The sequence below is a fragment of the Maribellus maritimus genome (assembly GCF_022267315.1).
GTDB classification, from domain to species: Bacteria; Bacteroidota; Bacteroidia; order Bacteroidales; family Prolixibacteraceae; genus Draconibacterium; species Draconibacterium maritimum.
Genome location: NZ_JAIKLE010000042.1, coordinates 1 through 57,671 on the forward strand (window position 1 = coordinate 1; position 57,671 = coordinate 57,671).

General features: G+C 38.1%; 37 protein-coding genes (1 of these 37 running past the window's edge). 33 read left to right on the forward strand and 4 right to left on the reverse strand.

Annotated elements, in window-relative coordinates; genetic code table 11:
• The 9 genes from K5G00_RS24680 to K5G00_RS24720 form a co-directional block, all read left to right on the forward strand.
• On the forward strand, positions 1-303 hold a 303-nt coding region (locus K5G00_RS24680; RefSeq protein ID WP_238769183.1), incomplete at its 5' end, for a hypothetical protein.
• 91 nt (positions 304-394) lie between these two features.
• Positions 395-1,765, forward strand: a complete 1,371-nt coding sequence (locus K5G00_RS24685) for an alpha-L-fucosidase (protein WP_238769184.1) — start codon at positions 395-397, stop codon at positions 1,763-1,765.
• A gap of 24 nt (positions 1,766-1,789) precedes the next feature.
• The gene (locus K5G00_RS24690; protein ID WP_238769185.1) at positions 1,790-2,755 is read left to right on the forward strand and encodes a sugar phosphate isomerase/epimerase family protein; all 966 of its coding nucleotides are present in this window, start codon (positions 1,790-1,792) and stop codon (positions 2,753-2,755) included.
• A 34-nt stretch (positions 2,756-2,789) separates the two neighbouring features.
• A complete protein-coding gene (locus K5G00_RS24695; RefSeq protein ID WP_238769186.1) occupies positions 2,790-3,794 on the forward strand; it encodes an alpha-L-fucosidase in 1,005 nt (334 codons plus the stop codon).
• An 842-nt stretch (positions 3,795-4,636) separates the two neighbouring features.
• Positions 4,637-5,212 (forward strand): RNA polymerase sigma-70 factor, encoded by a 576-nt coding sequence (locus K5G00_RS24700; RefSeq protein ID WP_238769187.1) that lies wholly within the window; start codon positions 4,637-4,639, stop codon positions 5,210-5,212.
• 63 nt (positions 5,213-5,275) lie between these two features.
• Complete coding sequence (locus K5G00_RS24705; protein ID WP_238769188.1) at positions 5,276-6,259, forward strand: FecR family protein; 984 nt, start codon at positions 5,276-5,278, stop codon at positions 6,257-6,259.
• Positions 6,260-6,424: 165 nt separating this feature from the next.
• Positions 6,425-9,793: a SusC/RagA family TonB-linked outer membrane protein gene (locus K5G00_RS24710; protein ID WP_238769189.1), complete on the forward strand. Its 3,369-nt coding sequence runs from the start codon at positions 6,425-6,427 to the stop codon at positions 9,791-9,793.
• Positions 9,794-9,811: 18 nt separating this feature from the next.
• Entirely contained in the window at positions 9,812-11,335 is a 1,524-nt protein-coding gene (locus K5G00_RS24715) for a RagB/SusD family nutrient uptake outer membrane protein (protein ID WP_238769190.1), read from the forward strand.
• 114 nt (positions 11,336-11,449) lie between these two features.
• Positions 11,450-12,916, forward strand: coding sequence for a sulfatase family protein (locus K5G00_RS24720; protein ID WP_238769191.1), 1,467 nt, complete (start codon positions 11,450-11,452; stop codon positions 12,914-12,916).
• 360 nt (positions 12,917-13,276) lie between these two features.
• Here K5G00_RS24720 and K5G00_RS24725 read toward each other — a convergent pair whose 3' ends face one another.
• From K5G00_RS24725 to K5G00_RS24735, 3 genes are all read right to left on the reverse strand, one after another.
• Positions 13,277-13,447, reverse strand: coding sequence for a hypothetical protein (locus K5G00_RS24725; RefSeq protein ID WP_238769192.1), 171 nt, complete (start codon positions 13,445-13,447; stop codon positions 13,277-13,279).
• A gap of 21 nt (positions 13,448-13,468) precedes the next feature.
• The gene (locus K5G00_RS24730) at positions 13,469-13,741 is read right to left on the reverse strand and encodes a hypothetical protein (protein ID WP_238769193.1); all 273 of its coding nucleotides are present in this window, start codon (positions 13,739-13,741) and stop codon (positions 13,469-13,471) included.
• Positions 13,742-14,008: 267 nt separating this feature from the next.
• Positions 14,009-15,775 carry a phosphatidylinositol-specific phospholipase C/glycerophosphodiester phosphodiesterase family protein gene (locus tag K5G00_RS24735; RefSeq protein ID WP_238769194.1) on the reverse strand — a complete coding sequence of 589 codons (1,767 nt, stop codon included), beginning with the start codon at positions 15,773-15,775 and terminating at the stop codon, positions 14,009-14,011.
• Positions 15,776-16,224: 449 nt separating this feature from the next.
• On the opposite strand from K5G00_RS24735, the gene K5G00_RS24740 reads away from it, so the two are divergent.
• The 24 genes from K5G00_RS24740 to K5G00_RS24855 all read left to right on the forward strand — a co-directional run bounded on the left by K5G00_RS24740 (position 16,225) and on the right by K5G00_RS24855 (position 56,428).
• Positions 16,225-19,479, forward strand: coding sequence for a SusC/RagA family TonB-linked outer membrane protein (locus K5G00_RS24740; protein ID WP_238769195.1), 3,255 nt, complete (start codon positions 16,225-16,227; stop codon positions 19,477-19,479).
• Positions 19,480-19,496: 17 nt separating this feature from the next.
• Positions 19,497-21,113, forward strand: coding sequence for a RagB/SusD family nutrient uptake outer membrane protein (locus K5G00_RS24745; protein WP_238769196.1), 1,617 nt, complete (start codon positions 19,497-19,499; stop codon positions 21,111-21,113).
• 37 nt (positions 21,114-21,150) lie between these two features.
• The gene (locus K5G00_RS24750) at positions 21,151-21,603 is read left to right on the forward strand and encodes a hypothetical protein (protein WP_238769197.1); all 453 of its coding nucleotides are present in this window, start codon (positions 21,151-21,153) and stop codon (positions 21,601-21,603) included.
• Between the two features lie 412 nt (positions 21,604-22,015).
• Positions 22,016-22,600 (forward strand): RNA polymerase sigma-70 factor, encoded by a 585-nt coding sequence (locus tag K5G00_RS24755; protein WP_238769198.1) that lies wholly within the window; start codon positions 22,016-22,018, stop codon positions 22,598-22,600.
• Positions 22,601-22,688: 88 nt separating this feature from the next.
• A complete protein-coding gene (locus K5G00_RS24760) occupies positions 22,689-23,687 on the forward strand; it encodes a FecR family protein (RefSeq protein WP_238769199.1) in 999 nt (332 codons plus the stop codon).
• Between the two features lie 185 nt (positions 23,688-23,872).
• On the forward strand, positions 23,873-27,247 hold the full coding sequence (locus K5G00_RS24765; protein WP_238769200.1) for a TonB-dependent receptor: 3,375 nt from the start codon (positions 23,873-23,875) through the stop codon (positions 27,245-27,247).
• A gap of 19 nt (positions 27,248-27,266) precedes the next feature.
• On the forward strand, positions 27,267-29,084 hold the full coding sequence (locus K5G00_RS24770; RefSeq protein WP_238769201.1) for a RagB/SusD family nutrient uptake outer membrane protein: 1,818 nt from the start codon (positions 27,267-27,269) through the stop codon (positions 29,082-29,084).
• A 248-nt stretch (positions 29,085-29,332) separates the two neighbouring features.
• A complete protein-coding gene (locus tag K5G00_RS24775; RefSeq protein WP_238769202.1) occupies positions 29,333-30,511 on the forward strand; it encodes an alpha/beta hydrolase family protein in 1,179 nt (392 codons plus the stop codon).
• A gap of 205 nt (positions 30,512-30,716) precedes the next feature.
• Positions 30,717-31,844 carry a diaminopropionate ammonia-lyase gene (locus tag K5G00_RS24780; protein WP_238769203.1) on the forward strand — a complete coding sequence of 376 codons (1,128 nt, stop codon included), beginning with the start codon at positions 30,717-30,719 and terminating at the stop codon, positions 31,842-31,844.
• 311 nt (positions 31,845-32,155) lie between these two features.
• Positions 32,156-32,740, forward strand: coding sequence for an RNA polymerase sigma-70 factor (locus K5G00_RS24785; protein ID WP_238769204.1), 585 nt, complete (start codon positions 32,156-32,158; stop codon positions 32,738-32,740).
• Positions 32,741-32,802: 62 nt separating this feature from the next.
• Positions 32,803-33,852 carry a FecR family protein gene (locus K5G00_RS24790; protein ID WP_238769205.1) on the forward strand — a complete coding sequence of 350 codons (1,050 nt, stop codon included), beginning with the start codon at positions 32,803-32,805 and terminating at the stop codon, positions 33,850-33,852.
• Positions 33,853-33,999: 147 nt separating this feature from the next.
• Positions 34,000-37,425 carry a TonB-dependent receptor gene (locus tag K5G00_RS24795; RefSeq protein WP_238769206.1) on the forward strand — a complete coding sequence of 1,142 codons (3,426 nt, stop codon included), beginning with the start codon at positions 34,000-34,002 and terminating at the stop codon, positions 37,423-37,425.
• Between the two features lie 15 nt (positions 37,426-37,440).
• The gene (locus K5G00_RS24800; protein ID WP_238769207.1) at positions 37,441-38,892 is read left to right on the forward strand and encodes a RagB/SusD family nutrient uptake outer membrane protein; all 1,452 of its coding nucleotides are present in this window, start codon (positions 37,441-37,443) and stop codon (positions 38,890-38,892) included.
• Positions 38,893-38,995: 103 nt separating this feature from the next.
• Positions 38,996-40,447, forward strand: coding sequence for a sulfatase-like hydrolase/transferase (locus K5G00_RS24805; RefSeq protein WP_238769208.1), 1,452 nt, complete (start codon positions 38,996-38,998; stop codon positions 40,445-40,447).
• 49 nt (positions 40,448-40,496) lie between these two features.
• On the forward strand, positions 40,497-41,609 hold the full coding sequence (locus K5G00_RS24810; protein ID WP_238769209.1) for an alpha-L-fucosidase: 1,113 nt from the start codon (positions 40,497-40,499) through the stop codon (positions 41,607-41,609).
• A 3-nt stretch (positions 41,610-41,612) separates the two neighbouring features.
• Entirely contained in the window at positions 41,613-43,103 is a 1,491-nt protein-coding gene (locus tag K5G00_RS24815; RefSeq protein ID WP_238769210.1) for a sulfatase-like hydrolase/transferase, read from the forward strand.
• A gap of 76 nt (positions 43,104-43,179) precedes the next feature.
• The gene (locus K5G00_RS24820; RefSeq protein WP_238769211.1) at positions 43,180-44,655 is read left to right on the forward strand and encodes a sulfatase family protein; all 1,476 of its coding nucleotides are present in this window, start codon (positions 43,180-43,182) and stop codon (positions 44,653-44,655) included.
• Positions 44,656-44,662: 7 nt separating this feature from the next.
• On the forward strand, positions 44,663-46,033 hold the full coding sequence (locus K5G00_RS24825; protein WP_238769212.1) for an alpha-L-fucosidase: 1,371 nt from the start codon (positions 44,663-44,665) through the stop codon (positions 46,031-46,033).
• Between the two features lie 226 nt (positions 46,034-46,259).
• Positions 46,260-46,832, forward strand: coding sequence for an RNA polymerase sigma-70 factor (locus K5G00_RS24830; protein WP_238769213.1), 573 nt, complete (start codon positions 46,260-46,262; stop codon positions 46,830-46,832).
• Between the two features lie 62 nt (positions 46,833-46,894).
• Entirely contained in the window at positions 46,895-47,911 is a 1,017-nt protein-coding gene (locus K5G00_RS24835; protein ID WP_238769214.1) for a FecR family protein, read from the forward strand.
• Positions 47,912-48,075: 164 nt separating this feature from the next.
• Positions 48,076-51,462 carry a TonB-dependent receptor gene (locus tag K5G00_RS24840; protein ID WP_238769215.1) on the forward strand — a complete coding sequence of 1,129 codons (3,387 nt, stop codon included), beginning with the start codon at positions 48,076-48,078 and terminating at the stop codon, positions 51,460-51,462.
• A 12-nt stretch (positions 51,463-51,474) separates the two neighbouring features.
• Positions 51,475-52,989, forward strand: coding sequence for a RagB/SusD family nutrient uptake outer membrane protein (locus tag K5G00_RS24845; protein ID WP_238769216.1), 1,515 nt, complete (start codon positions 51,475-51,477; stop codon positions 52,987-52,989).
• Between the two features lie 93 nt (positions 52,990-53,082).
• Positions 53,083-54,636, forward strand: coding sequence for a sulfatase family protein (locus K5G00_RS24850; protein ID WP_238769217.1), 1,554 nt, complete (start codon positions 53,083-53,085; stop codon positions 54,634-54,636).
• A complete protein-coding gene (locus tag K5G00_RS24855) occupies positions 54,614-56,428 on the forward strand; it encodes an arylsulfatase (RefSeq protein WP_238769218.1) in 1,815 nt (604 codons plus the stop codon). Before K5G00_RS24850 ends, K5G00_RS24855 begins: the two co-directional genes overlap by 23 nt.
• Before the next feature lie 701 nt (positions 56,429-57,129).
• Here the strand turns inward: K5G00_RS24855 and K5G00_RS24860 are convergent.
• Positions 57,130-57,671: the 3' portion of a hypothetical protein gene (locus K5G00_RS24860; RefSeq protein WP_238769219.1), read on the reverse strand. Its footprint extends 145 nt past the window's final position; 542 of the gene's 687 nt are visible here — the last part of the coding sequence; the start codon falls outside the window, past its right edge — the gene reads right to left on this strand; its stop codon occupies positions 57,130-57,132.

Below are 57,671 nucleotides of genomic sequence, written 5' to 3' on the forward strand. Positions count from 1 at the left end.
ATGAACGAAGCCGGAGACATAAAAAGAACTGCGGCAATGCGTGATTTAACCGGAACCAAAACACAGTTGATTACCTGTCTGGCCAATTGGAATAAACAAAACCCCGCGGAAATCGTACCTATCGCACTCAAAGAGAATGTTGGGTTATATGGTTTTACCAAACCAGTTGTTGGCCCAATGATGAAACCAGTTGATTATTATCTCTCAAATCCTGTTGATAGTTTAAAGGAAGATGAACGGAACATTGCGGTACTCGCCCGTGCCTTTAATGACTTACCTCTTAACTATGTGAAAGAAAAATAGTGATTTTGGTAATCACAATAACTGGCGCATAATCAAATGAATGGAAAATAAATCATATAATCTTATCTTAGAAACTTAATAAATAAAACTGATGAAAAAATTGACAATACTATTTTTGCTCGGAATTTTAATCGTAAATTCTGGCTTTTCGCAAAAAAAGATTTGGAACGAAACACCCGAACAAAAGAAAGAACGCTTGGCCTGGTGGACGGATGCCCGTTTTGGAATGTTTATCCACTGGGGTTTGTATGCTCAGGCTGCCCGTCACGAGTGGGTGAAAAATCGTGAACGTATAACAACTGAAGATTACCAGAAGTATTTTGAAATTTTTAATCCGGATTTATTCAATCCTTCTGAATGGGCAAAAAAAGCAAAAGCTGCGGGTATGAAGTATGCCGTAATTACTTCGAAGCACCATGAAGGTTTCACTATGTTTGATTCAAAATATACTGATTACAAGGTAACAAATACACCCTATGATAAAGATATTATTAAACAGTGGGTAGAAGCATTTAGGGCAGAAGGACTTCGAATCGGGTTTTATTATTCTCTCATAGACTGGCATCATCCTGATTATACTATTGACCGTGTACACCCGCAACGGGCCAGGACCAAAGAAGAATACGATGCATTAAATAAAGGGAGAGACATGGCTGTTTATCGTGAATATTTGAAAAATCAGGTTCGTGAAATTCTAACGAATTATGGTAAAATAGATATTCTTTGGCTTGATTTTTCTTTTCCTGGCGAATTTGGGAAAGGCCGAGATGACTGGGGTTCCGTTGAATTAATAAAAATGGTCAGGGAGCTTCAACCTGGAATAATTATAGATGACAGGGCCGATTTGCAGGATGTTGAAGGAGGTTGGGATTTTATGACACCAGAGCAATACAAAGTGGATAAATGGCCTGAAATAGACGGGAAGAGAATTCCATGGGAAACCTGTCAGACGTTCTCTGGATCATGGGGGTATTACCGGGATGAATATACATGGAAAGATAACAAACAACTTTTGGGACTGTTAATCGAATCAGTAAGCAAAGGAGGGAATCTTTTATTAAATGTTGGTCCCACCGCCCGTGGAGTTTTTGACGAAAGAGCAGATATGGCATTGGAAGGAATGGGAGAATGGATGAAATATAATAGTCGTTCTATTTATGGCTGTACAGAGGCTCCGAAAGAATATGAAGCACCTGCCAACTCGTTGCTCACCTATAATCCAAAAACCAATCGGCTCTATATTCACTTGCTGGATTATCCGCTTCAGAAACTTCGGTTACCCGGATATAAAGGGAAGGTGAAATATGTTCAGTTTTTACATGATGCATCGGAGATTCATTTTTCAGAACCGCGTGGACACAACCGTGGTGGAGATGTACATGAAGCTGGAGATCTGGACTTAAGTCTTCCTGTTGCAAAACCGAACGTTGAAATTCCGGTTATCGAGCTAATTTTAAACTAATTAAATTCTTAAATATAAAACAAAATGGAATATTCAAATAATCGTAGGAATTTTATCCGAAATTCTACTTTAACTGCATTAGGTTTGGGCCTGACAACTTCACATGTTTCATCCAGTGAAAATAATATTAATAAGAACGTAAGGCCACGTAGAAACAGAATTGGTGTTTCTACCTATTCGTTTTGGCAATTCAATGGTCCCAAAAGTAATGCGCCAATTGAAGACTGTATCGAAAAAGCTGCCCGCATGGGATTTGATGGAATTGAATTTTTACTGAGGCAAATGCAGTCAGAAGAAAACAGTTATTTGCAAAAGTTGAAACGACAGGCATTTCATGCAGGTCTGGATATAATGGGTTTTTCTACGCACCAGGGCTTCATTTTTCCTGAAAAAGAGAAACGTAATGCTGAGATTCAAAAAACAATTCATCAAATTGAACTCGCCTATCAGCTAGGTATTCCAACAATGCGCTTGAATACAGGGCGTTGGGGAACCAGTGGCTCTTTTGATGATTTGATGGCTAACAAAGGAATTGAGCCTACATTAGAAGGATATACCGAGGACGACGGTTTTAAATGGGTAATCGATGCTATTGAGCGATGTATCCCAACAGCAGAAAAATGTGGTGTGGTTTTAGGACTTGAAAATCATTGGGGCCTGGGGCGCACTGCGGAAGGAGTTCTTAAAATAGTAAATGCAGTGAATTCTCCTTGGCTACAGGTAACAAGCGACACCGGTAATTTTCTCGAAAATCAATATGAACAATTGGAATTGATGGCTCCCAAAACGTTTTTGGTACAGGCAAAAACCTATTTGGGAGGAGGGAAATGGTACACCCTGGATATTGATTATCCACGAGTGGCAGAAATTTTCAGAAAAGTAAATTACAAGGGCTATGTTTCCATTGAATTCGAAGGAAATGCAGATCCTATGGAAGCCATTCCCAAAAGTCTTGAGACTGTAAGAGATGCGTTTACATGGTATGAATAAGAATTACAGAGAAAATTATTTGAGATTTAAAATAATGAAAGTAAGATGGCTTTTTTTGATAATACTTATTTTTTCTTCACTTGTCAGCAGGTCTACAATTATAAGCAAAGACAAAGTTCAGGATGAGATAAGAGCTTCTGAAATTAAAAATTTGAAATTTGGAATGTTTATCTGCTGGTCATTCAGTACATTTTCAGGGAATGAATGGACTCCTACATTGGATAAAGAGCCCTCATTTTTCAAAGCAACTGGTGCTGATACAGATCAATGGTGTAAAGTAGCAAAGAATGCCGGAATGAGCTACATTCTGTTTTTAACCAAACACCACGATGGATTCTGTCTATGGGATACCAAAACCACCGAAAAGAAAGTAACAAACAGCCCCCTGGGAGTAGATGTTCTGGCAAAACTTCGTAAATCATGCGACAGATACGGACTGAAGCTTGCTTTATATTTTTCTGAAGGCGATTGGAATTGGCCTGGAGCCGTTGATGGGAAAGGACATAACTCGGGGGAAGGTACAAACCCGGAAATAAAAAAGGCTCAACTAAAAGAGCTATGTACAATGTATGGCGCCATTGAATTTTTCTGGATGGATCATGCCGTTGGCGATGGAGGACTGAGTCATCAGGCAACGGTAGATTGGGTGCATCAGTTTCAGCCGGACTGTTTTGTCGGTTTTAATTCAGGAGAGACGGCAGGTAGGCTAAACATTCGGGAACGGGGAAAACCAGGCGTTATTGGTGATGAAACTACCGTAGGTTATAAAAGTCACGTACATACGAATTATGATAACTTTTTTGTGGCTGAATTTACCTATCCAATCCTTCCGGAACATGAGGGTGGAGCTGATTGGTTTTATTCTCTTCCTGCGCATGATAATCTGGTCCATTCTGCTGAGAAAATTTATAAAGATTATCTTGGTGCGGTTAAATACGGAAATATTTTCTCGCTTAATGTTGGTCCTGATCATATGGGAAAAATTAGAAAAATTGATGTGAAGACGTTACGTAAAGTTGGAAAACTAATCAAAATGTAAAAAAATCAGTATTGAGGATTCAAATAATGAGCCGAACAGACAATAAAAATGGTGTATGCAAGACGTATAATAAACAATCGACAACTATTATTGTAAACTATTTATTTTGAAATAGCTAAAAATTGCAAAAATACCATCGTAAGTTTTCATCATCCGGCAATAAATATTCATCCTTATTAACGTCACAAAAAACTATCAGAATAGAAAATAAATCTGTCAAGCTATTTTAAGAATGACAGGTGCAAAGTTAAATAAAAACATAGATGGAATATCTGTTATTGATACGTTGATAGGAAGAAAGTATAAAAGGTAACTTAGTTGTCTTTACTAGGACTTTGGCCATTATCGGGTAAGCTATAAACAGGCAGTTTATCTTACCAACTGAAAAAAAATCGTCTTGGTAAGGGTGGCGAGCTATTGCGCTACAATCTTGAGAATGATATTGGAGAGAAGAGTAATGTAGCAGAGAATCATCCGGAGATTGTTAGGGAGATTGAAAAAATAATGGAAACAGCATATATTCCAAATGAACGTTATAATGCAAGCAAATTATATAAAAGAAAACACCATTCCGGCATAAATAATTGTTTCCAGCTCTCCTGTATTTTGGTCATACAGCGATAAAACCATTCGGTAGGAAATTTATTTAACTCCCGGATTGATTTGCAAATCATCCTGTTTTATATCCGGATATTCTCCCTGACATAAACCAGTGATGTTCTAAAAATATCATTTTTTAGTCAAATTATTCATTTCATGCAAATAATGCGGGTTAAGTAATGTAAGATTTTCAAAATTTATTGATTTTTCTATTAAGTTTGAACAGAAAATTTGATAAAACCTTGTTAAACTTAACTGAAAAAGAATTAATCCAAAACCTGGCTACTGGCGATTCGCTTGCTTTTGCGCATGTTGTTGAGGTATATCAGGAACGTTTGTTGCATTTTTCTTTTCACTATTTGAACAATCGGGAGATAGCGAGGGATGTTGTTCAAGATGTATTTACTGTTATTTGGGAAGAACATAAAAAATTTCATCAAGTAAAGAACCTCTCTTCCTGGTTATTCACACTCACTAAAAATCAATGTTTAAAAAAGATTGAACACCTTAAGGTAGCTCAAAAACATCTCGGCAGGTTGCAGCATAAACAACTAAATTTAAGTCAGGATTCATTGTCCCATTTAGATACCTCCCCCCTTATTTTCAATGAGATTGATTCAATATTTAGGCAAACCCTGGGAAAACTCTCTCCACAATCGAGACGGATTTTTGAAATGAGCCGGTTTGAAAATAAAAAAAATCGTGAAATAGCAGATGAGCTTAACATTTCAATTAAAACGGTGGAAGCTTGTATTACAAAAGCGTTGAAAGTTCTCCGACCGGCGCTAAAACAGTATTTGCCTGTGGTATTTTTTTGAAAAAAATAAAAAAGGTCATAGGGTATTTTCCTTTTCTCAGTACATACATATAAAAGCATTTGAATGAATAAGGAAAAACTGCATAAATTCACTTTAAATAAACTAAGCAAAGAATCCGAAATTGAGGAGGTTTTAAATTGGATTGAGAGCTCGGAAGAAAACAAACAAGAATTTGAAACCTTAAAAAATCTTTGGGCAATGGCGGGATTTGCCAACTACGAAGATTATGCAGGAAAAAAATCTTGTAAAACTCAAAAATTGGGTAAAAAAAGAGTAATTCCAATGTATCTGTTAAAATATGCTGCCATTTTTGTGTTGGCATTTTTTATTGGTAGTACATCTGTATATTTTCTGTGGAATAAAGAATCGAATGAATTAGTCTGGAACGAAATAATTATTCCGGACGGAGAAAGCGCCGAAATTTATCTGTCGGATAATACGCATATTTGGTTAAACTCAAATTCTAAACTAACATACCCTCAAAAATTTGAAGGTAAAACCCGGGATGTAAAGTTAAGCGGCGAAGCCTACTTTGATGTAAGTCACAACCCGGAAAATCCCTTTTTCGTTCAAACCCCGGAATTAACAGTAGCCGTTAAAGGAACCAGTTTTAATGTTCAGGCCTATAACAGCGATGATGAAGTAAATGTGACACTGATAAAAGGGAAAGTATCCCTGCAAAGCCCGAAAGGAAAATTTGTTTCTGAGCTTTCTCCGGGGGAAAATGCAAAGTTTGATTTAACAAAAAAAACAATCTCTCTAAGTAAAGCTGATACGGAATTTTATACTTCATGGAAAGATGGGTATCTGGTATTTAAAAATGAAACACTGGAAGACATTGTCCGAAAATTTGAACGCTGGTATAACATAACAGTGATTTTTGATGATGAAGAAATTAAGCAGATCGAGTTTACAGGCACCATTATGAAAAACAAACCCATTGACCAGATTTTCAACATATTAAAATACACAGCTGGAATAGATTATTCATTTGAAATTATTAACCATAAACCAAGTATAATTCATTTAAAAAAGAAATCAATGTAGGATTAAAAAAGATGGCCGGAAAATATTACGAGTATTTCCCGACCGGAATTTATTTACAATTACGTCTTCTGCCAGAAGATAAGTACTAATCGTAAACACTTCAAATTTATGAAAAAGATTTATTATTGTTGCAATCTCTGCGGGTTGCAAAAAGGATTTAGGATTATGAGAATTACAATCTTTCTATGCCTAATAAGTATTATTCAGGTTTTTGCCCTTCCCTCTCTGGGGCAGGTTAAGTTAGATCTGAAAATGACAAACACTACCATCGAAGAATTGCTGCAAAAAATGGAAGAAAATACAAATTTCCGTTTTTTTTACCAAAGTGAAGTTTTAAAGAATAAACAACGCATCAACATTGAATTTGAACAAAAAAGTGTGCGTAGTATTCTGGATGAAGTACTTCCTCCGCTTCAGTTGAAGTATGAAGTTTTCGACAATTACATTGCTATTAAATCTGATGACGGGGGATTTAGTAATCAAGAATCAGATCAGGAGCAGAAGTCGGTTTCAGGGAAAGTTACAGATTCTTCCGGATCTCCTTTGCCCGGCGTAACCGTGGTGGTAAAAGGCACAACACAGGGAACAGTAACTGATGCCGGTGGTGAATACTCACTCTCAACTATACCTGAAGATGCAACACTGCAATTTTCTTTTGTTGGAATGCGGACACTGGAAGTAGTTGTTGAAGGACAAACAGTGATTGATATAACATTGGAAGAGAATGCTATTGGTATTGAAGAAGTTGTTGCAGTGGGGTATGGTTATCAAAGTAAGAAAAAAGTCACCTCTTCTATTTCGGAAGTAAATATGGAAGGCATTAAAGAAGTACCGTTGACAAACTCAGGACAGGTTTTGCAGGGAAGAGTTTCCGGCATTACCGTTAATGACAACAACGGTTCACCAGGTGCCAGCCCAAGCCTTAAAGTTCGCGGTATTAGTTCAATAAATGCCGGAATCGAACCACTTATTATTATTGATGGTGTTCCGGTAGGGAATGGAATGCCAACTAGTTTAAATCCTGCAGACATACAAAAGATTACTGTTTTAAAAGATGCTGCTTCGACTTCAATTTACGGGGCAAGGGGATCAAATGGTGTTGTTTTGATTGAAACAATGAAAGCAACCGAGTCCACCAGCCAGATTGAATTTAATTCCAGTGTTGGGATACAGGCTTTGCCTCAGGCATGGAGAACGCCCGTTCTGGATGCACAGGAATATGCACAATACAACAAAGAATATATTGAAGATTTAAATGCCAAGAATGGCACATCTACTGCAATTCCACAAATTTACCTCGATGTCTTGGCCAATCCTGATTTTGTAAGTACAGATTGGCAGGATGAAGTTTTTAAAGAAGCCATTATTCAAAGTTATAACCTTACTTTACGCGCAGGAAATGAAAAAATCAGAGGTGCCGTGAATGGTGGGTACCTTGAACAGGAAGGTATCCTTCCAAGTACTGATTTTAAACGTTATTCGCTTCGTTCAAATACGGATGTAACAATTAACGAATGGATTAAATTTGGAAGCAGTTTGTCTGCATCATACACGGAAAGAAACCAGGCTCCATCTGATGGACAAAGAGGAATATTAATGAGGGCCGTTACAGCGAGTCCTCTTCAGTCCCCATATGATAAAAATGGAGAACTAAGACCCTATATATCTGCCGATTCAGAAGGATATTTTAGTTATACAAATCCATTATTTGAGGCAAAAGAAGTAAGCAATACTGCAACAACAAGAGATATAAATGCAAGTATCAATTTGGATATAACCATCCTTCCCGGTTTACATTTTAAGCCCCAATTGTATTCACGATTATACAATAGCGAAACAAATAATTTTACACCAACAACTATTGGGCAATTTGCAATTGGTAATGCCGGAAATCTTTCTCCCGGTGCACCCCCCTATGTTAATTCAGCATCAAACTCTAAATATGATATTTTAAACTGGGGGATTGACAACCTGCTAACCTTTAATAAAATGTTTAAAAATCACTCCTTTAGCTTACTGGCGGGTTACACTGCGCAAAAACAAAGCGGGAAGTATTCTCAAATTACGGGAAAAGATTTTCCTACAGATAATAACATCAATTATCTTGAAGCATCAGAAGTAAATGCTAACATTGACGATTATACCAATTGGTCTTTGGCAGCCATGTTTTTCCGGGTAAGTTATGACTACAAAAGCAGATACATGTTAGAAATAAATTTCAGAAGAGAAGGATCTTCAAAATTTGGGAAAGATAATAAATATGGAAATTTCCCTTCAGCATCAGTTGGCTGGAGAATTTCACAAGAAGATTTCTTTCCCCAAAATACTCCTTTAAGTGAATTGAAGTTAAGAGCAAGCTACGGCGTAACCGGTAACTCCGCAATCGGGGACTTTGACGGATTTGGAAGGGTACTTTCAATTCCCAATCTAAATAACCTCTCTGATAATTACAATTACGTTTTAGGCAATAATATTGTTACCGGCAAAGCATTGACTTCTTTAGGTGCCAGCGATCTTAAATGGGAAACAAGCACACAACTTGACATAGGGGTAAACCTTGGTCTGTTTAACGATAAACTTACTGTTAATGCAAGTTATTTTCATAAAAGAACTGAAGATATGTTGTTTAACTTGTCTCTGCCAAGGGCAACAGGTTTTTCTTCAACGAGGGCTAATGTTGGCGAGATGCTAAATACCGGCTGGGATTTTGAAGTTAGTTATAGTGCCGATTTTAATAACCTGAGATGGAACAGTAGCCTTAACGTTTCTACCTTGAAGAACAATGTGGAATATATACCGGAACAAATTGGAAAGATCATAAGTACATATAATGTTACTCAAGTCGGTTCGCCTGTTGGTTCCTTATACGGATGGGTAATTGAAGGAATTTTTAATACTCAAGAGCAATTAGACGATCCAAATTTAGCTGGGTGGCCCGGTGCAAAACAATTAGGTGCATATATATATAAAGACATAGATGGAGATGGAACAATTACCGGGAATGATAGAGATGTAATTGGAAATCCTCATCCCAAAGTTACTTTTGGGTTCAACAATACATTTAATTACAAAAATTTTAGCCTTTCTGTATTAGCTACAGGTGCCCTTGGCTATCAGATTTTACCCCAAATGAAAGAAGTTATTTATAACGAAAAAGTTAGGTGGAATGTAAGTACTGATTTTTTGGAAAGATGGAGGTCTCCCGAAAACCCCGGAGTTGGAATAATTCCTGCAGGTTATTATCCTGGCCAACATAAAACCAGCAATTTGTGGATAGAAGACGGTGATCATTTATGGATAAAAAATGTAACACTAGCTTATTCATTGCCTAAATCGTTACTTAACAAAGTAGATTTTATTTCCAGTACAAAATTCTATGTAAGCGTGCAGAACGTAGCCAAGATCACTGGTTATTCAGGATGGAATCCCCAGATTAGCAGCTATGGTGGAAGCAATCCCCAATCAATGGGTGTTGATAATTATTCCTATCCTGTTAACCGGACAGTCACCTTGGGGGTCAACTTAATTTTTTAATTTAAACCATATATTATCATGAAATATTATTCATTAAAAAAAATCATATTTATTGGGTTGATTTACACATTGACTTTTGTGTTTAACTCATGTACAGAAGAATTTTTAACTGTTACTCCTGAGCATTACGAAACAGAAGGAACCTTTTTTAAAACGGAAGATGACTTTCAAAACGCAACAATTGCGGTTTATGCCGATTTGCAGGATTATATAAATAGTGCTCATTTTCTGGAGGAAGGAAGATCTGATAACACAATGTATGATAATCATTTGGATCAAGGTGGTTTGGGAGGAAGTAACGAATGGGGTTTTATGGATCAGTTTAGAGTAACTCCAAATTCAACATTGTTTTCAAATGCATGGAATACGCTATACACTGGAATAAAAAACGCAAACGTTACTTTATCTTATCTGTCAGAGGCCGACATTGATCAAAACGTTGCTAAACAATTGGAAGGCGAACTTAGGTTTTTTAGAGCATATTTTCATTTCGTAGCTGTTCGCTACTGGGGAGATATTCCACTTTTAACGGAACCTATTACAACAGCCGACGAGGCGTATTCAATAACGCAAACGTCTGCTGCTGATGTTTATAATGCAATAATCAGCGATACAGAATTTGCGATATCAGTATTGCCTGAAAGTTATGATTCAGGCAACAAAGGCAGGGTTACAAAATGGGCTGCCAAAACCATGCTTGCAAAAGTGTATATGACAAGGCAGGATTTTGATAAAGCCAAAACTGAACTTGAAGACATAGTAAATTCAAATCAATTTGAATTGCTTGATAATTATGCTGATATTTTTAATCCTGAAAATAAAAATCATGCAGAATCAATATTTGAAGCACAGTATAAAGAAGGTAGTGAGGGGGAAGCAAGTAATTTTATCTATCAGTTTGCTCCGGTTGGTTCACGTGGGACAGTAATATTAGGACCGGAAAGTGGAAACGGCAATGGTAAAAATATACCAACCTTAGACATGATAGATGCTTATGAAGATGGCGACCTTCGAAAAGATATATCTGTAACCTATTTTGACAGGCCATCCGATCCCTTGTATTATGTAAAGAAATATGATCACGACACAGATCCTGATTTTCCTAGAACTAATGACAACTGGCCTATTTACAGGTATGCCGATGTTCTTTTAATGCTTGCTGAGTCTTTGAATGAGCAGTCGTATCAGACCGGGTTACCTTTTGATTTACTAAATGAGGTAAGAGAAAGAGCAACTTTAGGTCCCCTAACATCAACCGATATACCAAATCAGGAAGCATTTCGCACTGCAATTGCACAAGAACGAAGAGTAGAGCTCGCTTTTGAAAATCATCGCTGGTTTGATTTGGTAAGAACCGGGAAAGCTGTTGAAGTTATGACTGCATTTGGAATGAAAGAAAAGGCTAATCCAACACTAACTCCTCCTGATTTTTTACCATATGATGAAGAATCTTTTGTACTGGATGAAACTGAGTTGCTCTATCCTCTGCCAAGTAATGAGCTGGTGATAAATCCCAACTTAACTCAAAATCAGGGATATTAATAAAACGTAATTATATATTCAGTGAGCCAGGAAACCTAGTTCACTGAATTTACTTTCCAAAAAAAGTTTATGCTATACATAGTTTTGAAGTGTTTTTAATAAAAAATAAACAACATGCGATTAATCTTCACCCTCATCCTAAGCACATTTATAAGTTTTCAAATTCAGGCAATAAAAACTGAACGCCCGAATGTTATTTTCATTCTTACTGATCAGTGGCGGGCTTCCGCATTAGGCTACATGGGAAATGATGTTGTTCAAACTCCACAGCTGGACAAGTTTGCTTCCTGTGCTTTGAACTTTAAGAATACTGTTTCAGTTTTACCCGTTTGCACTCCATACCGTGCCTCATTAATGACAGGACGCTATCCAACATCAACAGGTATGTTCATTAATGATCTTTATTTACCATCCGAAGAATTATGCATGGCTGAAATTTTCAAAGATGCCGGATATCAAACAGCCTACCTTGGCAAATGGCACCTCGACGGACATGGACGCATCAATAACGTAATTCCGAAAAGACGTCAGGGTTTTGATTTCTGGAAAGGACTTGAATGCTCGCACGATTACAACAAAATGCCCTATTACGAGAACGATGATTCGGAAATGAAATACTGGGACGAATATTCACCCTATGCTATCTCAAGAGAAGCACAAAAATATTTAACAGAACATTCAAAGAATGGAAAGCCATTTCTGTTGTTTGTATCAATTGCCACTCCACATTTTCCCCATAATACTGCTCCTAAAGAGTACATGGATTTATATTCACCCGATAAATTAAAATTGGAACCCAATGTAAACGAAGATAAAAGAGAAAGTGCACTAAAAGAGTTGCAGGGATATTATGCTCATTGCACAGCAACTGATAAAGCCATTGGTGACATTATCGAAAAAGTAAAAGAATTGGAAATATTTGATAACTCCATTATTATATTCACATCCGACCATGGCGAAATGATGGGAGCTCACGGTTTTAATCCATGGATGAAACATACAGCATATTCTGAATCATCTAATGTTCCTTTTTTGATTTCATATCCTGGCATTGATAACAATGCGGGAAAAATTGCAGAAGCGGCTATTACCACGCCCGATATATTACCTTCTATCTTATCTCTCAGTAATATTGACATTCCCGGGACCATTGAAGGATATGATTTGTCTCATATTATAAAATCACCTGATAAGGATTCAAATCGTGTTGCATTGTACATGAATCCTGTTCCTTTTGGTAGTATGTATAAAATTGATGAGTATCGTGCTGTTCGTACAAATAAATATACTTATGTAAAAACACCACAAGGAGCATCCATGCTTTTTGATGATGAAAAAGATCCTTATCAAATGAATAATCTGGTGAATCAACCTGAATATGCAGATATTCAGAAAAAATTGGATCAACAGTTGATAAATGAACTTCAACGCATTGGTGAAGACAGAATTATGGAGCGTAATTCTTACCTGAAGAAATTTGGTTATTTTGGACGCAAAGAATTTAGGGAAGATTATCATATTGCCGATTATAATAATGTAAAAGTCGTTTTGTCTCCACATAAAACAATCAATATACATTAAAAAAAGCAATTCCCCCTAATCGAGCGGTAGCGCGAGGAATCTTCTTTAATCGCACAGGGAGAACAAAAAATTGCGTTGTAGGGGCTTATTTTCCATTGTGAGCATATAAAATTCCGCTGTGAAGGCGGTAATTTCTATTATGTGACTGAAAATTTCCGTTGTGGCAGGTCATTTTTCGTTATGGACACAAAAAATTGTATTGTGACGGGTGAAAAGTCATTGGGAAGGATAAAAAAGCCCCCGTGGAAGGTCAAATCCCATAGGGGCGTTTAAAAACAAAAACTTACAGGGGGTTTACCCCGTAATATTTTCTTTTGGTTCCCCTCTTTCGGAGGGGTTAGGGGAGGCTTTTACAAGTTACTAAGCATAGTATCTTTTCAATTTGTTTTCATTTTTCCAGAATACATACTGGCCATAATCGCGAATAACCCGGGCCTTTTCGGCCAGCAGCGTATAGGCCTTGTCGCGCAATACTTTAGTCTCGTTGCTTTCGCCGGCAGCGCCGTTTGAAGCGGCCAACAGTTCCGACATACTGTACGAAAGAGCACGTGACTACGCAAGTTTTTTCAAATCGAAATAAATAGCTGTCAGAGGTTCCGGGTATTTCTCACCTAAAACAGCCAAATCAAGCAGGAGTGCATCGTGGAATTCAAATGCCTGAGGCGATTGCTTTTTCCATTGGTTCTGTGCTTCCTCGCGCGCCCGAAAGATACTCATCCATTTGGCCTGGCAATAACGCAGTGCGCCACTTAACAGTGTTAATTCGTTAATCAGTGCCACATCCAGGCCGGAAGATGCTGGAAAACATTCGCGCCTAAGACACATATCTAATATTTTTTGAAAATACTCTTATTTTTATCTGACTCACCGACTTTGTAGCATAGAAATATTCGTTATCAAAAAAACTTCAGAAAAAATAAAAGCTGCTAAAACCCGAAGTATTGCTGCATTCGGAAGCGGTTCAATCTAAAAACAAATAATTTAAGTTAGCCACCCCCTGGTAACAACTTTGATTACAAAACCAGGCAGAAAATTTTTTTATAGTTTGAATATTCCGGCAACCCGGGATCAGTTTTGACGGTGTCAGGGTTTTTAATTCATCGCATTGCCGGAAAGAAATTCCCGCAACTCCGGTAAATTATCTGCGCCAATCAGCCCCACACCTGCTTTTGACAATGTTGTCCAGATCGCTTGTCGTTGTTCCGCGGTTTGGTTTGGCGTTCCCCAAAAACGGAGAATATATCCCTTCTTCTTCGCTTTTTCCGCAACTTCGTTAAGGTGTTGTATCTCTTGTTGGGGCATTTCCCCCAAACCGTTCCACGAAAAATATTTTGCCCAATTATCGCTGACTACAGGCATCAGAGAAGGAGAAATTTCCGAATCGATATTTTGTAACCTCCCGTCGTATCCGGCATAACGTAATGTTTGCGATTGCATATATTCAAACGGCCGGTTACCTGAAACGACCACCGTCACAGCTCTCGTTTCCTTTTTCCCTTTTTCAAAAACAGTCAAATATTCCGCATAGTCCTTTAATATTTTGTCAAGCAACTGATAGGTTCTGGTAGCATCATCTTTGATATCAACAAGCAGAATTATCTCTTCTTTATTTCCATATACCGAACCATTGTTTTCGCGAGTTCTTTTTTTCAAAGGTTCTAAATACAATTTTCTCAGGGTCCTGCCTGGTTTTATCTGGTCTTTGTCATGGGCTACATACAACGAGTCGCCCACTGAATAAACATCGGCTTCAATACTTTTAAATTGATTATCCAATGCATCAAAAAGAGGACGGTCATGTTCATAATCGTTATGTGCATGTGCAGGTAAAATGCTTTTTTTTGCGGGTCTTACTTTAAAACGGTTAATTGTTGAAACTTCTTCTATATGATATCCACAGGCCATAATAACCGGATCTCCGTTAGCGTCAAATTCCACACCTGCAGCGGCTTTAAAACTACACCCGTTGTTACAGTCAAACGATTTGGAAGCCAGCAAATCCAGATTGAAACCACCTGTCTCATTTTCACTCACCAGAAAAAGACTGGCAATGTTTTTATCCTTATTATCCTGACCAAGTCCAACCATAAACAGTTTATTGCCAGAGGTGAATAAATTAATATTCTGCCATGGCAGCCATTGTTTATCTGATATGTTTTGCGGAAAAACGGTTTCTGTACTGAGTGAGAAATCAAGACGAAATTCACCTCCGGGGAAATCATCAACATCACAGGAATAAAAGTCGATATTCCGTGTATCCCAGTCGCCAACGGCTAACAGAATCTCATAAGCATACTCCGTTATTCCCACACAACCTGCCGTAGATCTGTACGCTGCCCCTTCCCTCTCGATTACAGACACTGGCTTAATTAATACATTTTCGGGCTCAGACATATCATAAATACAAACTTTCGATTTATCCTTTAATTCATTGTCTTCAATCCCAACAGCCATATATTTTTGATAAATCTGGAAGCCTCCTGCATGTTTAAAAGGTTTATCCATCAACCTACTCATCCGCACGACTTCGTTTGTTTCCCCTTTTTTTACCACCGCACAATACGAATGAGAACCGGAGCTACCGGTTAAAACAAAATATTGACCGGAAAAGGTTTGTAATGATTGAATTCCCTGGATATGCCCCCCCGTATTATCAATTTCGATAGCATTGGAGAAACGGATGATTTCCGGGTCAGAACTAAATTTATCCCATTTGTCCTGTAACTCCCTCCCACTGTACTCCTGCCCCCGACTGTTAAATGAAATAAAAAGTAACAACGCAGGCAGCAAAAAACAAAACAAATAAGGAACTCTGAATTTCAGAGATTTAATCCCAAAACTACTATTGTATTCAATCATGACGTTTTTTCTATACTTTTACTATTAACTCCACCTCATTAAAAAAGACAGATAGTTTCAATCAAGTAATTTCTGTTCTTTTTTCATCTTGCCAACCTTAGCAAAACCCCTCTAAAAACAAGGATTCTTTCGTAAGTTTAATGACTATTCCCTTCAAATCTATTTAAAAAAACACAAAATAAATACAAAATTGTATTTAAACATTGTCCAAAAAGTCTTAACTTACATAAACCGTTAAATTAAGTCGAACTAAATCTATATTCGAAAATTGAATACTAAACCATTATTATACATAATTATATTTCCCATAAAATCTTATTATAAAAAAAGGAGGTGTCAATGAAACCTATATGAATGTGATCGCAGGAGTGTATACTTACGTTCCGTTTATAAAACTTTTTGAAATAAAAGGTTTAAAACAAAAGTGCTAAATAACTAAAATTAAATTTATGAAAAAACTTAAGATTTATTCTTTCTCTGCTAGTGGAAAAGGAAGAAAATTAATATTAATTATGAACCTAACAGTGATTAGCCTTCTGTTAGGATTTATGCAGGTTCTTGGGAATGATTTATATCCCGGAGAGTCAGAGAATACAACCAAAACAAAATCCGAGTTAACCTTTGATCAACAGACTATTACAGGAAAGATTACCGACAACAACGGAGAAGTTGTTCCTGGTGCGACGATAGTTGAAAAAGGAACGTCCAACGGAACGGTTTCTGACGCAGATGGTAATTATTCAATTGTGCCGCAAAGTAGCTCACCCGTTTTAGTGTTTTCTTTTGTAGGTATGATTTCCCAGGAAATACCTGTAAGTGATCGTTCCCAAATCAACGTTACCCTGGAGGCCGACTATATCGGTATTGAAGAAGTGGTAGCCATTGGTTACGGAACCATGAAAAAGAGTGACCTTACTGGTTCTGTCGAAAGTGTAACACCCGAGGAACTGGTTGACAGACCTGTTATTAACGTTGGACAAGCACTCCAAAACAAAGTCGCAGGTGTTCAGGTAATCAGGCAAGCTGCCGGTGATCCGGGCGGTAGGCCTCAAATTCGAATCAGGGGTACCAACTCCATAAATACCAGTCCTGACCCTCTGTTTGTAGTGGATGGAATTGTGGGTGTGGTGAATGCCCTGGAAAACCTCGATCCTGAAGATATTGAATCTATGGATATTTTAAAAGATGCATCGGCAACTGCTATTTACGGTACCCGCGGTGCCAACGGGGTTATCATTATTACAACCAAAAGGGGTAAGGCAGGCGATGTAACAGTCAACTACAATGGTTCAGCATCAATTGGGTTCAAGACCAGAAACAACTACGTGGTAAATGCCGACCAGTTTATGTACGAATATGAACAGGCATTTAACAATACGCCTAAGTTTGGAACACTGATATCAACAAAGGATTTTCGCGGTCCAAATGCAGCAGGGTTATCATGGTCTGATATGCCATATTTGTTTGAACAGGTTCCAAAAGACTCGTATTTACCTGGTCTTAATTTTCAGGGTAACGATGGAAACTATTATAAACCAAGATTTAACACAATACTGGAGGATGAAGTCTTTAGAAAAGCTTTTTCACATAAACACCATATTAATGTGAGTGGTGGAACGGAAAAAGGAAGATACTCTTTAGCTTTAGGCAGTTCCAACGTGGAAAGTCTTTTGAAAGAATCATACAACAACCGGTTGAATGCCAGAGTCACTTTGGACATTGAAATTACTAAATGGCTCGATTTGAGCGCCAACATATCATATGCAAGAACAAAAAGAGACCGAATGAGTAGTGACTTGATGAGAAATACCTCGGAATTCTTTGCTATCCTACCAGCATATAGGTATCCCGATGATCCAACAATATATGGAGATTATGCGGGAACATTTGCTATTGCCAGGGACTTTAATGTTGGTGAGAACCGGCCCGGTTCAACTTTTATGCTGGATCAAGACGAAGGTTATTATCTAAATGACGAATTCACCGGAGCATTAGAACTAAATGTACAAATTACACCAGACTTAACTTTTAAAACAAACCTCTCTGTAAATAACGAGAATGAATCTCAAAGATGGTATAGTGGATTGTATCAGGGCAGAAGTAGTGGAGATGCAAGGGCTGAACATCGATTATGGGCATATTGGCAGAACGAAAACTATTTCACCTATAATAAAACATTAGGTAATCATACATTCAATGGTATGGTAGGGCTTTCATGGTCTGAAAACACTTATGACTATGGATATGCAAGGGGAAGAAGATTCTCCTCAAATTTCTACCAATGGAATAATCTAGGTGCGGGTAGTGACACACCTGAAGTATCCTCCGCGAATACCAGGGGGGCGTTAAACTCTTACTTTGCCCGTGTCAACTACACTTATCTGGACAAATATATGTTAACAGCTACCGGCCGAATCGATGGTTCATCAAAATTCGGAACAAACAACAAATATGCATTTTTCCCATCGGTTGGTTTAGCATGGAGAATCTCTCAAGAGGGTTTTATAGCCGACAGCGAAACAATATCTAACCTTAAACTCCGTTTAAGCGCCGGACAAACCGGTAATCAGGAAGTTGGTAATTTTATAACACAAACGTATATTAGTAATGCTAATGTTTTATTGGCAGGTGGCTACCAATCAGGCCTTTATCCAGGCTCTACCGGTAACAACGACCTTAAATGGGAAACAACAACACAGTACAATATTGGGGTAGATCTTGGCCTGATAGGAAATAGGATCAACTTATCTGTGGATTGGTATGATAAAAAAACAACCGACATGTTATTTAATCTTCCATTACCTCAATCAACTACAACAGGTAATGCTTACGTAAACTTTGGTTCGGTTAAAAACACAGGTATCGAATTCACACTAAACACGGTCAATTTCCAACAAACAAACTTTAAATGGGAAACTCGCTTTACAATAGCATCCAATAAAAATGAGATTACAGAACTTGGCCCTACTGGTGCTGACATATACGTAGATACTGGAGCGGGTAACGGAACCAGCGTTTACAGAGTTGGAGAACCCATCGGATCATTTTTTGGACTGAACCGAATGGGAACTTGGGGCACAGACGAAGCAGTAGAGGCTGCGCGTTATGGCAAAGTACCCGGTGACCTGAAATTTGAAGATGTAAACAATGATGGTAAAATTGAGCTGTTGACTGACGGTGATGTAATTGGTCACTCATACCCGGAATTCTATGGTGGACTGAACAACACTTTTACTTACAAAAACTTTGATGCAAGTATCGACATTCAGTTTGTAGGCGGAGTTGACAAAGCTATTGTGCATGAGTCCGCAGAAGACCGCCAGTTTGTAAATGGTATGATGAACACAACTTTAGATGCATGGCGTCCTGATCATCAGGAAACAATGATAGCGCAGCTTCGTGCCGGTAATGCAGGTGCACGCTACGACTCATACCCTGACACCCATATGATTTGGAACGCAGCCTACATTAGGGGGCAGACGGCTTCAATAGGTTATACCGTTCGTGGAAACCTTGGTAGTATTGATAGATTGAGAGTTTTTGCCACCGCAGATAATTTCTTTTTGTGGACCGCAGTTGAACTTCCAGCTTATGATCCTGAAGGTAGTGCTATACAGAAAATTAATACCAGGGTTCCAAATATTGATAAGTATATGCATCCGGTTCCTACAACTCTCAGCTTGGGCGTTAATGTTACTTTCTAACTTTAAAACTTTTTATAATGAAATACAAATTAAAAAACAAAATAGCACTAAGATTCACTATGATTTTGGTGACATTCTTGATAGCGTTTAGTGGTTGCGAGAAATTTCTGGAGGAAGTGCCTACAGGAGATCTAACCACTGCAGCAGATCTAACGGATCAAGCATTTGCCGAACCTTTTACAATTGGACCTTATCGACGGTTGCAAGACTGGACCAGTGGTGCAGGAGACTGGGGAAATAATATTCCCTCTACAATTGAGTACCCCACTGGTGGGGCGTACACAACTGAGCCACACGTTCAATTTGACAAATTTATGACCAACCAGGTAACAGGTAGTTTACTCGACGATTACAATAATCCGTGGTTTTATTGGTATTCAGGTATACAAGACTGCAACCTTTCTATCCAACAACTTCCTTTAATTAATTTGACTGAGCCAGCCCTTAATAGTGCTTTGGCGGAAGTACGTACCTTAAGGGCATTCTATTATTTTTGTATTGTACGCTACTGGGGCGATGCTATTCTTTTAACAGAACCAGTAACAGATGTATGGGCAACAGAGATGCCCCGTACCAGTCTAAAAACAATTTATGATGAAATAATTATTCCTGACCTTGAATTCGCAGTTGCAAATCTTTCGGCAGGCAGATCAACAGATGGTCGCGTAACACAAGACGTTGCAAGAGCAATTCTGGCAGATGTTTACATGACCGTTGCCGGTTATCCTTACCAGGAAGTGGCGACCAACCCGGGGACCGATTGGTGTGGTACAGGGGCATGGTCAATGACCGAATATCCGGTTGCCAGTGGCGTTGAATTTTTGCAAAAGGCACAAACACAACTTAACGCGTTATATGGTGGCGAATATACATTGGGAACCTATGACGATTTGCACGATCCGGTTATGAACAACCAGGGGGAAGCAATATTTCAGGTGCAGTATGACAGGTCACTCAGAGGTAATGGTGTTATGCAACCATCTCTTCCTTTTTTAAGTGCGATTTCCGTATCGGAAGAAAACGGTACATTTACTCCATGGGTAGGATATTACAATTCCTATTCTGATGATGACCTTCGAAAACAAGAACGTCAGTTTTTCTTCACATGGGATACTAAAGCTCTGATTCCAGATGATACCGTTCATTTCGATGTTCCACATTTATATAAACAATACGTATATGAGGCTGTTAAAACAACTTATGGCTCAGGTCTGAACTGGACACATTACAGGTATGGTGAGATATTGCTGATGCTTACAGAAGTAAACTGGGCGCTGAAACAATTGGGCCAATCTGTATCCGATGACGATATCATAAAAGGAATTAACGAAGTAAGGGAAAGAGCATTACTTGAGCCTTACACAGCAAGTGAGGTTGGTCTGAAAGAAATCTTGGCTGAAAGGGCATATGAATTGATATTTGAGAATAAAATGCTTTGGGATCAGCGTCGTACAAGAAAATGCGTTGTATATGGCGATGGCGAAATTTCGGCTATTCAAAACTTCGTCGGTCATCAGCCAGCAATTTTCAACTTTGCTTTTGGTCCCCAGCATTTATTATCACCCATTGGTGGTAATGAAATTGCCAGAAATGGGTTAATGACACAGAATTATCAGTATTTGCCTACAAATTAATAAGTATCACTTTTTATAATTACTTAATTTGAAAAATATGAAAACAAAAATTATCATATCACTGTCATTAATCGTTGCAACAGCACTGATGATGAGTTGTACCGACCAGCCGTATTATGACATACCCTACGATGAAAATGGTAATGTATACATTACCGAAATCTCCGAAGTAACAAGCGATGGAGTCACCACCGCGGATGACTCTTTTACCATCAATTGTTATTTTCCAAATGCAAAATCGGGAGATACAATGGTCTCAACAGTTTTAAAACGCCAGGTGCCTTCATGGGACCCGGGTGGTGCTGAACAACTGTTACCTTTGGCAGGGACTGAAAAAAGCATCACAGTAGGTAGCGACTTTAAAACTTCTGTAACTTATACTAGAACCGAAGCTCAGCTTATGGAAGCAGGTGATGCCATAACCGTAGTATTTTCCGGAGCAACCGATTCCGGAATTATTGAAATTACACTAAGACAAGCCAGCGAATAACAACATTGTCTGGAATCCTTGATTAACAAAAGGCCACTTCACTTGAGGTGGCCTTTTTTTTGAAATCTTAACTGAATTACATCTAAAACACAATCGACTAAAAATGTGAACAAAAACCGATAGCTTTCTCAATTCACTATTTGGTGTCACAATCTTAAGCAGTCTCTCCGTCATTCCAAATTCCGAAATGAATCTGGAATGACGGAGAGATGCCGAAACAAGTTCAGCATAACATGCCATGGTTGCAATCCTGATATGACATTGGTCGCATTTTAATTACCGAGTAATATAAATTATAGTAATAAAACAAAATACATACGAAACATTTTCTTTTCAAAATATCTTACCGCACTAAAAAGAGTTCTTGCTAAATATTCGTCATTTGTTAATTTTGCTCAAAACTACCGCCCTATTGAAAAGCGTTGAGAAAAATAGTGACAAACAGTTAATTTCAAAATTGAAGTCGGGTAACATTTTAGCATTCAATCAATTTTTTGACATTTACAGTTCAAAACTGTTCTATTTTGCTAAAGGATACCTGAAATCAGTGGAAGAATCAGAAGAGTTGGTGCAGGAAGTATTTACAACTATTTGGGAGAAACGAGGGCAACTAAAAGAAGAGAGCTCGTTTAAAGCGTATATATTTACCATTGCTTTCAATATTATAAAAAAACATTTCAGAGAAAAGGCACAGTTTCGGAAATTTGCTGATAATGAATTATTAAGTGAGGCAACAATTGAAACCACCCAACAAATCGACTATAATTCGCTAAAAGATTACATTCTTGAGTTGACAAAATCCCTTCCTGAAAAACGCCGTGAAGTTTTTATCAAAAGCAGATTTGAAGGACACAGCAATAAAGAAATAGCTGATGAACTGGGGCTTTCAAAAAAAACAATTGAAAATCACCTAAATCTTGCTTTAAAAGAAATCAGGAATAAAATAGAAAACAAAAAACTACCTGTTATCTTGTTTTTCTTTATGTTCATAAAATAAATTCAGAGAAATATTCATTTTTTTCGAATTTGTTTGGGTGCAAAATTGCATTTGTGGATATTACCATTAACAACATCTTCAAAAATTGATGAAAAAAAAAGAAATATCAGACCTGGAAATCTATTTTCAAAATAAAGAATCAAACAGCAGTTGGATTGAGGACCTTTTTGAAGATGAAACCAATGAGCCTGATTTAAAACAGCAGTTCAATAAAAAATGGATTGAAACCGTCAACAGGCCAACTCCTGAGATTGACTTAAAACATATTCTTTATAAAATTCACTTCGATATTAATACCAAAGAAAAAGATACACAGATTTCAGTATCCAGACGTCTGTACAATCAAATCTCAAAAGTTGCTGTAATACTATTGCTTCCATTGCTGGGCTTAGGTATTTTTCTGACAATAAAATACTGGAATGAAACACCGCAGTTTTCTGAAATCATTGCCCCAAAAGGCGAAAAGGTTCAGTTTGTATTACCCGACGGATCAACGGGTTACTTAAATTCGGGGTCGACACTGAAATATGCTTACCCTTTTTCAAAGAAAAGGCGCGTTGAATTAAACGGGGAAGGTTTTTTTACTGTTGTGCACGATAAAAATACATTTACAGTTCAGGTCCAAGATATGAAAGTGGAAGTTCACGGAACACGATTTAACGTTTGCGCATACGATGATGATCCCGAAATTGTCACGACCCTCGAAGAAGGAAGTGTCTCGGTTATCAGGGATATGGATGGAAAAGAAATAAAAATTACTCCCGGACAGCAAGCTGTTTTTAACAAAAAAACCCATAAAATTAAAAACAAAAAGGTAGATGTGGATCTCTATGTTTCATGGAAAGACAATATGCTTAGATTTCAAAATGCTCCTTTTGCTGATGTGGTAAAAAAAATGGAGCGCTGGTATGATATAAAAATCGTGTTGGACGACAAACTAAAATACACCCAGCGTTACACGATGACCATAAAAACGGAAAGCCTTCGGGAAATGCTTAACCTGATGACTGTTACCACTCCCATGAAATATGAAATAAAGGAAGACATTGTTTATATAACTTTAAAAAATAGTATGCCAATGAAATAAACCTCTTATAAAAAAAGAAGGAAAGTGTTCCCGCACCTTCCTCCCGTTGTTCATGTTTCCGCATGAACCTGAGACAATTTACCCCGAAAGGGAAAAGTATCACATAACATTACAAACTTATGAAAAAAAAATTGATGTTTTACCCGTGCAGGCGGGCTAAAAACCTGTGCAAATTAGTTCGAATTATGAAACTAACGATAACAATAATTCTGTTGGCACTAATACACGTAAATGCCTCGGTCTATTCTCAAACAAAATTGCTGAACCTAAAGATTGAGAAAACCTCAATCGAATCAGCTTTAAAAGAAATTGAGAACCAGAGTGAGTTTTTCTTTTTATATAATACCCAACAGATTGATGTAACAAAAAAAGTAGATATCGATGCTACTGACAAAACAATCGAAGATGTTTTGGAGACGATGTTAAAGGAAACCGATATTCATTATCTGATAAAAGACCGGCAAATTGTTTTATACAACGGGGATGTAAATTCATTAATCAATGCCATTGGAAAATCAGAGATTATCGGGCAACAACAAAATTCAGTTACCGGGACTGTGACAGATGATTTGGGACAACCCCTGCCCGGAGTAACGGTTAGGGTAAAAGGAACTTCACTGGGAACAGTTACCGATGCAGATGGCTATTATACGATCAGTAACGTTAAGCCGGAGGATATTTTGGCATTTTCATTTGTTGGGATGAAAACAAAAGAAATAGAAATTGGAAATCAGGCAACGATTAATACAGCTTTGGAATTGGACGCTATTGGAATTGAAGAAGTAGTTGCTATAGGATATGGAACTCAAAAAAAGGTCAATGTGATTGGATCTGTTACGTCAGTTAGTGAAGAAGAATTAACTTCATCTCCGGTATCAAGAATTTCCAATGCTCTGGCAGGCAGGTTGCCGGGTGGAATCTTCATGCAGGATTCCGGCGAGCCTGGTAATGACGCTGCGACCATCAAAATAAGAGGAAATTCGACACTTGGCGATAATACCCCTCTTGTGGTGATCGATGGAATTCCCGATCGCGATTTAAATTCTCTGCATCCTGAAGATATTGAAAGTGTTACTGTTTTAAAAGATGCTTCTGCCGGTATTTATGGTGCGAGAGCTGCCAATGGTGTTATTTTAATAACAACCAAAAAAGGTGAAATGAATAAACCTCCAAAGTTCGTTTACAATTTTTTTGAAGGTTTTCTCTCTCCAACCAAACTACCTGAAATGGCAGATGCAGCAACATATGCAATGATGATAAGAGAAAACCAATCATACAGAAATGTAGATGAATCAAATATGATGTATTCGCTTGAAGATGTTGCCAAATTCGAATCCGGAGAATATCCGTGGACACATCCCAACACCGATTGGTTCGGCAAAGCTCTAAAAAATCACAGTACAACACGGCACCACGGTATGTCAGTATCAGGTGGAACGAAAAACATCAGTTATTATAGTTCATTTGGTACACAACAGGACAATGGGATTTATACCAATTCGGCAACGTCATATAAAAGATACAACCTGAAGGTAAATCTGGATATTAAAATAAATGATTATTTAAATGTTGGTATCAATATGGCGGGGGTTCAGGAAAACAGAATGTTTCCTACAACATCTGCAAGCGACATTTTTTCAACTCTCGTAAGGATGTATCCGACCCAACATGCTCTGTTTCCAAATGGCTTACCCGGACCGGATTTGGAAAACGGAGACCAGCCAATGGTATCTGCATCTTCCGAAACCGGGTATGATGATGACAGGCGTTACCGAAGCAACAACATACTTTCAGCCAATTTAAAAATTCCATGGGTGAAAGGACTAACATTATCAGGTTACTATGCCTACGATAAATATGTGCAAAAACGAAAACTATTTCAGAAACCATGGACACTTTACAGTCTGGATGAATCTTCTTATCTCACTGCAGGGAATACAGGTAAAGAGGATGGCTCAGCATTTTTGATTGGCACAACAAAGGGATATCCGGAACCAAGAGTTACAAATTATTCTGACCATTCAGAATCAAAAACGGCAAACATTAAATTGGATTATGTAAAAACCATTAACAATAACCACAATATCAGCGCCTTTATTTCTTACGAACAGAATGAATATGACTTGAATGGTTTTAGTGCATTCCGCAGGTATTATCTAAGTGACAAACTTCCATATCTTTTTGCCGGTGGCGATGCAGAAAAAGATAACGATGAGTGGGTAGAGCTGGATTCAAGAATGAATTATTTCGGACGATTTAGCTACAACTATAAAGAAAAATACCTGTTTCAGTTCAGTTTTCGCCGGGATGGATCCTTGCGTTTCTCAAAAGAAGCCGGCCGCTGGGGAAACTTTCCATCTGTACTTGTAGGATGGAGACTTTCAGAAGAAAACTGGTGGCAAAATAAATTGGGCTTTATCGATCAATTTAAACTAAAGGCTTCCTGGGGACAAATGGGCAACGATCTTGTTGACGCATTTCAATACCTGGCAAGTTATGGGGTAACAACAGGTGCAGTATTAGGTACCGACAAAGAATATTATTCAGGCCTGATTCAATCCAATATCCCAAATCCAAATATTACCTGGGAAGTAGCCAATGTTTTTAATTTCGGTTGGGAATCCATATTTCTTGATAATAAAATGTCTTTTGATGTTGACTTCTTCTACGAACGAAGAAATAATATACTTGTCGAGAGAAATGCATCTGTTCCCGAATTTACCGGATTAGAGTTACCCGACGAAAATTTTGGAATTGTTGACAACCGGGGTTTTGAGGTACTTTTGGGATACTATAACAATATAGGAGAATTAAAATATAAGGTATCCGGGAATCTCGCTTTTGCAAGAAACAAAATTGTGGAATATGATGAACCAGAACGAAATGTACCATGGCAGGTTATGACCGGCTCTCCGCAGGGAACACATTTACTTTATCGTTCAATGGGAATTTTTAGAGATTGGGAGCAGGTTAATTCAATGCCCCACGTCACGGGTGCAAGGCCTGGAGATATCATAATTCAGGACTATGATGATGATGGAGAAATCACAAACGATGACAGACAACTATTTCCGTTAACAACAACACCTGAACTAACTTTTGGGGCTTCTTTTAATTTGCAGTATAAAAACTGGGAGTTAAGTGGTCTTTTACAGGGACATGGAAGAGCTTTACGGGAAATTTATACAGATGAAAGAATTGGTACCGGTGGAAACTACTTTCAATATGATGCCGAAGACAGGTGGACACCTGACAATATAGATGCTACAAAACCGAGGGCCTATGAAAGGGTCGAAGAATATTGGAGGAGTTCTTATGTTACTGATTACAACTTCGCTAACGTATCTTATCTGCGACTTAAGAACCTTCAATTAAATTATAATATTCCTTCGGATCTGGTTCGATCATTAAAAATAATTTCGGGCGCTAAAATTTATTTATCAGGTCAGAATCTGTGGTTAATATATGCAGGAAATGAAATAATGGATCCGGAAGTATCCGGAATGTCCAGCTATCCTATTATGAAGGTAATGTCAGTTGGTGCGCAAGTAACTTTCTAATTAACTAAATCTGAAAAAAATGAAAAAGTATATAAAAATATTTCCATTAATACTGTTTGTGGTCTTCTCATGTAGCGAAGAGATTTTAGATAAAAGCCCATTAGATCGCTATTCTGATCCGGTTGTGTGGTCTGATGTAAATCTTGCGAGTACATATTTAAATACCATTTACAATAATGTTGACTATGGTTTTAATCAAAGGGCACATGGCTACCAAACCGGAATGTTTGCATTGGAAACACTAAAAACCAAAGGTGGTGAAACCATTATATATAATTCCGGGCAAATTTCACCGGATAATACCGGCTCTGACAGGGGGCATGCAAACTGGCCTCGTTTTAAACAGGTACAACAGTTAAATATATTTCTCGATAATATTGATAATGTTTCTGAATCTTACCCGGAATCAGAAAAAGAATCAGTTAAAAGCCAAACCGATGTTTTAAAAGGAGAGGCGCTCTTTTTAAGAGGACTGTTTTACAGCGAATTATGCAGAAACTACGGAGGTGTGCCCCTGTTTGATAAATCATTTGATCTGGAAGAGGATTTTCTAAGTATTACCCGTTCGTCCTTTGAGGAAACAATTAATTTTATTGTGAAGGACTTGGATGAAGCGGCATCTCTTCTGAAGCTAAAAAGCGAAATGGAAATGGGAAGAGCTACCCGTGAAGCAGCCATGGCTCTTAAATCAAGAATTCTGTTGTTTGCAGCAAGCGATTTAACAGCAGATGGAAATGCAGAAAATGAATTGGTTGGCTATGTCAGTCCTGACAGAGAAGCATTGTGGACAGCGGCAAGAGATGCAGCGAAAGATTTAATTGATCTTGGGACATGTAAACTTTCTGATTTTGGTGCGCCTGATCAGGAAGCTGTTGCAAAAAATTATTTCGCCTTCTTTAAAGCTTATGATTTATCGGATGATGAAGTTATCTGGGGAAGAATGCATAGAAAAGATGTCGGATTTACAATTGCTACAAATAAACGACTAGGGCCAAATGGAATTAACAACTGGGGAAATAACGGGCCTACCGGCAATTACGCCGACAGTTATCAAATGAGTGACGGAACCAGCCTTTTCGACCATTTTTTAATTAATGAAAATGACGAATACAAGAATATATCAACCAATTTAACCAGCGAAAATATATACCATAACCGGGAGCCAAGGTTTTATGCAACAATGCTTCATGACAGTGCGGTTTGGCAACCACGGTTTGCCAACCTGGCCGATTTGGACCCTCTTGGCATTTACGACAGACGGACGCGTGTAACTATTGTAAACGGTGAAGTAATTAGTGAAAGATTTGGTTTGGATACCCGCCAGGGCCCTGTAGAAGCGTGGAATGGAGGATACAGCGGTTATCTGCTGAAAAAATTTATGGATGATGAAATAATCGGCCGTGATGAAAACAATGAGAATATTATAATATATATTCGATATGCGGAAATTATATTAAACTATGCTGAAGCTTGCCTGGAGCTGGGAGATCCGGAAACAGCAAAAACATATATCAATTTAATCAGAAACCGTGCCGCTCTTCCTGATTTCACCAACGATATTACAGCAGCTTTGCGCCACGAACGAAAAATAGAATTGTTTGCCGAAAACCTGAGGTGGTACGATGTTCGAAGATGGAAAATATTAGATGAAGTATTGTCTGAAACTCCCTATGGTGTGGATATTACAGAAATTAATGAAGATGGAGTTTCGACAACTACCTGGAAAAAAATCCAGGTTCAACCAGACAATAACTACAATAATAAATTGTATTGGATTCCCATTCCTTCTGAAGAGAAAAACAAGGCTCCACAGATAGAACAAAATCCAGGCTATTAAAAAATAAAGAGGCTGTCCCAAAAGGATTTTGTATTCGGGTAGGTATCTGAGGAATTTTTCAAATACTCAACTCTTCAAATACATAATCAGACTTTTGGGACAGCCTCTCTATTTACTGCTATAATGCGCTTTTATAAAATTGACATCATTTATTGAATGGAAGCTTTTTGCAAACTTAATTGCACAAAAATCAGACTTCAGATTCTCAGTTGTCAAAAATTTTAAACCAACAATTTAAATATGCACCAATGAAAAGAATAAATATTCTCAACTACATTTTAACTTTTACGATTTTAATCTTTGGTTTTAAAGGTAATTGCCAGAAAAATGAAAATTTATGTGTAGGCCGTTACTGGACTGAAGATGAAGCCAACCTTAAAATGAAGGAGTTTGCAAGCACCTGGAATGATCTTCCTTCCTGGGAAAAGCGTGCCAAAACCATAAAAGAAGGAATTATAAAAGGCATGAAGCTGGATCAAATGCCGAAAATTGAAGGAAATTTCGATGCACATATAACCAATAGTCGCGTATTTGACGGTTATATTGTAGAAAATATTCGAATTACAAGTTTCCCAGGATTCTATATTACAGGTAATCTTTACCGCCCCGTCAATTCCGATGGAAAAAATGCAGCAGTTCTTTCTCCTCACGGACATTTACAAGATAAAAGGCTTACGCATTATGTACAAACGAGATGTGCTGTATTGGCCCGTATGGGAGCTGTGGTCTTTGCTTACGATATGGTAGGTCATGGAGATTCACATCAGGTTGATTCTCATAGAATGCCAATTGCATTACTACTTCAAACATGGAACAGTAAAAGAGTACTGGAGTATTTAATTTCTCGTCCTGATGTTGACCCTGCCAGAATCGGTATGACTGGTGGTTCAGGAGGTGGAACACAAACCTTTGTCTTAACTGCAATTGATGACAGGATTACGGCATCAGTACCCTGCGTGCAGGTTTCGGCGCATTTTTTTGGCGGATGTATTTGTGAAAGCGGAATGCCTATTCATAAAAGTAAAAACCACCAAACCAACAATGTGGAAATTGCAGCACTTTGCGCCCCACGTCCTATGTTATTGATTTCGGATGGAAATGACTGGACCAGAAATACACCACGTATTGAATATCCATACATTCAAAAAATTTATGCTCTTTATAATGCGGAGCACAAAGTGGAAAATGTTCATCTTCCTTTGGAGAAACACGATTATGGTTACTCTAAACGTACAGCAATGTATAATTTCTTTGCCCATCATCTTAATCTAAATACCGGTGCAGTAGATTGGACTCCATCAGTTAATGAAGATTTTGTAACAATTTTACCCGGAAATCAATTAAAGATTTACGATGAAAGTAATCCCATTCCGGCTGATGCTTTGAAGGGAGACGATGCAATTATTAAGTACTTAAATTTAAAATAGCATATTGTTAGGATCACTGTCAACCCTTGATTTAGCATGAACTTAAAATGCTTGATCAGACAATATTACCTAACATAGTTTAGTTAGATAGGATTCCCTGGTTTTCCGGGGAATCTTTTATTATATTAAAAGTCCTTTTAAATTATTTACAAAATCGTAAAAGAATTATCTGTTTTGATGAAATTAACAGTTCAAATAGTAGCAAATGAATAGTTCATTTTACATAAATAAGCCGCATAAAATAATCGTCAATAGTATTACAAACTCTATCCTTGAGCAAAATGATGCGTACAGCTATCATACCTCATTACACAATTATAAACCAACGCCTCTAATCCACCTGCCAAATCTTTCACAAAAATATCATGTTGGAAATATTTATATTAAAGATGAGTCTTTTCGATTTGGATTAAATGCGTTTAAAGTTCTTGGAGCTTCATATGCTGTTAACTGTATCCTTAAAGAAATTCCAAAAGCCGAAACATTTTGTACAGCAACGGATGGTAATCATGGTCGTGCTGTGGCATGGTCAGCAAAGAAATTTGGTAAAAAGGCCATTGTTTTCGTACCAAAGACAACAACAGAAGAGCGTATAAAAGCTATCCAAAAGGAAGGTGCAACGGTTATAAAAGTGGACGGCAATTATGATTATACATGTGAAACAGTAAAAAACGAGAGCTCAAAAAACAATTGGGTTTTAATACAGGATACAGCCTGGAAAAATTACGTAGAAATACCATCACTCATTATGGCTGGTTATCTTACGTTGTTTAAAGAAATGGAAAATAGCCTTCATACAAGTGCAAAGCCTAAAATTGACATCTTAATTATTCAGGCCGGAGTTGGTAGCCTGGCTGGAGCCGCGATTTATTACTATCTAAAAAAATACAAAAAGAATAGCCCTGAAATTGTTGTAGTTGAACCTAAAGAGGCTGACGGAGTTTTGCGTTCTTTCAAAAGAAATAAAATATCTACATCAAACGGAAATAGTTGCACAATAATGGCCGGACTTAATTGTGAAACCCCATCTTACAGTGCGTGGGATTTGCTTAAAAGTGGTGTCAATGTTTCCATAAGAATTGACGATATTTATGCAAAGCAAGCCATTAGAGAGTTGTACTACCCTATAGGTTCCGATCCCAAAATAATAGCCGGAGAATCTGGCGCTGCAGGTTTTGCAGGCTTCATTTCTGTAATGCAAAATAAATCATATGAGTTGGTTCGAAAAGAACTGAACATCAATGAAAATACAAATATTCTCTTTATAAACACAGAAGGAGATACAGATAAAAATTCTTTTAACCGGATAATCAATAAAAAAAATGGTGATTAGAATAGAGCAGCGTCTCCCGCCTTTAAAAAAGCAATCCTCTGCCGCTTTTGAAATACAAGCATTCTACCCATTTTTTTGAGGAAGGACAGGTTAACAAAAATTATTGTTCGTTTATTTATAGAAATTTTGAGAAACCTCTAATTTAGTTGATAACGAAAGCTATAAAAATGCTTACTCCATCGTACGAATTTATCGGAATGGAAACGAAAAGCTTTCAACGACGACGAAGATCGCTAAATTTGAGGCTGTTTTTTTAATTCTTAAGATGCTTTTTTAAAGCCTTCTTATATATTTGAACTGAAATTAATGATATGCCGGCGAATGAATTTGACAATAATGAATTCTTGTTATTGGAACTCCAACGAGGACAGGAAAGTGCTTTTGATTATATTTTCAGAAAACACTATAAGGTTCTTTGTGCCTTTGCAAATGCATATATTCATGATCTAGATAAGGCTCAGAGTCTTGTTCAGGATTGTTTTATCAAATTTTGGGAAAACAGGGAGAATGCAGGCAATATTAAAAATTTATCTTCGTATTTGACTTTTATGGTCAGAAATTTATGCCTCGATTATCTTAGAAAGATAAAATCGATGGACAAAGTATATAAGGGCATAGCGAATCAGGTCGAAACGCATGAAAATGAAGATGGATTGTTATCCCGTGAATTTGAAGAAAAATTTGTAAAAGCCCTGTATGCTGTGCCTGAAAGAAGTAGAGTGGCTTTTGAGTATAGCCGTTTTGAAGAGTTAACTTATAAAGAAATAGCCGGGAAAATGGGTGTTTCGGTAAAAGCCGTCGAAGCTTTGATAAGTCGGGCACTAAAAATACTTCGAAAAGAACTAAAAGAATATCTTCCGATTATTATTATCCTCATAAAACTAAAAAGCCATTAATTTTTCATTATGCACATAGGGTATAAAGACCGACCTTCGTCTTCTTTATATATCACAAAAAAATGGCTGAAAAGAAAATAGATAATATAATTCTCAAATCATTAAGCAGCAGCTTAAATAACGAAGAAAAGTTAACACTTAATAAATGGATTTCTGTCTCTGAACAAAACAGAAAAGAATATGACGCATATAAAAAATTATGGGATGAATCAGAAAAATTAGTTTTTTCAGAATCTATTGATGTTGAGCGTTCTCTAAAAAAAACCAAAAGTAGGATATCAGGTCTGCAAACCAAAAAAAGTTGGATTATCTATCTGAGACAGGCCGCAGCAGTTTTGCTATTGGCGCTAGCTCTCAATTTCGCATACAATTATCTTATACGGCCTGAAAAATCATTAGAAAAAGAACAAACCGTTCACCAGGAAATAAAAGCAGCTTTTGGTACCCAAACAAAAATATTATTGGCAGATGGATCTTATGTTTGGCTAAATTCGGGAAGTTCTCTTCGTTTCCCTGCTTCATTCAGACAACAAAAAGTTCGAAAAGTAGAATTAAATGGAGAAGCCTTTTTTGAAGTTGCTCACAATGAAGAAAAACCTTTTATTGTAAATACATCTGCAATTGATGTAAAAGTTCACGGAACATCGTTTAATGTGTCGGCCTATAACGATTACAACACAATTTCTGTGGCGCTGGTGGAGGGGAAAGTCAGTTTGGTTAAAAATTTTGAAAACGAACTTAAAAACCTGATAACGCTTCATCCGAATGAAGTTGTTGAATATAATGTAGAAAAAAATGAATTATACTCAACAAAAGAAATGTTTATAGATAAATACATTGCCTGGAAGGAAGGCAAAATTGTATTTTATGGAGATCCGATTGACATGGTTGTTAAACGTTTGGAAAAATGGTACAATGTAAAGATTATAGTTGATGATAATGAACTAAAAAATTATCGTTTTACAGCCACATTTGTTGACGAATCCCTGGAACAGGTCCTAAAGTTACTGAGCTTATCTTCTCCTATAGAATATAAAATTACACCGGCACAAAAGAAAAAAGACAATTCTTTTTCCATGCGGATTGTTACTTTATCAAAAAAACAAATTTAATAACAGACTAAAACAAACCTAAACATGTTGCCTATGAAATAAACCAATAAAAAAGCAAGAAAGTGTTGACGCACCTTCCTGCTTCAAATAAACCTGAATTGATGCTTCAGGAATAATCTTAGTATTAATTAAATACCACGTAAATTTATGAAAAAGAAAGTAAATCGATGGAAAAATCCGGTTGTGTTTTTCCCATTTAAACTATTGTTAATTATGAAACTGACAGCTTTTTTTATTTGTGTATCAGTTTTCGGTGTTTTTGCATCCAACTCCTATTCGCAAAGTACCAAACTAACACTGCACTCCAGTAACATTTCCGTTAAAGAAGTTTTATTGGAAATAGAAAATAACAGCGAATTTTTCTTTTTGTATAACAACAATCTTGTTGATGTTGAAAGAAAGTTGGATATAAATGTAAATGATAAAAAGATCAATGAAATTCTTGACTTGATTTTTAATGGACAAAATGTTGAATATTCTGTCATGGACAGGCAAATTATTCTTTCTCCCAAAAGCATGAATCAATATTCAGAGACTTACCAACCTCAAATTTCGGGAACAGTTACTGATACTGATGGACAATCATTACCCGGGGTAACCGTAGTGGTAACGGGAACCACACAAGGTACGGTTACCGATGCTGAAGGAAAATATTATTTATCCCGTATACCGGAAGGGGCAACACTTCTTTTTTCATTTGTAGGAATGAAAAGCCAGGAGATCGCCATCGGAAATCAAACCCAAATTGACGTTGTAATGCAGGTAGATGCAATAGGAATTGAGGAAGTGGTTGCTGTGGGTTACGGAACGATGAAACGTTCTGACCTAACCGGAGCAGTTACTTCTGTTAAAGGCGATCAGCTGGAAAGTACTCCGGCCAATACATTTGTTCAAACGCTGCAAGGTAGGGCTGCCGGAGTAGATATTAAGTCAGCGTCAAATGCACCGGGCGGTGGTATCCGGATCAGAATCAGGGGATCGAACTCCATTAACGCATCCAGTGAACCGCTTTATGTAATAGATGGATTTCCTATTGACAACAATGATGTAACTCCGGCAGGGGCTGGAAATAATGCTCTTCCTCAAAGCCCGCTTTCAACACTTAGCCCCAATGAAATTGCCTCCGTCGAAATTTTAAAAGATGCATCAGCCACAGCTATTTATGGCTCCCGCGGGGCAAACGGAGTGGTACTAATCACAACCAAAAGAGGACAGGTTGGAAAATCAAAAATAGATTTTGATTATTCGGTAAATGTAGCTACTGTAAGAAAAAAACTGGAACTGTGTAATGCTGAAGAACTGGCAACGCTTTCCAATGAATGGGCTGCCAACAATGATATGGACCCCATTTATGACGGAATTAATAAGCCTCTTCCACAAGAGCTGGGAGAAGGAACAGACTGGCAGGATGCCATATTCAGAACAGCATTAACACACCGATACAATCTTTCTATCTCCGGAGGAACAGAAAATACAAAGTATCTGGTTTCAGGGGATTACCTTGATCAGGATGGGATTATTATTGAATCCAACTTTAAACGTGCAGGTTTGAGGTTTAACCTGGATCAAAAAGTTAGTGATAAAATCAAAATCGGAATCAATGCAAATGCCAACCACACGGTAAACGATGCGGTTCCTTCCGACGGATCTGGTTATCAAAATGACACTCCCCTATGGAGTGCTCTTACAACAACGCCTGCTATCCCAGTTAAAGATGAAGAAGGAAATTATATTCATAATCACGATGAAGCATTTAAAATTGTTGAAAACCCGGTATCAATAGCCAAAACAAGAACCGATATTACCTACACCAACCGTATGATTGGAAGCGCTTTTGCAGATTTCGAAATATTAAACGGATTGGTTTTTAAAGCTAATTTTGGAGCTGATTTAATTAATTCAAAACGGAATGTTTATATTCCCAATACGGCGGAAACACAGGCTTTGCCCAATGTGGGGATTGCATCAGTTGGGTCTGTTCAAAGTACCAACTGGTTGGCAGAATATACCCTGACGTATAAAAAGGAATTTGGAACCGCACACCGACTCACTGCAATGGCAGGATATACAACCCAGTCAACAAAAATTGAAAACGTATTTAGCAGAACAGATGATTTTTCAACCAATAAATTTGAATACAATAATTTAGGTGCGGGGTCAGATCCAAGGCCGTCGACGAGCCATGCAACCGAAGCTGGATTACTCTCCTACATCGGCAGAGTTAGTTATACGTATTTAGACAAATATATCTTAACAGGAACGATTCGTAGGGATGGCTCTTCAAAATTTGGAGAAGAAAATAAATGGGGAATATTTCCATCCGTCGGACTTGCCTGGAGAATGAGCGAAGAAAGTTTTTTAAAAGGTGCCGAAATACTTAGCGATTTAAAATTAAGAAGCAGTTATGGCGTTACCGGAAATCAGGATATAGGGTCCTACTCTTCTCTGGCACTTTACAATACAACCAGACCAATTATTGGGGGCGGCCCGGTTATTGGGTTTTATCCAAACAGAATTCCCAACCCTGATTTGAAATGGGAAAAAACAACCCAGTTTAATATTGGTGCTGACGCTGTATTTTGGGATGGGAAATTCAATTTCTCAACCGAATACTACATCAAAACAACAAACGATCTTTTGCTTAATGTAACAATACCTAATCAATCAGGTTATAGCAGCTCAGTACAAAACATTGGTGAAGTTGAAAATAAAGGGCTTGAATTTAGCTTAGGTATAAATAATTCTATTGGACAAGTAGCATGGAATTCTTCGTTCAATATCTCTTTCAACAGAAACAAACTGGTTTCACTTCCGGAAGGAACAGAAAGATTAATTTTCGGTCTGGGAAGAGGAGAAACAAGCCATGGCAGATCTATTGCCATGCCAGGAGAACCACTAGGTTCTTTTTACGGCTACCATTTTATGGGAATATGGCAAACGGAAGAGGAAATTACTGAAGCAGGAAATACCGTTGGAGGCAAAAATCGTCCCGGATTACCCAGATATGAGGATTTAAATGGTGATGGATTTAGAGACAACGATGATGACAGAAAAATAGTGGGTGATCCAAATCCTGATTTTATTTATGGCTTTTCAAACGAATTTACATACAAAAATTTCAAACTGCTGATATTTATTAACGGAAGTTATGGCAATGAAATCGCCAATTTGAACAGGATTGCACTATTGACTCAGCCCCAAAAACACAATGTTTTAAAAATTTACTATGATCAGCGCTGGACCGGCCCGGGGACCGGGAATACCATAGAGGCACCGTTGCATAACGCCGGAGAGTGGAAAAACTTCAGTGACAGAGATGTGGAGGACGGTTCTTATCTGCGGGTAAAAACAATCAGTTTATCCTACAATCTACCACAAAACTTACTTGGATTGAATTGGATTCGGAATGCTCAAATATATGTAGCAGGCGAAAATCTTCTAACCTTCACCAACTATACCGGGTTCGATCCTGAGGTCGATTTGTATTCTTCCAGTAACGTTCAGATGGGAGTGGACAATGGTGCATATCCCGCATCAAAAAGCATTCGTATTGGCGTAAAACTTGGTTTTTAATCTAAAAAATTGACAATGATGAAAAATATATTCAAAATAAGCTTAATTGTTTCATTCATAATGTTAATCATTTCATGTGAAAGTATTCTGGATGAAAATCCGCCAAGTTCTATTAGTCTTTCCAGTTTTTATCAGACAGAAAGCGACGCGATTGCCGGATTATACGGGGCCTACAGTCTTGTTTATAATGTTTCTGCCGGTACGGCTATCAATTATGGAGAATTAAATGCCGATAATTTAGCCATTTCACCCATCGTTTCCGATGCATTTTCCTGGGACGAGTTTACATACAACAGCGATGTAACAGGCGGTCTTTGGTCAAGCTGTTTTTCAGGTATAAACCGGTCAAATGAAGTAATTCTGTATACAGAAAGAATTGATATAAATGACGGAACAAAGGCCGATATCATTGCAGAGGCCAAAGCTTTAAGGGCTTTTTATTATTTTCAATTGGTTCGTGCGATGGGAGGAGTGCCATTGTATGAAGAACCAACGGTTGGATTTGATAATATATACGCACCGCGTGCAAGCGAAGATGAAATATACAACCTAATTACACGTGATTTAAGTAACGCAGTTACAGAACTCGAAGAAACAAATTCAGCTGGAAGAATTAATGCTCATATTGCAAGCGCGCTGCTCGCAAGGGTTTACTTGTACAGAGGAGATTTTCAGAACGCATTAACATATGCACAAAAAGTAATTGACTCCGGGGTGTATAATCTTTTTGATGATTACGCTGCCATTTTTAAACCTGAGAATGACAATGGCATTGAACATATCTGGCAGTTACAATATTTAAGCGGAGAAACCAATAACACTGTCCCAGGAAACTTCGGCCCGAGAGGAATTGCGGGTGATTATAAAAACTCCTTCTGGGCCAATACAGTTGTTGGAGGAGGTGTTGCTCCTTCTAGTGAGTTTGTGGCAGAAAGTCCTCAATCCTACCGAAAATCTGCAACCGTTGCCGATCACTATGAGCACATTGATGGTATTACCGGAACCATAACGATGGAACAGGTATACGGCGGAGCCTTTCCGTATTATATATGCAAATACGATGATCGGGAAGCTGAATTACAATCAGGTGAAAATTTTACAATCATCAGGTACGCTGACATATTATTGATAGCGGCTGAAGCTTTAAACGAAGTAGATCCATCTGACGTTCAAAAATATACCTGGATTAATCGTATCAGAGAAAGAGCCAGAAATGGTGTGGAGACAGATCTTCCGGATCTTTCCGGGCTTTCCCAGGAAGAATTCAGGACAGCCGTTCTTGAGGAACGAAGATTTGAACTGGCATTTGAAGGTCAGAGAGCATGGGATTTAAAAAGAAGAGGTTTATTCCTGGAGACCATGAGAGCGCAGGGGAAAACAGTTGAAGACTACATGCTGTTGTTTCCTGTTCCTGATGCACAAATCAAACTAAATCCCAATCTGGAACAAAATACCGGATGGGAATAAATAAACTTTAATTTTTAAGTTGACAGAGTAACATTTCGGAAATAAAAATTGATAATATTGGATTTTATCCGTAAAATGCTCTGTCAACTAAATCTTTGTTAAAATGCCGTCAAAAAGTCTTTTAAATATAATTCTATTGGTCCTGCCTGTTGTTACCATAATTTTTCGGCCAACTTTAGGAATTGCCCAAAACAAACCCAACATACTGTTTATTCTTACAGATGATTTGGGAAAAGAATGGATAAGCTCGTACGGTTCAGAAGAAATCGAAACACCAAATATTGATAACCTGGCCGAAACCGGATTGATGTTTGAAAACTTTTACTCTACACCGCAGTGTACGCCAACCAGGGTATCTTTAATGACAGGCCAGTACCCGTTTCGTAACGGTTGGATTAATCACTGGGATGTTCCCCGTTGGGGAGGAGGAGCGCATTTTGACTGGAATAAAAACCCGGGCATTGCACGCATCATGCAATCAGCAGGTTATAAAACGGCAGTAGCAGGAAAGTGGCAAATCAATGATTTCAGGGTGCAGCCGGAAGCAATGGTTGCACATGGTTTCGAGGATTATTGTATGTGGACAGGTTATGAAACCGGTAATCCTGCAAGTGCAGAAAGATACTGGGATCCATATATTCACACAAAAGAAGGAAGCAAAACTTACAAAGGCCGGTTTGGCGAGGATATCTTCTCCGATTTTCTGATTGATTTTATGAAGAAGAACAAGGACGAACCCCTGTTTTTATATTATGCCATGTGCCTTACGCATACCCCTTTTACAAACACACCTGCAGAACCTGATGTAACAGAAAAGTACGACTGTCATAAAGCCATGGTCAGATATATGGATTTCTGTGTTGGTAAGTTGACCAAAGCTTTGGATGACCTGGGAATACGGGAGAATACGATTATCATTTATACCACTGACAATGGTACCACGGGTGCAATTACCGGCCGTATGAACGGAAGAGAAGTTCAGGGGGGCAAAACAAAAACCACTGAAAACGGTATATGTGAGCCCTTTGTTGTTAATTGCCCCGGGTTGGTTCCTTCGGGAAAGGTCACCGACGCGTTGGGCGATTTAACAGATATTCTGCCTACATGTGCAGAATTGGGAGGAGCTGAGCTACCCCAAAATTTTGTTTTTGATGGCATATCCCTGGCAGATGTTATTTTGGGAAAAACATCAGATTCGAAACGCAAATGGATTATGGCCATGGGAGGTAATGGCAACGGTTCTGCAGGCGCGCTGTCAGAAAAAGGATTGGAAAACCAATACCACTTCAGAGACCGGGTTGTTCGCGACAAAGAATTTAAACTGTTTGTGTCAACGGAGAGAAAACCGGAAAAATTAATTTCCATATTGGAAGATCCCGGGGAAAAAAATAATCTTCTTCAAAGTAATAATCCAAACGTAAAAGCAGCTTACGAAAAATTATGGAATGTTGTTTTGTCATTTCCTGAACAAGACAACGATCCTCATTATGTGGCTTTACCGGAAGAGCGGTGGGATAAAGAAGTAACTGTAAAAAGTCAGGTCTGGAAGAAATAGCTTAAATTTTAAAATGATAAAGAACCTAAATTAATAAAAGAAAAACGTTATGGTTAAGTATATAATTGTTAGTGTATTTTTAGTTTTAGGCTTGTCTGGATTTTGTCAGGTGCCGTCCTATTTAAATAATTACAAAAAGGAATACAAAAAAGATCCCCGTGCAGCCAACCTGCATTGGTTTCAGGATGCCCAATTTGGTATGTTTATTCATTACGGACTGTACAGTCAGTTGGGAAAAGGAGAATGGGTGCAATTGCTGGATACAATTCCCCTGGACAACTATGTCAAACTCAAGGATAAATTTAAGGCTTCCGGTTTTGATGCTGATTTTATTGTTAAATTGGCAAAAAAAGCGGGCATGAAGTATATCACGATAACCTCAAAACACCACGAAGGTTTTTGCCTTTTTAAAACAAAAGAAACAGATTATAACAGCGTTGACGCTCCGGCTCATCGCGATTTGATTGGTGAGCTAGCTGACGCCTGTGAAAAAGAAGGATTGGGGTTGTTCCTCTATTATTCTTATGCTGCCGATTGGCATCATCCTTATTTCTACTCACGAGAGGCTGGATGGAACAATGCGCGTCCGGCTTATCAAACAAAACCAAAAGAATACCTTTATAAAAAGCCGGAAGATTTTCGTAAATATGTGGATTATGTGCATGCCCAGTTAAAAGAATTGCTTACCCAATATCCCACAATAGCAGGTATTTGGTTTGACCCGATTATGGGTTTTTATGCCAATCCCGACGTTTTTCCAATCGACGAAACTTATACATTAATCCGAAAACTGTCCCCTCATGCATTAATTTCATTTAAACAGGGGGCCAATGGCGATGAAGACTTTATGGCACCGGAACGTAACGGAAATGCTACTGTTGGTGAGAAATATCCGGTTGCAAAGGTAGCTTACGAGAAAAATAAAAATAAACCAAAAGAGGTTTGTAATACAATGCAACCTCACATTCCGGGTTTTCACGGAGGTGCAACCTGGGGCTACAACAAAGCAATCGACGGACACCATTTAAAAGCTGAAGATGTAAAGAAACTGCTGGAAGACGCGCAGGCAAATCATTACAATCTTTTGCTCAACATCGGACCTTTACCTGACGGCTCGGTCCATCCTGAAGATATTGAAACATTATCAAACTTAAAAAAATAAAAAATGAAGCATTCATCATTATTTTCGGTACTACTACTTTTATTATCGGGATTTTTTTCCGGCTGCAATACAGAAAAGGAACCAGCGAAAGAAAAAACCAAACCCAACATACTTTTTCTTTTTGCTGATGATCAGCGGGCAGATGCGATAGGCTGCGCAGACAATTCCTATATACAAACTCCTAACATTGACAAACTGGCAGAAACAGGTGTTCGCTTTACCAATAACTATGTAATGGGAGGCCATCATGGTGCCATTTGTGCTCCCAGCCGGGCTATGTTAATGAGTGGAAAAAGCCTTTTTCACGTTTACGATCGTCTTGAAGGAGTACATACCATGCCAATGCATTTTGCCGAAAATGGTTATGAAACTTTTGGAACCGGGAAATGGCACAATGGCGCCAATACATTTGAAGCCTCATTCCAAAACGGGAAGAATGTTTTTATAGGAGGTATGTCCAATCATTTTCAAGTCCCTTGCAGGGATTTGGGGGCAGATGGAAAACTTAGTCAGCCTGTAAAAAAAGGGTTTTCTACCGATTTGTTTGCTGATGCTGCCATCGGCTTTCTGGACAATTACGCAAAAGGAACCCGCGAAAAACCATTTTTCTGTTATGTGGCATTTACAGCACCACATGATCCCAGATCACCCCGCGAAGATTACATAGGAATGTATCCCGATGAATCGGTTCCTCTGCCGGGGAATTTCAAAAAGTTGCATCCTTTTGAATTTGACAACCTGAATATCCGAGACGAAACGTTGGCCCCATGGCCACGAACACCTGAAATTATACAGGCTTCTCTGGCCGATTATTATGCGCTTATCAGTCACCTTGACAAAAGAGTGGGAGATATGATAGAACTGCTGAAAAAAGAAGGCCTCTATGAAAACACAATCATTGTATATGCCGCAGACAATGGACTGGCAGTTGGTAGTCATGGCTTACTGGGCAAGCAAAACTTATATGAACACAGTACGAAAGTACCACTAATATTAAGTGGGCCGGGTATTCCCCAAAATGAAGTACGCGATGCTTTGGTGTATCTCTATGATATTTTCCCAACATTGGCCGACTTATGTGGTTTACCAGCCCCCGAAGGGATTGATGGTAAAGACTTTGCCCCTGTTCTTATGGGGGACGAAAAAGAAGTACGCAATTCGCTGTATACCGTTTACCGGAATACGGTAAGGGCTGTCCGAACCGATGAATGGAAATTAATCAGGTACCCGCAGCGGGATTATACGCAATTGTTTAATCTGAAAAAAGACCCGCTGGAAATCAACAACCTGGCAGCATTACCGGAATATAAATCAAAAGTGGATGAAATGATGCAGTTGTTAAATGAATGGTACACGGCAACAGAAGATACGGCTACCATGAATCCCAATACGATTTTACCGCTGGAATACGATTATCACAAGCTGAAACAAACACCTGATGTGCATCAGCCGGAATATGTTTTGAAAAAGTATTTTAACATAACGGAAGAATAACACATATTGGTTTTCTATTTCATAAAATCGTCTTATCAGAGAAAAATAATTTAGAGAATTCAAAAAAAATCTTGTGATGAAACATACTTCATTTAGAGGAATCCTACTGGCGATGGCTCTCATTGGGACATTGACAGCCGGAGCACAAAAGAAGCCAAATATTATTTTAATAATGGCTGATGATCTGGGATGGGGTGATACCGGATATAACGGGAATAAAGTGATTAAAACTCCTCATTTGGATCAAATGGCAAAAGAGGGGATACAGTTTAACCGTTTTTATTCTGCTTGTGCAGTATGTTCTCCAACAAGAGCAAGTGTTCTTACAGGCCGGAATCCATATCGGATGGGAGTATTTACCGCCAATGCAGGCATTTTGCGCCCCGAAGAAATTACTTTGCCTGAACTATTGAAAGAAGAAGGTTACGCTACCGCTCATTTTGGGAAATGGCACCTGGGTACCCTGACACATACTGAGAAAGATGCCAACCGGGGAGAACCCGGAAATCGCAGAGAATATAACCCGCCGGCTGTGCACGGTTACGATTTCGCTTTTGTAACCGAATCAAAGGTGCCAACCTGGGACCCAATGAAGAAACCCGTTTCCGGCGCCACCCGTGAAGGATGGAATTACCTGAAAGAAGGAGATGACTATACGGCTTACGGCACTTTTTACTGGGATATTGATGGAAATAAGATTACAGATAACCTGGAAGGAGATGATAGCAGGATTATTATGGATCGCGTTTTGCCTTTTGTTGAAAAAGCCGCAAACAGCGGGACACCTTTTTTTTCGGTTGTCTGGTTTCATGCACCGCACTTGCCTGTGGTTGCCGGTCCGAAATACAGGGACATGTATCCTGAGCAGAATGATCTAATGAAGAATTATGCGGGTTGTATAACAGCATTGGATGAACAGATTGGGCGTTTGCGATCTTTTCTAAAACAAAAAGGGATATCAGAAAATACCATGATTTGGTTTTGTAGTGACAATGGTCCCGAAGATGGAACTCCCGGAAATACCGGAGGTTTCAAGGAAAGAAAACGTTCGCTGCATGAGGGTGGCGTGCGTGTTCCCGGCATCCTGGTTTGGCCCGATAAAATCAGGGAGCATTTTGAAACCGATATCCCTTGTGTTACATCCGACTATTTGCCGACAATAATGGAGGCTCTTGACATCAATAAAAACAAAGTGCCCTACATACTTGATGGGACAAGTCTTTTCCCTTTGTTGAAAGGGGAAATGAAAGAGCGCCCGGCTCCCATTGGATTTTGTTTTGGTAACCAGGTAAGCTGGTCCGATAATCAATACAAGCTTTATGCACGTAACGGAACCTATGAGTTATATGACATCAAAAATGATCCTTTTGAGGAAAAAGATTTACATTCAAAGGAATCTTCTGTTTTTAATGATTTCAGGAACCGAATCCATGAATTCGTCGTTTCCTGCAAACATAGTTTTGAAGGAAAGGAATACGGTAAAGTATCCTTTAATAAACTAAAACAAGACTGGAAAAGTCCAACAGAAAATCAGTCGAAACCACTAAAATAATTTACAAATGAAAAAGCTAACAACCTTAATTTTACTTGGAATTCTCATCGTTAATTCCGCTTACTCGCAGGAAAAGATTTGGAACGAAACACCCGAACAAAAGAAAGAACGCCTGGCCTGGTGGACCGATGCCCGCTTTGGCATGTTCATCCACTGGGGATTGTATGCCCAGGCCGCCCGTCACGAGTGGGTAAAAAACCGGGAACGGATAACCACTGAAGAGTATCAGAAATATTTTGAAATTTTTAATCCCGATTTGTTTGATCCCGCCGATTGGGCAAAAAAAGCAAAAGCTGCCGGAATGAAATATGCGGTTATCACCTCAAAACACCACGAAGGATTTAACATGTTTGATTCAAAATATACCGACTACAAAGTAACCAACACGCCTTACGGCAAAGACATTATCAAAGAATGGGTGGATGCCTTTCGTGCCGAAGGATTGCGTATCGGATTTTACTATTCACTTATCGACTGGCATCATCCCGACTATACGATAGACAGCCGCCACCCTCAAAGGGTTGAAACCAAAGAAGAATATGACAAGTTAAATAAAAATCGCGACATGGCTGTGTACCGCGAATACATGAAAAACCAGGTTCGTGAAATACTGACAAGCTATGGAAAAATAGATATTCTTTGGCTCGACTTTTCTTTTCCCGGAGAATTTGGGAAAGGACGCGACGATTGGGGCTCTGTTGAACTCATAAAAATGGTTCGCGAATTACAACCCGGAATAATCATTGACGACCGTGCCGATTTGCAGGATGTTGAAGGCGGCTGGGATTTTATGACTCCCGAACAATACAAAGTGGATAAATGGCCTGAAATTGACGGAAAACGAATTCCATGGGAAACCTGCCAAACCTTTTCCGGCTCATGGGGATATTACCGCGATGAATATACATGGAAAGACAACAAACAGTTGCTGGGATTACTGATTGAATCCGTTAGTAAAGGAGGAAATCTGTTGTTGAATGTTGGCCCCACTGCCCGTGGTGTTTTTGACGAACGTGCCGACATGGCGCTGGAGAAAATGGGCGATTGGATGAAATTCAACAGCCGCTCCATATACGGTTGTACGCAAGCGCCCGATGAATTTGAAGCACCTGCAAATTCATTGCTTACGTACAATCCTGAAACCAACCGTTTGTATATTCATTTACTCGATTACCCATTGCAAAACCTGAGGTTGCCAGGCTGTAAGGGCAAAGTAAAATATGCCCAGTTTCTGCACGATGCATCTGAAATCCGCATTTCAGAACCACGGCAGCACAACCGCGGTGGCGACGACCACTCCACCGGAGATCTGGATCTGAGTGTTCCGGTTGCCAAACCAAATGTTGAAATACCGGTTATTGAACTGTTTCTGCAATAACAAAGTTTAAATGAATAAAAAGGATATACCACTGTCAATTTGGGCAGTGGTTTTTTATTTTTTATATTTTAACTTCAGGAGTGATATATATTCTCATTACCAAATGTCTGTTTCTTATTTTGTATCCGGCAATTTGAATCCCAATGTTTTTTAACAAACTCCTGTTGCTGTGTTTTTTGCTTAAAATAGTATTACTTTGTGTTTGATTCAGCAGGAACAGTTGACAATGACATTTTCTGATTCACATATTTTTGAAAAAATAAACAAGGGTGACGATACTGCATTTAGCCGGTTATTTGATGAGTTTTATACTCCCCTTTGCTTTTTTGCCAACAGGTACGTGGCTGATTTGGATTTGTCGCGTTCGCTGGTACAGCAGGTTTTTGTTGATTTATGGGTAAAACGTGAAAAACTGAATATCCATTTTTCACCTAAATCATATTTGTATCATTCAGTAAGAAACCGTTCAATCGATTATCTGCGCACAGAGAAAAAAAGTATTCCGATTTCCGGGACCATCGAAGATAGCGGCTCAATCCCTTTTCATGATTTGGTAGAAGAAGCTGAATTAAATGATAAAATAAACAAAGCCATCAACCAGTTACCGGAAAAATGCCGCGAGATATTTGTTCTTTGCCGTTTTGAAAACATGAAGTATTCAGAAATTGCGAAAAAACTAAATATATCAGTAAAAACCGTTGAGATGCAAATGGGAATCGCCCTGAAAAAATTAAGGCAAAGTCTTTCTGATTATCAAATTATTAACTTGCTCATATCTTTCCAATCAAAAAAAAAATGATTCCTATTACAGGGTAAGATGCCGCTTTTTCGTCGTATTAATAATTAAACCGATAAAGCAAGGTGAAAATAAGCTCTGATAAAATAGATAATCTCATCGCCCGTTGTATCTCGGGAAATGCCAGTGCAGAAGAAATAAATATACTTAACGATTGGCTCGATAACTCTTCCGAAAACAAAAAGTTTTATAAAAAAAATGTGGAAGTATGGGAGAAAAGCAATGGTTGGCTGTCTGATTCATCTGTAAAACAGGATAAATTCGAACTACAAAAACGATTGACTTCTCAACTCGCCAAACAAATACGGCATACAAAAAGAATCTCATTTGTATATAAAATCGCAGCAATTCTGGTCATTCCAATCACTTTTGCTATTTCATTTTACTTTTTGGAGCAAAAACCTTCTGCCGGTGATGAACAGACACAAATTTGTGAAATAGCCGCACCAAAAGGACATGTATCAAAATGTATTTTGCCCGATGGTTCAGAAGTTTGGATAAACACAAACTCATCCATCATCTATCATACAAATTCGTTCAATAAAAGGGTCCGCGAGGTTGAACTTAATGGGGAAGCCTATTTTGAAGTTACCAAAAACAATGCGAAACCGTTCATGGTAAAAACTGAAATTGCCAATATAAATGTTACCGGTACTTCTTTTAATGTAAAAGCGTATCCCAAAGAAAAAGTTTTCGAAACAGTACTGGCTGAAGGAAGTATCGAAATGGAGTTAAATAATCAAAGTCACCAAAAAGTAAAACTTGTTCCGGGAGAAAGGGCAATCTATGAGGAAAATAAAAAAGGAATCTCGATAGAAAAAACAGAGGCTGACTTTTACACCTCATGGAGAAACGGAGAAATCTTATTTAAAGATGCAACCTTAAACGATCTCATAAAAGAACTTGAAAGGATATACGATATCAAATTTCACTTAAAGAATCCTTCACTTGGTGAATTCCGGTTTAGGGGGATGTTTAGCTACAACGCCAACCTGATTGAAGCGCTGGAAAAAATTAAAAGAACAGCCGGTATTAATTATTATATTGAAAACAAGGAAGTCTGGCTAACCAAAAATAACTAATATAAAAACTAAACATTATGATTGAAAAAATACGCTATGGTTAAGTTTTGTTAGACGGTTAATAGAGAAAAAGAAAGAGGGACATGTTGGTCGCATTCCCTCTTTAAAAACCTCATTAACCCGTATGAGCTAAATCAGTTTATTAATTAAAAACATTCAAATTTATGAAAAAAAAATTACAAAGAATGGGGAGTTTATGTCCCCGTGCTAAAAAACTAATGCTAATTATGCGCCTGACTATTTTGCTTATAGCGTTTTCAATCCTCTCAACCTCTGCAAGTGTGTATTCGCAAAGCACAAAGCTGACAGTTAAAATAAAAAACAGCCGGATTGCAGATGTTTTTGACGAAATTGAACAACAATCCGAATTTTACTTTTTCTACAACCGCGACAATTTTGATGATAACCGGCTGGTTTCGGTTGATGTGGAAGGAAAAACCATTGAACAGATACTGGATAAACTTTTTAAAGATCAGCCGGTAACATATGAAGTAGTTAACAGAAATGTGCTTATTAAAGCTAAAAGCGAATTCCCCGGAATCTCAGAAATGCAGCAACAACGAACAGTAAGTGGCACCGTGAGCGATTCCAATGGGCAACCTCTGCCTGGTGTAACAGTGGTGGTGAAAGGCACAATGAACGGCACGGTTACCAATTCAGATGGCAAATATTCTTTATCTAATATTTCAAATGAAGCAACAATATTATTTTCGTTTGTGGGGATGAAAACACAGGAAATTTTGGTTGAGACCCAAACCTTCATAGATGTAACAATGATTGAAGATGCAATTGGTATAGAAGAAGTTGTAGCAATCGGATATGGAACTATGAAAAAAAGCGATTTAACAGGTTCTGTAATATCAGTAAGTACAGAGAAATTGAACAAACGACCTGTTGTCAACGTAGGGCAGGCGCTATCAGGTATGGCTGCAGGAGTTGAAATTTTCGAGAGTAGTGGAACACCTGATGGCAACATTCGGATTCGAATTAGAGGAGATAATTCAATTAACTCTTCTAATGATCCTTTATTTGTTGTTGATGGTGTAATTGGGGTCTCTAATATTAATTTATTTAATCCAAGTGAAATCGAGTCTGTTGAAGTTTTGAAAGATGCTTCTGCAACGGCAATTTATGGGGCAAGGGGAGCAAATGGTGTAATTATAATTACAACCAAAAGAGGAATAAAAGGTCAGGTACCAATTATTTCGTATGACGGATATGTCTCTGCAGGATTACTTTCCAAAAAGATAGATCTCATGAATGCTGCTGAATGGTGGGATAATTATAATCTCACAATGGACAATGGTGCAAAATATGATCCGGAAGGTTATGCACAAGGCGTTCATAAAAAAGCAGATCCGGCAAGTATGCCAAATCTTTTTGACTCTAATGGAAATCCTCTTTATGATACTGATTGGCAAAAAGAAGCATATCCTACAGCATTCTCACATAATCATCAACTTAGTATTAGAGGAGGTGCTGAAAAAACCTTATATAGCGCTCATCTTAGTTATATGCAACGCGATGACTTGGCAATGAAAAATGATTATCTGAAAAGATACACAGGAAGAGTTAATTTTGACACAGAATTAAGAAGTTGGCTCGATTTTGGTGCTAATATGTATTTTAGTTATAGTAAAGGCAATGATAATTCCAGAACATACGGAATTAAACGGTTAGTTCAGGAAGCTATTCCAATTATACCAGTTAAATACCCAGATGGGACTTGGGGAAGTAATCGAGACTTTCCTGGTGGGGTTCAAGATACACCTGCCAGATATTTGGAAGATATAACTGACGAAACGTCAAATTCTCAAACGGTAGGTGATTTATATTTTGAATTTAAAATAACAAAAGATTTAAGTTTAAAATCAACTTTTGCAATTGACGTAGACAATAGTAAACGAAACTATTACTCGGGAAGAAACTTAATTCAGTTCAGTAAGAATCAAGGAGGTATTGCAACTATTGAGACACAAAAACAAATTTATTGGCAGAACGAGAATTATGTTAATTGGAATAAGGAATTCAATGAAAACAATAAATTAACTTTCATGAGCGGTGTTAGTTGGCAGCAACGTTCAGCAGAAAATGTAGGCTCCACAACACAAAACTTCAGTGATGATTTTTATCAGTGGCATAATTTAGGTGCAGGAACTGTTCCCAAACCGTCATCTTCAAATGATTGGCAATGGGCATTAAATTCTTATTTTACACGTTTTAATTACACATTCAAAAACAAATATCTTTTTACTACAACGGGAAGATTTGATGGTTCTTCGAAATTTGGGAAAAATAACAGATATGCATTTTTCCCTTCATTTGCATTTGCGTGGCGAGCTTCTGAGGAATCATTCTTGAAAAACAATACTCTCATTGATAATCTAAAAGTAAGGACTAGTATTGGAGAAACAGGTAATCAGGAGATAGGTAATTATGCTTTTTTACAGAATCTGGGTTCGTCTAATGTTATATTTGGCGATAATTATTATACTGCATTATATAGAAGTACTTTCGGAAATCCAGATCTTAAATGGGAAAAAACTCTACAAATGGATATCGGATTTGATATTAGTATTTTATCCCAACGAATAAGTTTATCTTCAGATTATTATTACAAAATTACAAGTGACTTACTATTAAATGCACCAATTCCAGGTTCATCAGGATTAAATTCAATAATGAGGAATATAGGTGAAGTAAAAAATCAAGGGGTAGAGTTAACATTAAATACTCACAATATTAAATCCAAAGATTTTAATTGGAACTCTGTCCTATTATTTAGCTCAAATAAAAATGAAGTCATAAAATTAGGCGAAAATAATGAAGACATTTTTCCCGAAAGTCATGCACAGGGAGATATTTCGATTTTGAGAGTAGGTGAACCGGTAGGATCTTTCTGGGGACTTCGAAGGTTAGGAACCTGGGGAGCAGATGAAGCAGATGAAGCTGCAAAATATAGCAGGCTACCTGGTGACGTAAAATTTGATGATCTCAATAATGATGGACAGATAAATAGTGAAGACAGAACAATCATTGGCTGTTCGTCTCCTGATTGGACAATGACATTCTCAAATTCAATATATTACAAAAATTTTGACTTCACTTTTGATATTCGTTTTGTAATGGGAAATGATGTAATAAACTTAGCAACTCACAATGCAGAAGATCGTTCAGGTGTTGCAAACGGATGGAAATCAAATTTAAATGCATGGACATCAGATAATCAAAATACAATGGTGGCAGAACGAAGGCCAATGAGAGCCTATTATGATTCCTATCCTGATTCGCATTGGGTTCAGGATGGTTCATTTATAAGAGGTCAAAACTTTGTTTTGGGTTACAACTTTGACGAAAGTATTCTCGATAGAATAAAATTTAATAGTTTAAGAATATATGTTAGTGCCCAAAATTTATTCTGTATTACAAATTATAACGGATATGATCCGGAGATTTCAACAAGATCTTCAGCAACCTTTGGACAAGGTATTGACGACTTTGCTGAGCCCAAAAGAAGAACTTTTACTTTCGGACTAAATGTAAACTTTTAAACTAAAGGCAAAATGAAAAATTATATAGTACTATTTATTTCCATTTTATTATTATTCTCCTGTGAAGATTTTTTGGATGAAAAACCAACGGGAACAATGACAATAGATTCAGAACTGACAAGCGATGAATCAGCACAGGCACTAGCTAACAGTGCTTATGTTAATTCAACTGTGTTTTACACTTCTGCAGGGAGTTGGGGGGGGAATACCACTTTGTTACTCGAATATATGACAGGCAAAGTAACATCTGAAAATTCGCAATCAAATTTTAATGAGTTTCAAAATTTAATTGTAAGTGATCGCACTTTATACCTCCAGGAATGGTGGGAAAATTGTTATTCAGGAATTTCAAAGTGTAATCTGGCAATTCAGAAACTTTCAGAGTTTGAAGATATTAATGAAGAAACTATTAATAACTACCAAGCCGAAGTAAGATTTATGAGAGCTTTATACTACTTTTATTTAGTTCGTATATTCGGAGATGTTCCAAATATTCAGAGTGTACAATATGAGTTGGGAGAGCTGCAAGTAGAAAGAAAGCCTGTTAAAGAAATTTATGATGAAATAATTATTCCAGACCTTCTTTTCGCTGAAAAATCAGAACTACCTTTTGTTGATAATTCGGGAAGAACGTCAATAGCCGCAATTAAGGCTCTACTCGCTGATGTTTATCTAACATATGCAGGATATCCTATTCAAGGAGGAAATGAATACTACTCTGAATCTGCAAAACGTTCGTTAGAAATAATTGAATCAGGTAATTTCTCACTTTTTAACGATTATGAAGCGCTAAGGAATCCAGCAAACAATAATCAAGGGGAATTCATATTTCAAGTCCAGTTTTCTTTGGATAAAAGACACAACGATGGAGTTTTGCTCTATTTACCATCTCGTTCAGGAATCTCTGCTTTTAACCTGGAATATGGAAGCTTGATTCCCTCAGAGAAATTTGTAAATAGTTTTGAGCCTAATGATAAAAGAGCAGAAGAAAAACAATTCTTTTTTAGCACATACAAAGGTCATCCAAGTAAATTCTCACCGGGTGCTCCAGAACTAGATTTTATGGACTTAGGTGCTCATTACGTATATAAATTTTTTGATAAAAATGCAATCGATGTTACTGCAAAATCATATCTAAATTGGACAATTTACAGATATGCTGATATTTTGTTAATGTACGCAGAGGCACAAGTTCTTTCTGATGGACAACCCAATCAGACCGCGTTTAATTCTTTGAATTTAATAAGAAACAGAGCAAACCTATCTGATTTTACTGATTCTAATTCTGATAATTTCAAAAAAGCTGTTTGGGATCAAAGATATTTTGAATTGTGTTTTGAGAATAAAATGTGGTTTGACATGTTGCGGAACAGGATGATAAGAGACGATGAATCTGGGGAATATATAAATTTTGTTGGATATACAAATAATTGGGGAAAAACATATTCTGAGACCCAATTGCTTTTCCCGATACCACTTAGTGAAATGCAAGCAAATTCTAATCTGATTCAAAATTCTGGATACTAATTTTAATATTAATTCCGGCGTTGGTAGTACAACAATGCCGGAATCTTTTTATTAACCTCTGATAAAGAAAGTTTTCAATTAACAATTTTAAAAATGAAAGTTCAATTCTTTAGTTTTCTTTTTTTTGTTGCGACAACTTTTATCCCTCAATTAAGTAAAGCTCAGGAGATGCCCAATATTATCTTTATTTTTGCTGATGACATGGGGTACGGCGATGTCTCTTGTAATAATCCTTATTCCAGAGTTTCGACCCCAGCAATAGATCAATTAGCAAAAGAAGGAATTCGTTTTACCGAAGCACATTCTGCGGGTTCTGTTTGCACCCCATCCCGGTATGGCCTTATTACTGGACGATATTTTTTTCGTGCTCCAAAACAACGTTCCCATTGGGGATATTTATCTCCTTATATAAGTCCGGAGAGAGAAACTATTGGAGATATGTTGAAAAAAAGTGGATATACTACGGCTTGTATTGGAAAATGGCATTTAGGTTTGAATTGGCAGCGCAAAGATAAATCATTACCTCTTATTGAAGCACAGGGAAGAGCAGGTTATACCAATGTCGATTTTAGCTTACCTGTATCTGGAGGTCCTTATGATTTAGGATTCGACTATTCTTTTATTATGCCTGCCTCCCTCGATATGCCACCTTATGTTTTTGTGAAGAATAATGAAGTTGTAGATCAAGAAATAATATTAACTGCTGATATGTATCCCAACCGTTTGGAAAAAACTGAATTTGCCTGGGATAAGAAATATATTAATGACGATGATATTTACTGGGAACGCGGCGTATGGTGGAGAAACGGAGAAATGTCAAAATCATTTAACGTTGAGGAATGTCTGGATGCTATTACAAAAGAAGGACTTGCGTTTATTGAACGGGTATCAGAAACGGAAAATCCATTCTTTCTATATTTACCTCTTACCGGACCACATACTCCTTGGGTACCTAACAAACATTTTAAAGGAAAGACAGGGTTGGGTACTTATGGCGATTTTATTATGCAGATTGATAATATTGTAGCTCAAATTACAGAATTAATAAAGGAACAAGGCATAGAAAAAAACACAATGATAATTTTTTCAAGTGACAATGGTGCTGCCTGGGAGACAGAAGATATACTCCAATATGCCCATCAAAGTAATTGGGGAAGAAGAGGAATGAAAGGTGATACATGGGATGGTGGACATCACATTCCTTTAGTAATAAAATGGCCGGAGAAGATAAAGGCTGGAACAATTTATAATTATGACATAGGTCTAACTGATTTTTATGCAACTTTTGCAGACATGACACATCAGGAAATGAATGAGAATGAAGCTGAAGATAGCTATAGTTTTATGACCGTGTTAAACGGAAATCGGGAAGAAAAGTTTCGTGATCATATTATTTATTTATCATCTTCTGGTAAATTAGCAATAAAAAAGGGAGATTGGAAATATATTCAAGGATTGGGTTCTGGCGGATTTTCTTATCCGGCGAATCTTTCACCTGTTAAAAATGGTCCAACCAGTCAACTCTACAATATGAAAAAGGATATCGAGGAAAAAAATAATCTTTTCCTACAAAAGCCGAAAATTGCGGAAGAACTAAATACCTATCTCAAAAAACTTGTTGAAAATGGATATAGTAGAACTAGGTAAAAAAATAATTGCAAAGTTTCGAATCAATAAGTCTTTTTTTGGGATTGCTTATTTACTATTTATATTAGGAGGATGTAAGCTTTCCAAAGAAGATGTACAACAATATCCCAATGTTATTGTTATACTCTCTGATGATCAGGGGTGGGGCGATTTAAGTTTTACCGGAAATACAAATATAAACACACCAAACATCGACAAACTGGCAGAAACAGGAGCTTTTTTCGACCGCTTTTATGTTTGCCCGGTGTGCTCCCCTACCCGCGCCGAGTTTTTAACCGGCAGATATCATGTGCGGGGCGGGGTTTATTCAACATCGGCAGGTGGTGAACGGCTCGATTTGGATGAAACAACCATTGCCGAAGTGTTTAAAAATGCCGGGTACAAAACCGCTGCCTACGGAAAATGGCATAACGGGATGCAACCTCCTTATCACCCAAATGCCCGTGGTTTTGATGATTTTTACGGATTTTGTTCCGGCCACTGGGGAAATTATTTTAACCCGATGCTGGAACACAACGGCGAAATTGTAAAAGGGGAAGGTTTTATCATTGATGATTTAACCAATCATGGAATAAATTTTATTGAGCAAAACAGAGAAAATCCGTTCTTTTTATACCTGCCTTTAAACACGCCACATTCGCCAATGCAGGTGCCCGATGAGTATTGGAACCGGTTTGAAAATAAAGACCTGGAAATGCGGAACCGGAATCCCGAACTGGAAAATATTCAGCACACAAAAGCCGCGCTTGCCATGTGCGAAAATATAGACTGGAATGTGGGAAGGATTATTCAAAAACTCGATGAATTGAATCTCTCAGAAAACACCATTGTACTTTATTTCTCTGATAATGGTCCCAATGGCTGGCGCTGGAACGACGGCATGAAGGGACGGAAAGGCTCCACAGATGAAGGCGGTGTTCGTTCGCCGTTTTTTATAAAATGGCCAGGAAAAATTGAAGGTGGAAAAAAAATAGAAACCATTGCCGCTGCCATCGACCTGTTGCCAACACTTACTGATCTTGCAGGTATTGAACATCAAACAAATAACCCGCTGGACGGCGTAAGTTTAAAACCGCTGTTAACCGAAGAAAGTCCGGACTGGAACGAACGGTATATTTTTAACCACTGGGGAAAAAGAACCAGCGTACGCAATCAAAAATACCGGCTGGACAATGACGGAAAATTATTTGATATGGAAAACGATCCGGGACAGAACAATGATGTTTCAGGGAACTTTGTTGAAATTGCCGGGCAAATGAATTCCGCCAAACAAAACTGGGAAAATGATGCGCTGGCCGAGCTTCCTGAAACAGACACCCGCTCGTTTACCATTGCCCATCCTGATTTTGTCTGGACACAAATTCCGGCACGCGACGGAACGGCTCACGGAAATATCCAACGCTCGAACCGCTACCCGAATTGTTCATTTTTCACCAACTGGATTAGCACAAACGACAGTATCACCTGGGAGGCCGAAGTACTTGCTGACGGTGATTTTGAAGTAACCGTTTATTACACCTGCCCTGCCGAAAATACTGGTTCAACTTTCCAGCTGAGTTTTGGTAATAAAAAATTGGTTTCTAAAATAACGGAAGCGCACGACCCTCCGCTAACAGGAATGGAACACGACCGTGACCCACGAATTGAATCGTATGTAAAAGATTTCAAACCCTTAAAAATGGGGAGCATTCATCTGGAAAAAGGTAAAGGTACATTGGCACTGAAAGCACTTGAAATACCGGGCTCACAAGTAATGGATTTCCGGCTTTTGATGTTGAAAAGAACTATTTGATTAAATTAATGTACTGGCTAATAGCAATTTGATATAACTATCTTATATTACCAGACAAAATCATTATTTCATCCATTCAACGCCGGGGTTGTCTCAATAAATCGACAATTTCTAATATAGCTGGATGTTTAATCACCTGCTTAGCAGTTCCTCCCAAACAAAGCTAACCATCTAAAAACTACCGGGATGTTCCAACGCATCCCGGTTTAAAAATATAAAGCTGGATATCCAATCCCCCATCAGGTATTCTGTATCCAAGATCCAGCATCCAACCTCAAGGAATTTTGATTAAAACGTTCTGCAAACCGCTTGTTTTGTATTGTGAGCGCCAGAAATTGCGTTGTGGAGGCTCAATTTCCATTGGGAGCACCAGAAATTGCGTTATGGAGGCTCATTTTCCGCTGTGGGTATATAAAATCTCGTTGTGGAGGGGGTGATTCCCATTGTGAGACTGAAAATTTTCGCTGTGGCGGGTCATTTTTCGTTGTGGACACAAAAAATTGTATTGTGGCGGGTGAAAAGTCGTTGGGAAGGGTAAAAAGCCCCCGTGGAGGGTCAAATTCCACAGGGACTCTTAAAATCAATATTTTACAATTGATAACATCCTGCACTCCTGGTGCAGGGATTATTAAAACTTACAGGGTAAATACCCTGTAATATTTTCTTTTCATTCCCCTCTTTCGGAGGGGTTAGGGGAGGCTCTACGCATAGTATCTTTTCAATTTGTTTTCGTCTTTCCAGAATACATACTGGCCATATTCGCGAATTATCCGGGCTTTATCGGCCAGCAGCGTATAAGCCTTGTCGCGCAACACTTTAACATCGTTGCCTTCGCCGGCAGCGCCATTTGAAGCAGCCAGCAATTCCGACATACTGTGCGAAAGAGCACGTGACTGCGCAAGTTTTTCCAAATCGAAATTAATAGCTGTCAGTGGTGCCGGGTATTTCTCGCCCAAAACAGCCAGTTCAAGCAAGTCCTGTACCATGTCGGCATTACTTCCGCCTTCGCGGATACGCATCACTTTCTTTTTCACATCGCCAATATTGCGGTAAGCAAAAGAAAAATTATGCAGGAGTTCATCACGGAATTCAAAAGCCCCGGGCGATTGCTCTTTCCATTGGTTTTGAGCTTCCTCACGTGCCCTGAAGATACTCATCCAGTTGGCCTGGCAATAACGTAGTGCACCACTCATCGGCGTTAATTCGTCAATCAGCGTCACATCCAGGCCGGCAGCTGCCAGGG

Excerpts from the sequence above, each read along its gene's own strand:
- K5G00_RS24820 (WP_238769211.1), top strand. The coding sequence starts at position 43,180 with ATGAAACATACTTCATTTAGAGGAATCCTACTGGCGATGGCTCTCATT.
- K5G00_RS24790 (WP_238769205.1), top strand. The coding sequence starts at position 32,803 with ATGGCTGAAAAGAAAATAGATAATATAATTCTCAAATCATTAAGCAGC.
- K5G00_RS24815 (WP_238769210.1), top strand. The coding sequence starts at position 41,613 with ATGAAGCATTCATCATTATTTTCGGTACTACTACTTTTATTATCGGGA.
- K5G00_RS24775 (WP_238769202.1), top strand. The coding sequence starts at position 29,333 with ATGAAAAGAATAAATATTCTCAACTACATTTTAACTTTTACGATTTTA.
- K5G00_RS24715 (WP_238769190.1), top strand. The coding sequence starts at position 9,812 with ATGAAATATTATTCATTAAAAAAAATCATATTTATTGGGTTGATTTAC.
- K5G00_RS24845 (WP_238769216.1), top strand. The coding sequence starts at position 51,475 with ATGAAAAATTATATAGTACTATTTATTTCCATTTTATTATTATTCTCC.
- K5G00_RS24740 (WP_238769195.1), top strand. The coding sequence starts at position 16,225 with ATGAAAAAACTTAAGATTTATTCTTTCTCTGCTAGTGGAAAAGGAAGA.
- K5G00_RS24795 (WP_238769206.1), top strand. The coding sequence starts at position 34,000 with ATGAAAAAGAAAGTAAATCGATGGAAAAATCCGGTTGTGTTTTTCCCA.
- K5G00_RS24850 (WP_238769217.1), top strand. The coding sequence starts at position 53,083 with ATGAAAGTTCAATTCTTTAGTTTTCTTTTTTTTGTTGCGACAACTTTT.
- K5G00_RS24765 (WP_238769200.1), top strand. The coding sequence starts at position 23,873 with ATGAAACTAACGATAACAATAATTCTGTTGGCACTAATACACGTAAAT.
- K5G00_RS24685 (WP_238769184.1), top strand. The coding sequence starts at position 395 with ATGAAAAAATTGACAATACTATTTTTGCTCGGAATTTTAATCGTAAAT.
- K5G00_RS24695 (WP_238769186.1), top strand. The coding sequence starts at position 2,790 with ATGAAAGTAAGATGGCTTTTTTTGATAATACTTATTTTTTCTTCACTT.
- K5G00_RS24785 (WP_238769204.1), top strand. The coding sequence starts at position 32,156 with ATGCCGGCGAATGAATTTGACAATAATGAATTCTTGTTATTGGAACTC.
- K5G00_RS24805 (WP_238769208.1), top strand. The coding sequence starts at position 38,996 with ATGCCGTCAAAAAGTCTTTTAAATATAATTCTATTGGTCCTGCCTGTT.
- K5G00_RS24720 (WP_238769191.1), top strand. The coding sequence starts at position 11,450 with ATGCGATTAATCTTCACCCTCATCCTAAGCACATTTATAAGTTTTCAA.
- K5G00_RS24705 (WP_238769188.1), top strand. The coding sequence starts at position 5,276 with ATGAATAAGGAAAAACTGCATAAATTCACTTTAAATAAACTAAGCAAA.
- K5G00_RS24710 (WP_238769189.1), top strand. The coding sequence starts at position 6,425 with ATGAGAATTACAATCTTTCTATGCCTAATAAGTATTATTCAGGTTTTT.
- K5G00_RS24770 (WP_238769201.1), top strand. The coding sequence starts at position 27,267 with ATGAAAAAGTATATAAAAATATTTCCATTAATACTGTTTGTGGTCTTC.
- K5G00_RS24760 (WP_238769199.1), top strand. The coding sequence starts at position 22,689 with ATGAAAAAAAAAGAAATATCAGACCTGGAAATCTATTTTCAAAATAAA.
- K5G00_RS24780 (WP_238769203.1), top strand. The coding sequence starts at position 30,717 with ATGAATAGTTCATTTTACATAAATAAGCCGCATAAAATAATCGTCAAT.
- K5G00_RS24690 (WP_238769185.1), top strand. The coding sequence starts at position 1,790 with ATGGAATATTCAAATAATCGTAGGAATTTTATCCGAAATTCTACTTTA.
- K5G00_RS24730 (WP_238769193.1), bottom strand. The coding sequence starts at position 13,741 with ATGTGTCTTAGGCGCGAATGTTTTCCAGCATCTTCCGGCCTGGATGTG.
- K5G00_RS24855 (WP_238769218.1), top strand. The coding sequence starts at position 54,614 with ATGGATATAGTAGAACTAGGTAAAAAAATAATTGCAAAGTTTCGAATC.
- K5G00_RS24745 (WP_238769196.1), top strand. The coding sequence starts at position 19,497 with ATGAAATACAAATTAAAAAACAAAATAGCACTAAGATTCACTATGATT.
- K5G00_RS24840 (WP_238769215.1), top strand. The coding sequence starts at position 48,076 with ATGAAAAAAAAATTACAAAGAATGGGGAGTTTATGTCCCCGTGCTAAA.
- K5G00_RS24725 (WP_238769192.1), bottom strand. The coding sequence starts at position 13,447 with ATGTCGGAACTGTTGGCCGCTTCAAACGGCGCTGCCGGCGAAAGCAAC.
- K5G00_RS24800 (WP_238769207.1), top strand. The coding sequence starts at position 37,441 with ATGATGAAAAATATATTCAAAATAAGCTTAATTGTTTCATTCATAATG.
- K5G00_RS24750 (WP_238769197.1), top strand. The coding sequence starts at position 21,151 with ATGAAAACAAAAATTATCATATCACTGTCATTAATCGTTGCAACAGCA.
- K5G00_RS24735 (WP_238769194.1), bottom strand. The coding sequence starts at position 15,775 with ATGATTGAATACAATAGTAGTTTTGGGATTAAATCTCTGAAATTCAGA.
- K5G00_RS24830 (WP_238769213.1), top strand. The coding sequence starts at position 46,260 with ATGACATTTTCTGATTCACATATTTTTGAAAAAATAAACAAGGGTGAC.
- K5G00_RS24825 (WP_238769212.1), top strand. The coding sequence starts at position 44,663 with ATGAAAAAGCTAACAACCTTAATTTTACTTGGAATTCTCATCGTTAAT.
- K5G00_RS24810 (WP_238769209.1), top strand. The coding sequence starts at position 40,497 with ATGGTTAAGTATATAATTGTTAGTGTATTTTTAGTTTTAGGCTTGTCT.